54 protein-coding genes (2 of these 54 only partly in view) are annotated in these 56,205 nt (G+C 63.3%); 24 read left to right on the top strand and 30 right to left on the bottom strand.

Annotated features, from left to right (window positions below):
* The 6 genes from sucC to recA form a co-directional block, all read right to left on the bottom strand.
* Positions 1-265, bottom strand: partial view of an ADP-forming succinate--CoA ligase subunit beta gene (gene sucC, locus GTP41_RS01325; protein ID WP_161023742.1) — the beginning only. The gene continues 902 nt to the left of window position 1, outside the view; the window shows 265 of its 1,167 coding nt (coding positions 1-265); the start codon lies at positions 263-265; its stop codon lies beyond the left edge, outside the window.
* A gap of 59 nt (positions 266-324) precedes the next feature.
* Positions 325-891, bottom strand: a complete 567-nt coding sequence (locus GTP41_RS01320) for a DUF2889 domain-containing protein (protein ID WP_161023741.1) — start codon at positions 889-891, stop codon at positions 325-327.
* Between the two features lie 176 nt (positions 892-1,067).
* The gene (locus GTP41_RS27270; RefSeq protein WP_371867250.1) at positions 1,068-1,298 is read right to left on the bottom strand and encodes a zinc ribbon domain-containing protein; all 231 of its coding nucleotides are present in this window, start codon (positions 1,296-1,298) and stop codon (positions 1,068-1,070) included.
* 80 nt (positions 1,299-1,378) lie between these two features.
* A complete protein-coding gene (locus GTP41_RS01315; RefSeq protein ID WP_229502694.1) occupies positions 1,379-2,212 on the bottom strand; it encodes an RNA-guided endonuclease InsQ/TnpB family protein in 834 nt (277 codons plus the stop codon).
* 86 nt (positions 2,213-2,298) lie between these two features.
* Positions 2,299-2,757 carry a recombination regulator RecX gene (gene recX, locus GTP41_RS01310; protein WP_161023740.1) on the bottom strand — a complete coding sequence of 153 codons (459 nt, stop codon included), beginning with the start codon at positions 2,755-2,757 and terminating at the stop codon, positions 2,299-2,301.
* Positions 2,758-2,890: 133 nt separating this feature from the next.
* Complete coding sequence (gene recA / locus GTP41_RS01305) at positions 2,891-3,967, bottom strand: recombinase RecA (protein ID WP_161023739.1); 1,077 nt, start codon at positions 3,965-3,967, stop codon at positions 2,891-2,893.
* 122 nt (positions 3,968-4,089) lie between these two features.
* Here recA and GTP41_RS01300 point away from each other — a divergent pair, with 122 nt between their 5' ends.
* The 7 genes from GTP41_RS01300 to GTP41_RS01270 all read left to right on the top strand — a co-directional run bounded on the left by GTP41_RS01300 (position 4,090) and on the right by GTP41_RS01270 (position 13,952).
* On the top strand, positions 4,090-4,782 hold the full coding sequence (locus GTP41_RS01300; protein ID WP_161023738.1) for a response regulator: 693 nt from the start codon (positions 4,090-4,092) through the stop codon (positions 4,780-4,782).
* Complete coding sequence (locus GTP41_RS01295; RefSeq protein WP_371867238.1) at positions 4,779-6,290, top strand: sensor histidine kinase; 1,512 nt, start codon at positions 4,779-4,781, stop codon at positions 6,288-6,290. Before GTP41_RS01300 ends, GTP41_RS01295 begins: the two co-directional genes overlap by 4 nt.
* Positions 6,283-6,558 carry a DUF4212 domain-containing protein gene (locus GTP41_RS01290; protein ID WP_161023737.1) on the top strand — a complete coding sequence of 92 codons (276 nt, stop codon included), beginning with the start codon at positions 6,283-6,285 and terminating at the stop codon, positions 6,556-6,558. Before GTP41_RS01295 ends, GTP41_RS01290 begins: the two co-directional genes overlap by 8 nt.
* Positions 6,555-8,597 carry a sodium:solute symporter family protein gene (locus GTP41_RS01285; RefSeq protein WP_161023736.1) on the top strand — a complete coding sequence of 681 codons (2,043 nt, stop codon included), beginning with the start codon at positions 6,555-6,557 and terminating at the stop codon, positions 8,595-8,597. Before GTP41_RS01290 ends, GTP41_RS01285 begins: the two co-directional genes overlap by 4 nt.
* A gap of 114 nt (positions 8,598-8,711) precedes the next feature.
* Positions 8,712-10,685 carry an alpha/beta hydrolase family protein gene (locus tag GTP41_RS01280; RefSeq protein ID WP_161023735.1) on the top strand — a complete coding sequence of 658 codons (1,974 nt, stop codon included), beginning with the start codon at positions 8,712-8,714 and terminating at the stop codon, positions 10,683-10,685.
* A 5-nt stretch (positions 10,686-10,690) separates the two neighbouring features.
* Entirely contained in the window at positions 10,691-12,697 is a 2,007-nt protein-coding gene (locus tag GTP41_RS01275) for an alpha/beta hydrolase family protein (protein ID WP_229502693.1), read from the top strand.
* Positions 12,698-12,737: 40 nt separating this feature from the next.
* Positions 12,738-13,952 carry a 6-phosphofructokinase gene (locus GTP41_RS01270; protein ID WP_161023734.1) on the top strand — a complete coding sequence of 405 codons (1,215 nt, stop codon included), beginning with the start codon at positions 12,738-12,740 and terminating at the stop codon, positions 13,950-13,952.
* Here GTP41_RS01270 and GTP41_RS01265 read toward each other — a convergent pair.
* Complete coding sequence (locus GTP41_RS01265) at positions 13,949-14,842, bottom strand: LysR family transcriptional regulator (RefSeq protein ID WP_161023733.1); 894 nt, start codon at positions 14,840-14,842, stop codon at positions 13,949-13,951. The genes GTP41_RS01270 and GTP41_RS01265 overlap by 4 nt on opposite strands.
* A 101-nt stretch (positions 14,843-14,943) precedes the next feature.
* On the opposite strand from GTP41_RS01265, the gene GTP41_RS01260 reads away from it, so the two are divergent.
* Positions 14,944-15,906 carry a cyclase family protein gene (locus tag GTP41_RS01260; RefSeq protein WP_161023732.1) on the top strand — a complete coding sequence of 321 codons (963 nt, stop codon included), beginning with the start codon at positions 14,944-14,946 and terminating at the stop codon, positions 15,904-15,906.
* Positions 15,907-15,919: 13 nt separating this feature from the next.
* On the opposite strand, the gene GTP41_RS01255 is transcribed toward GTP41_RS01260, so the two are convergent.
* Positions 15,920-16,930, bottom strand: a complete 1,011-nt coding sequence (locus GTP41_RS01255; protein ID WP_161023731.1) for an ankyrin repeat domain-containing protein — start codon at positions 16,928-16,930, stop codon at positions 15,920-15,922.
* Between the two features lie 35 nt (positions 16,931-16,965).
* Positions 16,966-17,685, bottom strand: coding sequence for a sterol desaturase family protein (locus GTP41_RS01250; protein ID WP_161023730.1), 720 nt, complete (start codon positions 17,683-17,685; stop codon positions 16,966-16,968).
* Between the two features lie 159 nt (positions 17,686-17,844).
* Here GTP41_RS01250 and GTP41_RS01245 point away from each other — a divergent pair, with 159 nt between their 5' ends.
* Together GTP41_RS01245 and GTP41_RS01240 are read left to right on the top strand one after the other, a co-directional pair.
* Positions 17,845-18,426 (top strand): hypothetical protein, encoded by a 582-nt coding sequence (locus tag GTP41_RS01245; protein WP_229502692.1) that lies wholly within the window; start codon positions 17,845-17,847, stop codon positions 18,424-18,426.
* Positions 18,427-18,479: 53 nt separating this feature from the next.
* On the top strand, positions 18,480-18,989 hold the full coding sequence (locus tag GTP41_RS01240; protein WP_161023729.1) for a hypothetical protein: 510 nt from the start codon (positions 18,480-18,482) through the stop codon (positions 18,987-18,989).
* Positions 18,990-19,069: 80 nt separating this feature from the next.
* On the opposite strand, the gene purM is transcribed toward GTP41_RS01240, so the two are convergent.
* On the bottom strand, positions 19,070-20,113 hold the full coding sequence (gene purM, locus GTP41_RS01235; protein WP_161023728.1) for a phosphoribosylformylglycinamidine cyclo-ligase: 1,044 nt from the start codon (positions 20,111-20,113) through the stop codon (positions 19,070-19,072).
* A 260-nt stretch (positions 20,114-20,373) separates the two neighbouring features.
* Between purM and GTP41_RS01230 the strand changes: the two genes are divergently transcribed.
* From GTP41_RS01230 to GTP41_RS01195, 8 genes are all read left to right on the top strand, one after another.
* The gene (locus GTP41_RS01230; RefSeq protein ID WP_161023727.1) at positions 20,374-21,459 is read left to right on the top strand and encodes an AI-2E family transporter; all 1,086 of its coding nucleotides are present in this window, start codon (positions 20,374-20,376) and stop codon (positions 21,457-21,459) included.
* Between the two features lie 51 nt (positions 21,460-21,510).
* Complete coding sequence (gene hda / locus GTP41_RS01225; RefSeq protein ID WP_161023726.1) at positions 21,511-22,179, top strand: DnaA regulatory inactivator Hda; 669 nt, start codon at positions 21,511-21,513, stop codon at positions 22,177-22,179.
* Positions 22,179-22,850: a histidinol-phosphatase gene (locus GTP41_RS01220; RefSeq protein ID WP_161023974.1), complete on the top strand. Its 672-nt coding sequence runs from the start codon at positions 22,179-22,181 to the stop codon at positions 22,848-22,850. Before hda ends, GTP41_RS01220 begins: the two co-directional genes overlap by 1 nt.
* Positions 22,843-24,342 carry a polynucleotide adenylyltransferase PcnB gene (gene pcnB, locus GTP41_RS01215; RefSeq protein WP_161023725.1) on the top strand — a complete coding sequence of 500 codons (1,500 nt, stop codon included), beginning with the start codon at positions 22,843-22,845 and terminating at the stop codon, positions 24,340-24,342. Before GTP41_RS01220 ends, pcnB begins: the two co-directional genes overlap by 8 nt.
* Positions 24,342-24,818, top strand: coding sequence for a 2-amino-4-hydroxy-6-hydroxymethyldihydropteridine diphosphokinase (folK, locus tag GTP41_RS01210; protein WP_161023724.1), 477 nt, complete (start codon positions 24,342-24,344; stop codon positions 24,816-24,818). The genes pcnB and folK overlap by 1 nt, the downstream gene beginning before the upstream one ends.
* 105 nt (positions 24,819-24,923) lie before the next feature.
* Complete coding sequence (locus tag GTP41_RS01205; protein WP_161023723.1) at positions 24,924-25,271, top strand: DMT family protein; 348 nt, start codon at positions 24,924-24,926, stop codon at positions 25,269-25,271.
* A 31-nt stretch (positions 25,272-25,302) separates the two neighbouring features.
* A complete protein-coding gene (gene panB / locus GTP41_RS01200) occupies positions 25,303-26,148 on the top strand; it encodes a 3-methyl-2-oxobutanoate hydroxymethyltransferase (RefSeq protein WP_161023722.1) in 846 nt (281 codons plus the stop codon).
* Between the two features lie 3 nt (positions 26,149-26,151).
* Positions 26,152-26,691, top strand: coding sequence for a UPF0149 family protein (locus tag GTP41_RS01195; protein WP_161023721.1), 540 nt, complete (start codon positions 26,152-26,154; stop codon positions 26,689-26,691).
* Positions 26,692-26,695: 4 nt separating this feature from the next.
* Here GTP41_RS01195 and GTP41_RS01190 read toward each other — a convergent pair whose 3' ends face one another.
* Genes GTP41_RS01190 through GTP41_RS01175 form a run of 4 tightly spaced genes read right to left on the bottom strand, consistent with a single transcriptional unit; the run spans position 26,696 to position 31,767 of the window.
* Positions 26,696-28,195 carry an aldehyde dehydrogenase gene (locus tag GTP41_RS01190; RefSeq protein WP_161023720.1) on the bottom strand — a complete coding sequence of 500 codons (1,500 nt, stop codon included), beginning with the start codon at positions 28,193-28,195 and terminating at the stop codon, positions 26,696-26,698.
* 3 nt (positions 28,196-28,198) lie between these two features.
* Entirely contained in the window at positions 28,199-29,581 is a 1,383-nt protein-coding gene (locus GTP41_RS01185; protein WP_161023719.1) for an aspartate aminotransferase family protein, read from the bottom strand.
* 10 nt (positions 29,582-29,591) lie between these two features.
* On the bottom strand, positions 29,592-30,962 hold the full coding sequence (locus GTP41_RS01180; RefSeq protein ID WP_161023718.1) for a glutamine synthetase family protein: 1,371 nt from the start codon (positions 30,960-30,962) through the stop codon (positions 29,592-29,594).
* A 49-nt stretch (positions 30,963-31,011) separates the two neighbouring features.
* Positions 31,012-31,767, bottom strand: coding sequence for a gamma-glutamyl-gamma-aminobutyrate hydrolase family protein (locus GTP41_RS01175; RefSeq protein WP_161023717.1), 756 nt, complete (start codon positions 31,765-31,767; stop codon positions 31,012-31,014).
* A 115-nt stretch (positions 31,768-31,882) separates the two neighbouring features.
* On the opposite strand from GTP41_RS01175, the gene gabD reads away from it, so the two are divergent.
* From gabD to GTP41_RS01160, 3 genes are all read left to right on the top strand, one after another.
* Positions 31,883-33,337, top strand: a complete 1,455-nt coding sequence (gabD, locus tag GTP41_RS01170; RefSeq protein WP_161023716.1) for an NADP-dependent succinate-semialdehyde dehydrogenase — start codon at positions 31,883-31,885, stop codon at positions 33,335-33,337.
* A 224-nt stretch (positions 33,338-33,561) separates the two neighbouring features.
* Positions 33,562-33,945: a PA2779 family protein gene (locus GTP41_RS01165; RefSeq protein ID WP_161023715.1), complete on the top strand. Its 384-nt coding sequence runs from the start codon at positions 33,562-33,564 to the stop codon at positions 33,943-33,945.
* Complete coding sequence (locus tag GTP41_RS01160; RefSeq protein WP_161023714.1) at positions 33,946-34,881, top strand: PA2778 family cysteine peptidase; 936 nt, start codon at positions 33,946-33,948, stop codon at positions 34,879-34,881.
* On the opposite strand, the gene GTP41_RS27265 is transcribed toward GTP41_RS01160, so the two are convergent.
* The 8 genes from GTP41_RS27265 to GTP41_RS01120 form a co-directional block, all read right to left on the bottom strand.
* Complete coding sequence (locus GTP41_RS27265) at positions 34,878-37,799, bottom strand: nitrate reductase (protein WP_161023713.1); 2,922 nt, start codon at positions 37,797-37,799, stop codon at positions 34,878-34,880. The two genes, GTP41_RS01160 and GTP41_RS27265, sit on opposite strands and share 4 nt — an antisense overlap.
* Positions 37,800-37,802: 3 nt before the next feature.
* Positions 37,803-39,017 (bottom strand): NAD(P)/FAD-dependent oxidoreductase, encoded by a 1,215-nt coding sequence (locus GTP41_RS01150; RefSeq protein WP_161023712.1) that lies wholly within the window; start codon positions 39,015-39,017, stop codon positions 37,803-37,805.
* Complete coding sequence (gene nirD / locus GTP41_RS01145; protein WP_161023711.1) at positions 39,014-39,370, bottom strand: nitrite reductase small subunit NirD; 357 nt, start codon at positions 39,368-39,370, stop codon at positions 39,014-39,016. The genes GTP41_RS01150 and nirD overlap by 4 nt, the downstream gene beginning before the upstream one ends.
* Positions 39,371-39,381: 11 nt before the next feature.
* Positions 39,382-41,904, bottom strand: coding sequence for a nitrite reductase large subunit NirB (nirB, locus tag GTP41_RS01140; RefSeq protein WP_161023710.1), 2,523 nt, complete (start codon positions 41,902-41,904; stop codon positions 39,382-39,384).
* Complete coding sequence (locus GTP41_RS01135) at positions 41,901-43,202, bottom strand: MFS transporter (protein WP_161023709.1); 1,302 nt, start codon at positions 43,200-43,202, stop codon at positions 41,901-41,903. The genes nirB and GTP41_RS01135 overlap by 4 nt, the downstream gene beginning before the upstream one ends.
* Before the next feature lie 249 nt (positions 43,203-43,451).
* Positions 43,452-44,576 carry a CmpA/NrtA family ABC transporter substrate-binding protein gene (locus GTP41_RS01130; protein ID WP_371867236.1) on the bottom strand — a complete coding sequence of 375 codons (1,125 nt, stop codon included), beginning with the start codon at positions 44,574-44,576 and terminating at the stop codon, positions 43,452-43,454.
* A gap of 38 nt (positions 44,577-44,614) precedes the next feature.
* Positions 44,615-45,208 (bottom strand): ANTAR domain-containing response regulator, encoded by a 594-nt coding sequence (locus GTP41_RS01125; protein WP_161023707.1) that lies wholly within the window; start codon positions 45,206-45,208, stop codon positions 44,615-44,617.
* A 30-nt stretch (positions 45,209-45,238) separates the two neighbouring features.
* Positions 45,239-45,793: a TauD/TfdA dioxygenase family protein gene (locus GTP41_RS01120; RefSeq protein WP_161023706.1), complete on the bottom strand. Its 555-nt coding sequence runs from the start codon at positions 45,791-45,793 to the stop codon at positions 45,239-45,241.
* Positions 45,794-45,879: 86 nt separating this feature from the next.
* Here GTP41_RS01120 and GTP41_RS01115 point away from each other — a divergent pair, with 86 nt between their 5' ends.
* Together GTP41_RS01115 and GTP41_RS01110 are read left to right on the top strand one after the other, a co-directional pair.
* On the top strand, positions 45,880-46,491 hold the full coding sequence (locus tag GTP41_RS01115) for a DUF2238 domain-containing protein (protein WP_202419567.1): 612 nt from the start codon (positions 45,880-45,882) through the stop codon (positions 46,489-46,491).
* A 12-nt stretch (positions 46,492-46,503) separates the two neighbouring features.
* Positions 46,504-47,409: an AEC family transporter gene (locus GTP41_RS01110; protein WP_161023705.1), complete on the top strand. Its 906-nt coding sequence runs from the start codon at positions 46,504-46,506 to the stop codon at positions 47,407-47,409.
* A 54-nt stretch (positions 47,410-47,463) separates the two neighbouring features.
* Here GTP41_RS01110 and GTP41_RS01105 read toward each other — a convergent pair whose 3' ends face one another.
* Together GTP41_RS01105 and GTP41_RS01100 are read right to left on the bottom strand one after the other, a co-directional pair.
* Positions 47,464-47,613 carry a hypothetical protein gene (locus tag GTP41_RS01105; RefSeq protein WP_161023704.1) on the bottom strand — a complete coding sequence of 50 codons (150 nt, stop codon included), beginning with the start codon at positions 47,611-47,613 and terminating at the stop codon, positions 47,464-47,466.
* Positions 47,614-47,690: 77 nt separating this feature from the next.
* Complete coding sequence (locus GTP41_RS01100; RefSeq protein ID WP_161023703.1) at positions 47,691-49,160, bottom strand: flavin-containing monooxygenase; 1,470 nt, start codon at positions 49,158-49,160, stop codon at positions 47,691-47,693.
* Between the two features lie 66 nt (positions 49,161-49,226).
* Between GTP41_RS01100 and GTP41_RS01095 the strand changes: the two genes are divergently transcribed.
* The gene (locus tag GTP41_RS01095) at positions 49,227-50,126 is read left to right on the top strand and encodes an alpha/beta fold hydrolase (RefSeq protein ID WP_161023702.1); all 900 of its coding nucleotides are present in this window, start codon (positions 49,227-49,229) and stop codon (positions 50,124-50,126) included.
* A 13-nt stretch (positions 50,127-50,139) separates the two neighbouring features.
* Here GTP41_RS01095 and GTP41_RS01090 read toward each other — a convergent pair whose 3' ends face one another.
* The 6 genes from GTP41_RS01090 to hemH all read right to left on the bottom strand — a co-directional run.
* Positions 50,140-50,910: a tetratricopeptide repeat protein gene (locus tag GTP41_RS01090; RefSeq protein ID WP_161023701.1), complete on the bottom strand. Its 771-nt coding sequence runs from the start codon at positions 50,908-50,910 to the stop codon at positions 50,140-50,142.
* 98 nt (positions 50,911-51,008) lie between these two features.
* Positions 51,009-51,659: a carbonic anhydrase gene (locus tag GTP41_RS01085; RefSeq protein ID WP_229502691.1), complete on the bottom strand. Its 651-nt coding sequence runs from the start codon at positions 51,657-51,659 to the stop codon at positions 51,009-51,011.
* A gap of 12 nt (positions 51,660-51,671) precedes the next feature.
* On the bottom strand, positions 51,672-52,802 hold the full coding sequence (gene dnaJ, locus GTP41_RS01080; RefSeq protein ID WP_161023700.1) for a molecular chaperone DnaJ: 1,131 nt from the start codon (positions 52,800-52,802) through the stop codon (positions 51,672-51,674).
* 86 nt (positions 52,803-52,888) lie between these two features.
* The gene (gene dnaK / locus GTP41_RS01075) at positions 52,889-54,841 is read right to left on the bottom strand and encodes a molecular chaperone DnaK (protein ID WP_161023699.1); all 1,953 of its coding nucleotides are present in this window, start codon (positions 54,839-54,841) and stop codon (positions 52,889-52,891) included.
* A 73-nt stretch (positions 54,842-54,914) separates the two neighbouring features.
* The gene (gene grpE / locus GTP41_RS01070) at positions 54,915-55,463 is read right to left on the bottom strand and encodes a nucleotide exchange factor GrpE (protein ID WP_161023698.1); all 549 of its coding nucleotides are present in this window, start codon (positions 55,461-55,463) and stop codon (positions 54,915-54,917) included.
* Positions 55,464-55,840: 377 nt separating this feature from the next.
* Positions 55,841-56,205: the 3' portion of a ferrochelatase gene (gene hemH / locus GTP41_RS01065; protein ID WP_161023697.1), read on the bottom strand. The gene runs 688 nt beyond the window's last position; only the last 365 of its 1,053 coding nucleotides appear in the window; the start codon falls outside the window, past its right edge; it ends in the stop codon at positions 55,841-55,843.

Raw genomic sequence — 56,205 nt, 5'->3', positions numbered from 1 at the left:
CCGGGCCGGTCTGGTGGGTCACCAGCTGCATGCCCATGATCTGTTCGGCGTACTCTTTCACCTGTTCCATGGATTTGGCAACTTTCACGCCGCCGCCTTTACCACGGCCACCGGCGTGGATCTGTGCTTTTACAACCCATACTGGGCCGCCCAGGGTTTCAGCAGCTTTCACTGCCTCTTCCACGGACATGCACGGGATACCGCGCGGTACGGTCACTCCGAATTTTCGGAGGATTTCTTTGCCTTGATACTCATGGATTTTCATGCTGGCTTTCCCTTCTTTCGAATACCTGTAGATTTGGTTAGATGTATTTTGTACAGCACCTAGGCTGCGTCCGCCTTGTTGACGGACCAGCGTGGGTAGAACTCGGCAACTGCCCCGCCATCGGTCTTGAGGGCGTGGCACTTGTCAAGCTGGAACGGTTTTTCAGTCGCAGTGCTGGAGCGCTCGTTCACCGGCCAGACGTCGTTGGCAAAGGCTTGCACGGCTGCCGTGGGCAGCACCTGGGCCAATTCAGTCAAGTGGGTACAGCCCTGCACACCGGCCAGCCGCTCCTTGACCGCTTGGCGAAAACCCTTCATCAGGTTCAGGCCGATCAAGGCTTTGTAGGCTGGGCCAATGGTGTTGCAATGGCCAGGATAAGGAACGGCGTCCGAACATGCTTCGGCATCGATGATGGTCAGCTGCTTATCGACAGTCACGCGCAGCCATAGGTCGTGCAGGGCTTCATTGCCCTTGCGCGGGCCAGATGCCAGCATGGTGTCGAAGGATTTAATGTCCGTGATATGGGCGTCAAGATCCCACAGGCCATCCTCGCGCGCGAACGCCTGGATGTCTATGGCGCGCGTGTGCCGCAGCGCTCGTCGGGAGACAGGATTTGACAGGGACATAAGACCGATGCCACAAAAAGTGGCCAAAATTATAAGCAGCTAAACAGTACGCCGCAGCTTCTACGGACAACCACCGCACCCGCGGTGCTGCATAAAACTCTCGAAGTGTAGCATACCTTTGGTGTCCTTCCGCCTGCAAAGGCCAGCGGAATCACGAGCTAAACAAAGCAAACTGCCTAAAATTTTGCTCGTATGGTTCCTGCTGCTGGCAGCTTTGCAACGCTACTCACTTCACAGGCGATTCGGGCGCACCCCGCCCTTAAGACATTAATTGCGCCAACCAAATCGGCGTGCGCACGATAGCCGCAAGCGATGCAGGCGAATTCTGCCTGGCATTTTCTGTTTTCCGCTGCAGTTACTCCACAAGACGGGCAAGTGCGACTTGTGTTGCGAGGGGAGACAGGGATGAGTATGCCGCCTCGCCATTGCAGCTTATATTCTAGTTGCCTGCGAAATACTGATCAACCTTGATCACGTATCGATTTGTTTAGTCCTGCCTTGCTCCGAACGTTTGTTCCTGGATTCTCTTTAGTGCCAACAGCGGACTTAGACACACCACTGCGTGTTTTTTGCAAATGGAGGCTGTGACCTTGTGAATGAAGTCGCGACGAGAATTAGCGATATGCATGTCAATACGTTGAACTTTTTCCTTGGCCTTAGTCCAGTTCTTGCCAAATTTCGTTTTGCGACTCAACGCCTGCCGGGCCTTGCGGAGCCTGCATTCGTTCTTCCTGTAACTGTTAACGGGCTCAAAGAAGGAGCCGTCTGAAAGCGTAGCAAAACGCGCAATGCCGACGTCGACACCAACGACCTTGACCTCATCGGAGATCGGTGGAGCAGTCTCACGTTCCGTCAAGATGCTCGCAAACCACTTACCTGCACAAAGACTTACTGTGACACTCCTAACAGTACCCAATACTTCTCGACTTTTTCGGAACCGAAGCCAACCAAGCTTAGGCAACTTTAGACGAGCATTCGATTGATCGCGTTTAAACTGCTTCGAATCCGGAAATCGGAAGCTATCCCGCTTTCCTTTTTTCTTGAAGCGCGGGGCGAAGGCTTTTTTCGAGGTGAAGTTTGCGTACGCACTGTCCAAATTTTTCAACGCTTGCTGCAACGTATGCACTGGTGACGCTGTCAGCCAAGACATGAGAGAGTCGCTACGCCACACAGTCAACTGCTTACATAGCTCAACAAAACTTAATCTCGGCAGGCCCTGCGCCAAGCGTTTTTCTTGTAAGGCTAGTGCATGATTAAAGACATAGCGACAAGCACCGGCAAAACGACACATCTGCAATCGTTGCGTGTCGTTAGGGATCAACTCAAATTTAAAGGACTGATAGCACATAATACTGTAATCATATACAGTATTATGTGCCTCGAGCGCACGCTTGCGTGAGCAAACGACTACAAATCCTCGTCGGGCATAGTGCCTTTCATGGCGGTGCGGATGGCTTTTTGCGAGAAGCCGCGCGCCATGAGGAAGCGCATTTGCTTTTGGCGGCCTTCGGGATCCTCGGCCACTTCGCCGAATTTGCGGCGCCACACTTCGCAGCAGCGCTCGACTTCGTCTTCTTTCAGGCTTTCTTTGACTTCGGCCAGCATCTCGCCGCCGATGCCGTGGTGCTGCAACTCGGCGACGATGCGGCTATTGCCGTAGCGCGCAGCGCGGCGGTGGACCAGGTTCTCGGAGAAGCGCTCTTCCGATAACCATTTGTTTTGTTCGAGGAAATTGAGCAGGGCTTCGACGTCGTCGCCCTCCTCCGCGTGGCGTTGCAGCTTGCGGGCGAGTTCGAGGCGGGAGTGCTCGCGCTGGCTTAACAGGCGCAGGGCGCGGGCTTTTAGGGTGGGTTTGGGGAGGGGCATGCTTTTTTGACCCGGTAAACCTGGGTCAGACCCAAGGGTCTGACCCGGTATATGCCGGAGCCGTTGGCCATAGAACCGACTGGGTCTGACGGGACGGCCATCCGGCTTGGGTCCGACCCAGGTTTACCGGGTTTTAGTCGACAGCTTTGAGCTTAGGCGCTGGCGCCTCGTCACCATCGGTCACGGCAGGCAGCTCACGCACGCCCAGGGCCGCGCGCACCTTGTTCTCAATCTCGCGCGCCAGTGCCGGACGCTCTTTGAGGAAGGTACGGGCATTGTCCTTGCCTTGGCCAATACGCTCGCCGCCGTAGCTGTACCACGAACCCGACTTCTCAACGATCTTGGCATCCACGCCCAAATCGATGATCTCGCCTTCACGGGAAGTGCCTTCGCCATACAGGATGTCGAAGTGCGCTTCCTTGAACGGCGGCGCAATCTTGTTCTTCACGACCTTGACCTTGGTCTCGTTGCCAATCACCTCGTCACCCGACTTGATCGAGCCGGTACGGCGGATGTCCAGGCGCACGGAGGCGTAGAACTTCAGCGCGTTACCGCCGGTGGTGGTTTCCGGCGAGCCGAACATCACGCCGATCTTCATACGGATCTGGTTAATGAAGATCACCAGGGTGTTGGTGCGGTTGATGGTGCCGGTCAGCTTGCGCAGCGCCTGGGACATCAGTCGTGCCTGCAGGCCTGGCAGGGAGTCGCCCATATCGCCTTCGATCTCGGCTTTCGGGGTCAGCGCCGCCACCGAGTCCACCACGATCAGGTCCACGGAACCGGAGCGCACCAGCGCATCGCAGATTTCCAGTGCTTGTTCGCCGGTGTCCGGCTGGGAGATCAGCAGTTCGTGCAGGTTGACGCCCAATTTTTGGGCGTAGGTCACATCCAGTGCGTGTTCCGCGTCGATAAAGGCGCAGGTGCCGCCCAGTTTCTGCATTTCCGCGATGGCTTGCAGGGTCAGGGTGGTTTTACCGGACGACTCGGGACCGTAGATTTCCACCACGCGGCCGCGTGGCAAGCCGCCAACGCCCAGCGCGATATCCAGGCCCAGGGAACCGGTGGAGACAGTTTGCACTTCTTCGATCGGGGCCGATGCGTCCATGCGCATCACCGAGCCTTTGCCAAACTGCTTTTCAATCTGGGCCAGCGCCGCAGCGAGGGCTTTAGCCTTTTCCGAGGCGGGTACTGCGCCTTTTTTGTCGTCCATGATGTTCTTTCGCACTAGATGATTGGGTCACTACAAGCGATACTGTATAAAACTACAGTGCTTTTGACAAGTCCTTTTTCGAAATCTTTGCGAAAGATCAAACACAGGGTACATTGTGCCCTATGCGTATCCTATTAGCCGAAGATGACAGCGTCCTCGCGGATGGCCTGACGCGCTCGCTGCGCCAGTCCGGCTATGCGATCGATTGCGTAAAAAACGGGCAGGAAGCCGATACCGCCCTGTCCACCCAGGAATTCGACCTGCTGATCCTGGACCTGGGCCTGCCCAAGCTGTCCGGCCTGGAGGTACTGCGCCGCCTGCGCGCGCGCAGCTCGCTGCTGCCGGTGCTGATCCTGACCGCCGCCGATTCGGTGGAGCAGCGCGTCAACGGCCTGGACCTGGGCGCCGACGATTATATGGCCAAGCCCTTCGCCTTGTCCGAACTGGAGGCAAGGGTGCGCGCCCTGACCCGGCGCGGCCAGGGCGGCGGCTCCACCGTCGTCAAGCACGGCCCCCTCACCTATGACCAGGTCGGGCGCAGCGCCTATATAAATGAGCAGATGCTGGACTTGTCGGCGCGCGAGCTGGGATTGCTGGAAATCCTGCTGGCACGCACCGGCCGCCTGGTCTCGAAGGAACAACTGGTGGACCACCTGTGCGAATGGGGCGAGGAAGTCAGCAACAATGCCATCGAGGTGTATGTGCACCGCCTGCGCAAGAAGATCGAGGTGGGCGGTATCCGCATCGCCACTGTGCGCGGCCTGGGCTACTGCCTTGAGAAATTCAACCCGCCCGCACCGCCGGCTGCCAAGTGAGCAGCACGCCGCCGGCAGCGGACTGGGACCATACCCCGGCCGCCGAGGAACAGGAAATCCAGCATTCGCTGTTCGGCGAGATCCTGGACTGGATGCTGGCTCCCCTGCTGCTGCTGTGGCCCATGAGCATCGCCATCACCTACCTGGTGGCCAAGTCGATCGCCAACCAGCCCTTCGACCATGCGCTGGAGGACACGCTCACCGTCCTGACGCAGCAGGTGCGCGAAGTGGACGGCGCCATCCCGCGCCTGCCGGCGTCGGCGCGCGACATCCTGCGCGCCGACGATATCGACAATATCTATTACCAGATCAGCAGCCCGTCCGGCAGCCATGTGGACGGCGACCGCGACCTGCCGCCGCCGAAGGCGGAGCCGGAATCCGAGAGCTATCGCGCCGGCGCGGTGGCCTTCCATAACGCCACGCTGCACGGCACGCCGATCCGCGTGGCTTATACCTGGGTCAACCTGCAGGAGAACAAGGCGCAGCCGCCGCGGCTGGCCCTGGTGCAGGTGGGCGAAACACTGGAAAAGCGCGCCAAGCTGGCCAATGAAATCATCAAGGGCGTGATCCTGCCCCAGTTCATCATCCTGCCGATCGTGCTGGCCCTGGTGTGGTTTGCGCTGTCGCGCGGGCTGTTGCCGCTGCGCGAACTGCAGGAGCGCATCCGCGACCGGCCATCGGACGACCTGAGCCCGATCCCGCCGCGCCAGGTGCCGGAGGAGATCACGCCGCTGGTCAAGTCGCTCAATGAAATGCTGGAGCGGCTCAAGCTGTCGATCGATTCGCAAAAGCGCTTCATCGCCGACGCGGCGCACCAGATGAAGACCCCGCTGGCCGGCATGCGCACGCAATCGGAACTGGCGCTGCGCCAGACCGACCAGGCCGAGGTGCACCGCTCGCTGGAGCAGTTGGCCAAGTCGTCCGAGGCGGCGACGCGCCTGGTCAATCAGCTGCTGGCCCTGGCGCGCGCGGAGAACCAGCCGCAAGCCGGCACCGCCATGCAGCCGCTGGAGCTGGATTTGCTGGCGCGCGATACGGTGCACGACTGGGTGCAGGCCTCGTTCAGCGCGGGCATCGACCTGGGTTACGAGCCGGCGCGCGAAGAGGTGCCGATTGCCGGCAACCCGCTGATGCTGCGCGAAATGCTGTCCAACCTGATCGACAACGCTTTGCGCTACACGCCACGCGGTGGCGCGGTGACGGTGCGCGTGCGCCGCAGCGCGCAGCACGCCCTGCTGGAGGTGGAGGACAACGGTCCGGGCATCGCGCCGGCAGAACGGGCCAAGGTGTTCGAGCGCTTCTACCGCATCCTGGGCAGCAATACCGAGGGCTCGGGCCTGGGCCTGCCCATCGTGCGCGAAGTGGCGCAGCAGCACGGCGCCGAAGTCGACCTGTTCGCCAACCCGCGCAGCACCGACCCGAAATATCCCGGCTGCCTGTTCCGCGTCAGCTTCCCGCTGCGCATGGACCCGCCGCCTGCCGAAGACGAGGTACCGCATTTTGGATAAGCTCGAACGCCACTGGCGCCGCGTGCGCCGCATGACGGGCTGGCTGCTGGCCGGCTGGCTGCTGGCGACTTTCTGCATCATCTTCTTCGCGCGCGAATTGAGCGGGCTGTCCGTATTCGGCTGGCCGCTCTCGTTCTACCTGGCGGCGCAGGGCGCCTCGTTGATCTACCTGGCCATCATCGGCTTTTATGCCTGGCGCATGCAGGTGCTGGAGCGGCGCTACTGGACCGAGCAAGCGGGCGACGCCAAGGGCGGGAGTCCGCCATGAGCACGCCCTTCTTCCGCAAGCTGTCGCGCTACTACCTGATCTTCACCGCCTGCTTCGGCGCCTTCCTGCTCGCGTTGGCGATGCTGGAGAAGGAAGGCATGCCGCGCCTGTGGATCGGCTACCTGTTCATGTTCGCCACCATCGTGCTGTACGCGGCCATCGGCCTGATCAGCCGCACATCAAACGTGGCCGAGTACTACGTGGCAGGACGGCGCGTGCCGGCAATGTTCAACGGCATGGCGACCGCCGCCGACTGGATCTCGGCGGCCAGCTTCATCTCGCTGGCGGGCGGCCTGTACCTGCACGGCTTCGACGGCCTGGCCTATATCATGGGCTGGACAGGCGGCTACTGCCTGGTGGCGCTGCTGATCGGACCCTACCTACGCCGCTTCGGGCAGTACACGATTCCCGACTTCTTCGCGGCGCGCTACGGCGGCGGCTTCGAGGGGCGCTCGGTGCGGCTGATGGCGGTCAGCGCCACCATCATCGTCTCCTTCACCTATGTGGTGGCGCAGATTTACGCGGTGGGCCTGATCGCATCGCGCTTTACCGGCGTGGACTTCTCGGTCGGCATTTTCCTCGGCCTGGCCTCCATCCTGGTGTGCTCCTTCCTGGGCGGCATGCGCGCCATTACCTGGACCCAGGTGGCGCAGTACATCATCATCCTGGTGGCCTTCCTGATGCCCGCCATGTGGCTGGCGGTCAAGCACGGCGGCAACCCGGTGCCGCAGGTTGCCTACGGCAAGCTGCTGCCCCAGCTCAGCGCGCGCGAGGCGCAGTTGGCGCATGACGAGAAGGAGGGCGAAGTGCGCGAGGTCTTCCTGCAGCGCGCCGAGGACTTCGGCGTGCGCCTGCACGGCCTGCCCTTCTCCTGGGACTCGGGACGGCAGGAGGCGCAGCACAACCTGGACATGGTCAAGCAGCGCAATGGCTCGCTGCTGGAGATCCGCGCCGCCGAGCGCGCGCTGGCGGCCTACCCGAAATCGGTGGAGGAAGCGGCGGTCGTGTGGACTGCGCAGCGGAACGCCGCCCTGGCGCGGGCGCGGCCGCCGGTCAAGCACGCCGAGCCCTTCCCCGGCGACAGCCGCGCGCAGTCCGACCAGAAGCGCAACAACTTCCTGGCGCTGGTGTTCTGCCTGATGGTGGGCACGGCCGCCCTGCCGCACATCCTGATGCGCTCCTACACCACGCCCTCGGTGCGCGAAACACGGGTCTCGGTGTTCTGGACCCTGTTCTTTATCCTGCTGGTGTACCTGACCATCCCGGCGCTGGCGGTGCTGGTGAAATACGATATCTACAGCTCCCTGGTGGGCAGCGATTTCTCGCGCCTGCCGACCTGGGTCTCGTATTGGGCCAATGTGGACAAGGCTAACCCGCTGCTGTCGATCAGCGACATCAACGCCGACGGCATTGTGCAACTGGCGGAAATCCTGATCGACGGCGACGTGCTGGTGCTGGCCACGCCGGAGATTGCCGGCCTGCCCTACGTAGTGTCCGGCCTGGTGGCGGCGGGCGGCCTGGCGGCGGCACTGTCGACCGCCGACGGCCTGCTGCTGGCTATCTCCAACGCCCTGTCGCACGACGTGTACTACAAGATCGTCGACCCCAACGCCTCGACCCAGAAGCGCGTCACCATTTCCAAGCTGCTGTTGCTGGCGGTGGCCTTCATCGCCGCCTACGCCGCTTCGACCAAACCGGGCGATATCCTGTCGCTGGTGGGCGCCGCCTTCTCGCTGGCCGCCTCCACCCTGTTCCCGGCCCTGGTGGCCGGCGTGTTCTGGCAGCGCGCCAACCACCAGGGCGCCATGGCGGGCATGGTGGCGGGCTTCATCACGTGCATCTACTACATGCTGCACGCCAATCCGGTGCTGGGCGGCAGCATCGACGGCCAGTGGTTCGGCATTGCCGCCAACTCGGCCGGCGTGTTCGGCGTGCCGGCCGGGCTGGCAATGCTGGTGGCGGTCAGCCTGCTCACGCCCAAGCCCGACGCGCGCACCATGGCCCTGGTGCGCCATATCCGCACGCCGGAATCGCAGTGAGGCGCCTGCTGCGTTGCCCGGCATAGGCAGTTGGCATTGATGTGACAATTGGAGAGCCTTTTGGGACGCCGGATCTGATAACTTCCAGCGTCCCTTTTACACGCACTCCATGACATGTTCAAGTATCTCCTGTTAAGCCTGGCCGCAGTGGGCAGCCTGGCCCATGCCGCGCCGCCGGCACAACATTTCTTCTCCCAAGAGAACTTCAAGGCCGCCACGATCTCGCCAAGCGGGCGCTACGTGGCACTCCTGGTGGGTGACGGAAAGACGCGCGACGGCATGCTGGTGCTCGATAGCGCCACGCGTAAAGCCATCGGCGGCGCGCGCCTGGACGACAGCGATATCGGCGACGTGCGCTGGGTAAACGACCAGCGCCTGGTGTTCACCATCACGGACAAGCACGAAGCTGCCGGCGCGCGGCGGTTCGCACCAGGCCTGTTCGGCATTAACCGCGACGGCAAGGAGCTGCGCCGCCTGGCCGACCGCGACAACAGTCGCGAAGGTGTCGGCTCCAATGTCACTGCGCGCGTGGAACCGCCGAATACCTTCTTGATGAAAGGCGCGGGAGCCCAGGATTCCGATTTCCTGTACGTGCTGCGCCCGATCTGGGAAAATCTGGGCCATGCCAAGGAGCGCGTCGACCTGGTGAAGCTGGACACTGTGCGCGGCGGCAGCACAACCGTCAGCCGCCCTGCGCCGGCCTTGAGCTGGATGCTCGACCACACAGGTGAGCCAAGCATCATGCTGTCTATCAAGGGGGGCGTTACCACCATCCACTATCGCGACCCGGCCAGCGGCAAGTGGCGCGACCTGACCAGCTCACAGAGTTATGGCAGCGCCGACTTCGAGCCGATCGGTTTCCACAATGAGAAGAATATGCTGGTCATCGCGCGCCGAAAAGGCGACAAGGACACCCTGCACGTCCTGGACATGACCACTGGCGCGATCGACCCGCAGCCGCTGGTTGCGCTGGGTGACTTCGATTTCGCCGGCACCGTGGTTTACTCGCGCAAGCGCCTGATGGGGATCCACTACAATGCAGATGCGCGCACCAGCTTGTGGTTCGACCCTGGCATGAAAGCCGCACAGGAGGAAGTCGACAAGCTGCTGACGGCAACTGTCAACATCATCACGCCGCCAACGAACCCGGAAACCCCGTGGCTGCTTGTGAGTGCCTACTCCGACCGCCAGCCCAATGTCTTCATGCTGTTTAACCGCGATACCAAGGAGCTGGCCACCCTGGGCAGCAGCCACCCTGACATCAATCCGGCCGAGATGGGCACGCAAAGCATGGTCAAGGTCAAGGCCCGCGACGGACTCGAATTCCCGGCCTGGCTGACCACGCCGCCGAAACAGGACAAGCAACTGCCGCTGGTGGTGCTGGTGCACGGCGGCCCGTATATTCGCGGCACGAGCTGGGGCTGGAACCCGGAAGTGCAATTCTTGGCTTCGCGCGGCTATGCGGTGCTGCAGCCGGAGTTCCGTGGAAGCACGGGCTACGGCGACAAGCTGTACAAAGCGGGCCTGAAGCAATGGGGTTTGAAAATGCAGGATGACATTGCCGACAGCGTCAAGTGGGCAGTGGCACAAGGCGTGGCCGACCCGCGCCGTATCTGCATCATGGGCGCCAGCTACGGCGGCTATGCCACACTGATGGGCCTGGTGAACGATGGCGACATGTATCGCTGCGGCGTGTCATGGGCCGCTGTCACCGACCTGCCGCTGCTGCTGGAAACCGGCTCTGTCTTGACCGACACCAGCGACGAATACCTGAAGTACGGCGCACCCGAGCTGATCGGCGATCTGGCAAAGGATGCGGCGCAGCTGGCGGCCACCTCGCCGGTAAAGCAGGCAGCCCGCATCAAGCGCCCCTTGCTGCTGGCCCACGGCAGCGACGACGCCCGCGTACCGTTCGCCCATTACACCAGGATGCGCGGCGCCTTGAAAGACAGCAAAGCCGACGTGGAGTTTGCCGAATATGTGGGCGAGGTGCACGGCTGGAGCAAGCTGGATAATGCCGTGGACTTCTGGACGCGCGTCGAGAAATTCCTCGACAAGCATATCGGCGCCAAGGCAAAAGTAGAGTAAGAAAAATGAATTCCAGCGCAATGTGCTTCGCCCTCGTTCTAACATTGGGCTGCAGCCTGGCCGTTGCGCCAGCGGCCCATGCTGCGCCTGGCGCGCCGCCGGCCGAAGCGTTCTTCGAGAATCCGACCTTTACCGGCGCGCTGCTATCCCCCAGCGGCAAATACCTGGCCGCCAAGATCGCCAAGAAAGGCGGCCGCAGCATGCTGGCCGTGATTGATCTCGCCACGCGCACGGCGCAATCGGTGGCCTACTTCGAGGACACCGACATCAACCACGTGCAGTGGGTGAACGACCAGCGGCTGCTGTTCGATACCGCCGACCTGAAAGCCGCCCAGGGCGAGATTGAGTATGGTCCCGGCCTGTTTGCGGTGGACCGCGACGGCAGCAAATTCCGTCAATTGGCGCTGCGTACGGGCACGCCTTTCGCCTTGCGTGCCGACGCGGACAAACTGCTGCCCTGGCACACCTTCATGCTGGACCAAAGCGGCGCGCAGGATTCCGACTCGGTCTACGTGCAGGATTACCAGATGAGCGGCCTGGGCAACCTGCACCGCATCAACCTGCTGCGCCTGAACACCGTGAGCGGCCGCTGGCAAACGGTCAACGCGCCGGGCGACGCCAAAGGCTGGCTGCTGGACCAGGCCGGCGAGCCGCGCCTGGCCATCACCCTCGCCGAAGCCACCGTCGGCATCCACCTGCGCGAGGGCGACAGCTGGCGCAAGCTGGCATCGTTCAACAACCACCAAGGCGGCGCGCAGGCCATGCAGGTAGTGGGCTTCGGCGCCGGCAACACGCTGTATGTGAGCAGCGCGCGCGGCGGCGACCTGACTGCGCTATACCGTTATGACAGCGCCAGCGGCAAATTGGGCGAGCAGCCGATCGTCAAGCTGCCTGGCTACGACTTCCACGGCAACCTGGTGATCCGCGATGGCAAGCTGCTGGGCGTGCATTACCTGCGCGACGGCGAAGGCACGGTATGGCTGGACCCTGCGCTGCAGGCATTGCAGGCTGAGATCGACCAGCGCTTGCCAGGCTTGGTGAACATGATCGAGCTGCCCACCGATCCGCAGGCGGAGAACGTGCTGGTGCGCGCCTTCTCCGACGCGCAACCGGCTGTCTACCTGGTTTACAACCGGCGCAGCAAGGCGCTGGACCGGATCGGCGAAACCTACCCGACGATCAATCCGGCGCTCATGGGCGGGCAGGCGCAAGTGACCTACGCCGCGCGCGACGGCCTGCCGGTGCCGGCCATGCTGACACTGCCGCGCGGCAGCCAGGGCAAAAAGATGCCGATGGTGGTGCTGGTGCACGGCGGCCCTTACGTGCGCGGCAGCAAGTGGGGCTGGGAGCCCGAGGTGCAATTCCTGGCCTCGCGCGGCTACGTGGTGCTGGCGCCCGAATTCCGTGGCAGCACAGGCTTTGGCAGCAAGCATTTCCGCGCCGGCTGGAAGCAGTGGGGCCTGAAGATGCAGGACGATATCGCGGACGCCGTGAAATGGGCGGTGGCGGAGGGTTATGCCGACCCGCAGCGCGTGTGCATCATGGGCGCCAGCTATGGCGGCTATGCCACCTTGATGGGCCTGGTCAACGACTCGCAGTTATTCCAGTGCGGCGTCAACTACGTTGGCGTGACCGACATCCAATTACTGTACCGTGGCCACTGGTGGTACAGCTCCGATCTTTCCGACGAGGCAAAGCGCTACAGCATGCCCGACATGGTGGGCGACCCGGTCAAGGATGCCGAACAGTTCAAAGCCACCTCGCCCATCGAGCAGGCGCACCGCATTACGCGCCCGCTGCTGCTGGCCTATGGCGGCGAAGACAAGCGCGTGCCGCTGGTGCATGGCACACGCTTCCGCGACGCCGTGCGCAAGGGGAACCAGCAGGTGGAGTGGGTGGAGTACCCGGAAGAGGGGCACGGCTGGCATAACCCGAAGAACCGCATCGACTTTTGGAAGCGGGTCGAGAATTTCCTGGACAAGCATATCGGCGCTGGCGCAAAAACGGAGTAAGCTGGCGACTCGTCCATCACTTAGCTGAAGGGGAAGCGCAATGTCGTCTGGCAAAATCCTGGTTGCACAGGGGGGCGGTCCTACCGCCGTGATCAACCAGTCGCTGGTCGGCGTGGTGCTGGAGGCGCGCCGGTTCCGCAATGTGACGCGCATCTACGGCGCCCTGCACGGGGTGCGCGGCATCATCAACGAGGAATTCGTCGACCTGACGCAGGAGACCAGCCATAACCTGGAGCTGGTCGCCGCCACGCCCTCCTCTGCACTCGGCTCCACGCGCGACAAGCCGGACCTGAAGTACTGCGAAGAGATCTTCAAGGTGCTGAAGGCGCACGAGATCGAGCACTTCTTCTACATCGGCGGCAACGATTCCTCCGACACGGTGCGCATTGTGGCGGAACAGGCGCAGGCGGCGGGCTATCCGCTGCGCGCCATTCACATTCCCAAGACCATCGACAATGACCTGGTGGGCAATGACCATACGCCGGGCTTCCCTTCCGCCGCGCGCTTTGTGGCGCAAGCCTTTGCCGGCGCCAACCTGGATAACGCTTCGCTGCCCGGCGTGTATGTGGGCGTGGTGATGGGACGCCATGCCGGCTTCCTGACTGCCGCTTCGGCGCTGGGCAAGAAATTTCCGGACGACGGTCCGCACCTGATCTACGTGCCGGAACGCGTGTTCTCCATTGAGCAGTTCCTGGCCGACGTGAAGGAAACCTATGAACGTTATGGGCGCTGCGTGATCGCGGTGTCGGAAGGCATCCACGATGCTTCCGGCGAGCCGATTGCGACCTTGCTGGCCAAGGAGGTGGAACGCGATGCGCACGGCAATGTGCAGCTGTCCGGCACCGGCGCACTGGCCGACCTGCTGTGCGACGAGATCAAGGCCAAGCTGGGCATCAAGCGCGTGCGCGGCGACACCTTCGGCTACCTGCAGCGCTCCTTCATCGGCTGCGTGTCGGACGTGGACCAGCGTGAGGCGCGCGAAGTGGGCGAAAAGGCGGTGCAGTTTGCCATGTGGGGCGACCGCAATGGCTCGGTGGTGATCAAGCGCACCGGCTTCTATTCGGTCGATTACGAGTTGATGCCGTTGGAGGATGTGGCGGGCAAAACGCGCACCATGGAAGATGAATTCATCGACGCGCGCGGCACCGGCGTGACTGATGCTTTCCGCATGTACCTGCGTCCCCTGCTCGGCTCGGGCATGCCGGACGCGTATCGCCTGCGCCCGGCCGCCGTGCCGAAGATCCTCAAGCGTTAAAGGCGGGCCGGCAGCTCCGCGGCCAGGAAGTCGGACAGGGTGCGCACCCTGGTTTGCAGGTGACGGTTGCCGGGATAGACGATGTAGGCGATGCGCGGCTGCAGCTGCCAGGCGGGCAGCACGCGCTGCAGCGCGCCTTGCGCCAGCATGGGGCGGGCGATGAAGGAAGGCAGCGAGCCGACGCCCTGCCCGGCGGCCAGCATCTGGCCCAGCATCAGGCTGTTGTCCAGCCACATGCGCACCGGCGGTTCGATCTCGCACGTGCCGCCCGCTCCTTCCAGCCGCCATACACCCGGTGCCTCCGCCAGGCGAAAAGCCAGCGCACGGTGCGCCAGCAAGTCCGTGGGCACTTGCGGCGTGCCGTGCTGCGCCAGGTAGGCCGGTGCGGCGCACAGCCATTGCTCGACCTTGCCGGCGGAGCGCACCACCAGGGTGGAATCGGGCAGCGTGGTGCGCACACGCAGCGACAGGTCGAATCCTTCCGCCACCACGTCCAGCAGGCGGTCCGCCATGGTCAGCTCAACGTCGATATCCGGGTACAGCTCCAGGAAGCGCGCCAGCAGCGGCGATAGCACTGCGAGGCTGAGCGACATGGGGGCGTTGAGGCGTATGCGCCCGCGCATGGCGGCCTGCTCGCCGCTGGTGCTGCGTTCCAGCTCCTGCAGCTCGTCCAGCAGGCGGCAGCATTCCTGGTAATAGGCGCGGCCGGTATCGGTCAGGCGCATGGTGCGCGTGGTGCGCAGGAGCAGTTGCGCGTGCAGTTGCTGCTCCAGCCAGCGCACCTGCTTGCCGATGCCGGCGGGCGACAAGCCCAGCTCCTCCGCCGCCTTGCTGAAACTTGCGCGTTCGACCACGCGGCGGAAGGCATGCATCGCCGCCAGCTTGTCCATTCGATCCTCTTGGTAAAAAGTCTTTATCCAAATTACTCGATTATCTTAGCAGCAGAATCAAATAAGCTGGCTTCACTGAACTTTCTTTCAAAGGAGCCAAGATGAAATTCCTCGCCACTGCTGCAGCCCTGCTGCTGTCCTTCAATGCCACCGCCGCCGAACCAGGCACCAGCCCATGGGGGCCAAAGGACGAAATCGGCCGCCTGAACCTGGTCACACCCGCTTCCAGCGCGGCTGTGCTGGCCCGCATCAAAGGCGGCCGCGCCTATGACCTGTCGGTCGACTACTTCGTCGGCATGCCGAGCTGGCAGGCGGCGGGCGACCCGCCTTACCTGATGTGGATGACGCACACGCCGCATGGCAATGTGCTGTCCGACCCGATGGAGACCGGCAAGGCCATGAACCAGCACGTCAGCTATTCGGGCAGCGCCATCTCGATGTACACGCATATGGGCACCCATATCGACGCCCTGCCCCACTTCGGGCTGAATGGCAAGATCTGGAACGGATTCAAAGCTTCCGAGCACCTGGGCGACCGGGGCTGGAAGGTGGCCGGCGCCGAGAAACTGCCGCCGATTGTGGCGCGCGGGGTGCTGATCGATGTGGCGGCGGCCAAGGGCGTGGATATGCTGCCGGATAACTACCGCGTCACCGGCAAGGACCTGGCCGATGCGCTGGCGCGCCAGAAAGTGGCGCTGCAAAAGGGCGATGTGGTGCTGATCCGCACCGGGCGCATGCAGCACTTCGAGAAGGCGCAAGCCTTCATGCAAAACCCGCCCGGCATGGGGCTGGATGCGGCGCGTTTCCTGGTGGAGCAGCATGGCGCGATGGTGGTGGGAGCGGATAACCTGAGTTTTGAATCCTTCCCTTCCGAGGCCAAGGACAACTACATCCCGGTCCACACCTACCTGCTGGCCGAACATGGCGTGCCGATCATGGAGCTGGTCAACCTGGAGGAGCTGGCGCGCGACAAGGTGTACGAATTCGCCTTCATCGGCGCCTCGCTCAAGCTGCGCGGCGCCGATGCGGCGCCGATGCGGCCGATTGCGTTGCCGCTGCGCTGAACCTGTTAGCGCCTCAGGGTACCGCGCCCGGCGGGGCTTCACGCTTGCAGCGCTGGGCAAGCGTCGGGTCGGCTCCCAGCTTGCGCAACGTTTCGGCAAGCACCTTGTTCCCGCCTTGCAGCGCCAGCGAATACGGGGTGTCGCACAGCGTCGCCACGGACGACTGGCCATTGGGGTCGGCGCCGTGCGCGACGGCGAACTTGGCGAACGATGTCGTCAGATCGACGCACAGGCTCCACAGGCGCTCCCGCTCTGGCGGCGCCATATCCCCGCGCTGCTCCCTCGGGACGCAGCCCTCGGCAACTTGGTGCAGCGGCCCTCGCCATTCGTCAATGGCGCCGTTGGCATTTGCACCCAGCTCAATCAGGCGCTGGGCTGCATCGTAATCCCCAAGCCTGACCAGGTCGGTCAGCAAGTACGCGCTGGTGGCAATATTGGCACCGTTTTTGAGCAACAGGGGCAGCAAAGCTAAATCGGCCCCGCAAAGACGGCAAGCACTCAGGTTGACGTTTCGCGCGTTCGCACCTTGCGCGAGTGCCACTTCAGCTAGTGCCAGGCGGCGCAGCAGAAAGCTCTCTCTCGAGTCGTAGCTGTAGTGATCAGTTGCGATCACCCTTTGCAGGAAAGCCGAACCGTGTTCGCCGCGCAGGTCGATATTCTCCATGACGTATTTGGCGATCTCCAGCCGTGCCGGCTGCTTTGCCGGCTCTTTGTCCTTCAAGTAGGCGTCGGTGGCAGCGTGCAGGTACTGCGCTTTTTCCTGATCCGATTTGCGGCGCATAGCTTTCTTCAGCAAAGGCTTCGCCTTTTTCGCGTTCCCTTCTTCCAGCGCCGCTTTCAGGCGATTTTCCGTCGACGCTTGGCGCAGCGCGTTTTTGGCGCTCACCACCGCAACAACAGGCGCGCATACCAGCATGGCAGCGCCATCGCAATTCGGCACGCCTGGCACGCCCTGCGCGGAGGACGGGTTGGAGAACGCGGCCGCGAGGACGGCCAGCAGTAAATGGCATGTATATTTTTGCATGCCAGGATTATAAGTATTCACCTGCTTACGCCGCGTTACGGTTGGTGCACATCCTTGTAGACCAACATATCCACCAGTTGCTCCTCCTTGTCCGGATCAAAGCCGCAGGTCGCCTCGAACTTTTCCGGATTTTCGTAGGTACCAAACAGCATGTCCCACCAGACAATGTCGCCGTAGTTGTTCTTATGGCGGCCGTGCTGGTGGTGGATGCGGTGCATCTCGGGGCGTTGGAAAAACCAGCCGACCCAGCGCGGCGTGGTAACGCTGGTATGGTAGAAGAACTCGCCCAGCGCGGTGCACAGGGTGTAGACCGCACCCGCTTCCGCCGACAGGCCAAGGAAGGCGTACACCAGCAGGCTGCCGATGATGGAGTTGACCACCATTTCGCCGGGATGCTTGTAGAAAGAGGTGATGACTTCGATGCGCTGCGGGCTGTGGTGGATTTGGTGGAACAGGCGCCACAGCACATCGGACTCGTGGCGCACCCGGTGCCACCAGTAGAACACGAAGGTGGCGATAAAGTATGCCAGCAGGCCGCCTGCCACCGGCCCCATATGGTCGGACAAGTGCAGCAGCGAGGCTTGCGCGGCCCAGCGTTCCCACGTTATGCCGGCCAGCAGCACCACCGCCAGTTGCACGGCGTTGATGGCCAGCACGCGTACCGGCCAAGTGCGCACGCGGGGCAGTTTCCAGCCGGGGCGCAGGCGTTCCAGCACGAAGCAAAGGGCGAACACAGCGAAAATGGTCGGTAGCATGGGGGTCTCCTGTTTGGTGTGGAGCCGATCATCGCGCCGGGCGGCGCCTTCACCCTAGCAATAGCGGCGCGGTATCGGATATCGATACTGGCGGCATATAGGGCAGGTTCTCGCCTGATGCGGACCTAGCATGGCGTCTCTTTCAATAAGGAGACGAGCATGAAAAGACTAATTGGTGTGATAGCGCTGGCGGCCAGCGGCGCGGTGAGTGCCGGCGGAACGGCGACGCTGCCAACGCCGACGGAGATCGAACGCGCACGGCATGGTTTCGATTTCCTGCACGGCGACTGGACGGTGCAAAACCGTAAGCAAAGCGATTATGCGAACCCGGACAGCCCGTGGGAGACCTTCAGCGCCAGCAACATGGTGCATGCGCTGCCGGCCGGCATTGGCAACTATGACGAGTACCGCCCGCTGGGCGACTGGCGTCCCGGCTTCGTGGCGATGACACTGCGCGTGTTTGACCCGGTGACCGGGCGCTGGAGCATCTACTGGCTCACCAACCGCGATGGCGGGCTTGATCCAGCTACGGGCACTTTGCTGCCGCCGGTAGTGGGCCGTTTTGATGCGGATGGCGTGGGGCGCTTTGAAGGCGAGGAAGTGTATAAGGGCCGCACCGCGCGCGTGCGCTTCACCTGGACCCGCCGCGACGAGCGCCATGCGCGCTGGGAGCAAGCCTACTCCTGGGATGACGGCACCAGCTGGCACACCAACTGGATCATGGACTTCAGCAAGCGCTGAGTGTGGGATTCGGAGAGACTTGAGGGCGGAAAGGTCCGCTATCATTATTTACCATGACGACTGCGACCTTTCCTCCTTCCGCGCGCCAGGCATGGCTGATGGCGTTGATCCTGTTTGCCCCGCTGGGCATTGTGTTCTGGCTCATACTGACGGCATCGCATGATCGCGCCGGGGCGGTGGCAGTGGGCGCCACGCTGGCGGGCCTGCTGGTGGTGCTGTACTTCATCCTGACCCGCTATTCGGTGGCGATCACACCGGAGCAATTGGTCGTGCGGCACAGTATTTATACGTTCAAGCTGGCGCGCAGCGAAATGAAGGCGGTGAGCGCGCGCCAGGTGGCCGCGTCCGCCGATCTTGGGCTAGTGATCCGGACCAATGGCGTGGCCGGCTTCGGCTACCTGTCTGGCTGGTTCCGGCGCATCGGGAACGAGAAGACGTTTTGCGCCGTGTCGCAAGGACCACTATGGCTGCTGACCTTTGAGGGCAGCGCCAAGTGCCGGCAACTGGCCTTGAGCGCCAGCCCGGAAACCATCCGCAGCATCGAGGACTGGGCGCGCCAATAATAAATGGGGACGTACCCCATTTAAATAAAAACGGGGCCCGCAGGCCCCGTTTCTATTAAATGGGGTACGTCCCCATTTTTTTATACGACGATGGTTTGGTGTTCGCCTTCCGCGCGGGCGCGGATTTTGCCGATGCGGAATACGGTCTCGCCGGCTGCGGTCAGCTGGGCGATCGCTGCGTCGGCGTTTTCAGCGGAGACGATCACGGTCATGCCAATGCCGCAGTTGAACACGCGGTGCATTTCGGAGTCGGCTACGCCGCCGTGCTGCTGCAGCCACTGGAACAGCGGTGGCATGGTCCAGGACTTGCCGTCCAGTTCAGCGGTCAGGTGGTCTTGCAGCACGCGTGGGATGTTTTCCACCAGGCCGCCGCCGGTGATGTGCACCAGGCCTTTGACTTCCATCGATTCCATCAGCGCCAGCAGCGGCTTGACGTAGATGCGGGTCGGGGCCATCAGCACGTCGGCCAGTTTGCGGCCGTGGAAGTCGGCTTCCAGGTCCGGCTTGGCCACTTCGATGATCTTGCGCACCAGGGAGTAACCGTTGGAGTGGGCGCCGGAGGAGGCCAGGCCCAGTACCACGTCGCCCGGGGCGATCTTGGTGCCGTCGATCAGTTTGGATTTTTCAACCGCGCCGACTGCGAAGCCTGCCAGGTCGTATTCGCCGTCCGGGTACATGGAAGGCATTTCTGCGGTTTCGCCGCCGATCAGGGCGCAACCAGCTTGTTCGCAACCTTGGGCGATGCCCTTGATGACGTCGGTGGCGGTCGCTACGTTCAGTTTGCCGCAGGCGAAATAGTCCAGGAAGAACAGCGGCTCGGCGCCCTGCACCAGGATGTCGTTGACGCTCATGGCCACCAGGTCGATGCCTACGGTGTCGTGGCGGTTCAGCTCGAAGGCCAGTTTCAGCTTGGTGCCGACGCCGTCGGTGCCGGAAACCAGCACCGGCTCCTTGTATTTCTTGCTGATCTCGAACAGCGCGCCGAAGCCGCCGATACCGCCCATTACGCCTTCGCGCATGGTGCGCTTGGCGAATGGCTTGATCGCTTCAACTAGGGCGTCGCCGGCGTCGATATCGACACCTGCGTCACGGTAGGACAGGGAAACATTCGAAGGTTGGCTCATGGTGTTTTACGCAACAGAGGCGAAAAGATGGGGAAAGCGGTGGCCGTATTACGGCAAGTCCGCTATTTTAGCATTTTTACCCCATATTTTCTCTCGTTATCCGGCGCTTTTCAGCCCCGCACGCGGCAAAACACCCCAAATCCGGGGGCGGCGCACGAAAATTGCCGAAACATCGTCGAAATGGCCAGAAATGGTCAGAAATGGCTTTAGTTGCTGCGAAGGCGGTAGAATAATAGATCTTTATTCAACTCCGCCACCCGATGCCACTTCCGCTCTCGGTAGAACAAAAACAAACGCTGTTCTGGGTGGCTGTCTGGTCCGCCTTTTTCTTCCTGCTGTGGCTACTGGGACCGGTGCTGACGCCCTTCCTGGCCGCCGCCATCATTGCCTACGCCCTGAACCCGGCGGTTGATAAGCTGTGCCGCATGCGCTTGCTGCGGCGCTGGAAGATGCCGCGCTCGGTGGCCGTTTCCATCGTCATTACGCTGTTCGGCGCTGCCATGCTGGCGCTGATGCTGATCGTGGTGCCGGTGCTGCAGAAGGAAATCCCGCTGCTGCAGGCTGCCATTCCGGCGGCGCTGGCCAAGCTGAATGACACCCTGGGCCCGCGCCTGCAGCACCTGGGCGTGGAATTCACCCTGGACGGGGCCACCATCAAGGCCCTGGTGGCGGAGAAGATGGCGGAGAGCGGGGACCAGATCTGGGCCGCCGTGCTGAATTCCGTGCGCGCCGGCGGCAGCGCGGTGCTGGGCTGGCTGGCGACGGTCACCCTGATCCCGGTGGTGCTGTTCTACCTGCTGCTGGACTGGCACCAGCTGCTGGCGCGCATTGCCGGCGCCGTGCCGCGCCGCTATATCGGCGCCACCATGGACATGGCGCGCGAGTCCGATGCCCTGCTGGCGCAATACCTGCGCGGCCAGTTGATGGTGATGCTGGTGTTGTCTGTTTATTATTCCAGCGCGCTGGCCGTGGCCGGTTTCGACGTGGCGCTGCCGGTCGGCATCCTGTCCGGCGTACTGGTATTTATTCCTTACCTCGGTTTCGGCCTGGGCCTGCTGCTGGCGCTGATGGCCGCCGTACTGCAGTTTTCCGACTGGAGCGGGCTGGTGGCGGTGGCCGTCATCTATGGCGTGGGCCAGGTGATCGAAGGCTTTATCCTGACGCCGCGCCTGGTGGGCGAGCGCATCGGCCTCGATCCGCTGGCGGTGATTTTCGCCCTGTTGGCCTTCGGCCAGCTGTTCGGATTCGTCGGCGTGCTGCTCGCTTTACCCGCTTCCGCACTGTTAATGGTCGGTTTTAGGCACTTGCGCCGCCACTACCTGCGCAGCAGCTTTTATAATGCTTAGTGTGAAGATCGAATACGTTAGCAATAAGTCCATAAAGCCGGGACAAGTCCAATGAAACAGCTGGTGCTTGACCTGGGCGCGGAGCCCGTGTGCACCCTCGAGTCGTTCGAGGTGGGCCGCAATGCGGAGGTGGCGGCGCTGATGCGCCAGTTCGCCGACCGCAGCTCGCGCGAGCATTTCGCCTACCTTTGGGGGGAGACGGGCGCAGGCAAGTCGCACCTGCTGAAGGCGCTCGCCTCGAGCGACCGCGCGCGCTATATTTCGCCGTTTTCGATTGAAACCGAGTTCCTGTATTCGCCGGACGTGGACCTGTACCTGCTGGACGACTGCGAAAAGCTGTCGCCGGTAGCCCAGATCGATGCCTTTGCCCTGTTCAACGAGATCCGCGCCAATAACGCCTTTATGGTCAGCGCGGGCTCGGTCGCCCCGGCGGTGTTGCCGGTGCGCGAGGACCTGCGCACGCGCATGGGCTGGGGCCTGGTGTACCAGATCCATGGCCTGACGGACGATGAGAAGCTGGCGACGCTGACGCAAATGGCGGAAGCGCGCGGCTTGACCCTCTCCCCGGGTGTGCTACCTTACCTGCTGTCGCACTTCCAGCGCGACATGGTATCGCTGTCCTCGATGCTCGACTCGCTCGACCAGTATTCCCTGGAAACCAAACGCCCGATCACCCTGCCCCTGCTGCGCGAATGGCTGCAGGAGGAAGCGAAAGAATGATGAAACTCGCCCTGTTCGACTTAGACCACACCTTGCTGCCGATTGACTCCGATTTTGAATGGGGCCAGTTCCTGTGCCGCGTGGGCGCCGTCGACGCCGCTGAATTCAAGCGCCGCAACGAGGACTTTTACGACCAATACCAGGCGGGCACCCTGGACCCGGTGGAGTACCTGGAATTTTCGCTCGGAACCCTGGCAGCCTTCGATCCCGAAGAACTGGCCGGACTGCAGCAGCGCTACATGACCGAAGTAGTGATGCCGAACATCCTGCCTTCCGCCCGCGCCCTGCTGCAACAGCACCTGGACGCCGGCGACCTGGTGGCGATCGTTACCGCTACCAACCACTTCGTGGTGGCGCCGATCGCCAAGGCCTTCGGCGTGGAGCACGTGATTGCCGCGATGCCGGAGCGCGATGCCGCCGGCCGCATCACCGGCAAGCTGGTTGGCACGCCAACCCAGGGCGAAGGCAAGATCGTGCATACCAAGGCCTGGCTGGAAAAGATGGGGCATACGCTGGACAGCTTCGACAGCGTCCACTTCTACAGCGATTCCCATAACGACCTGCCGCTGATGTCGATCGTCAGCCATCCGATTGCGACCAACCCGAACGCCAAACTGTCCGAGCACGCGACTGCGCAAGGCTGGCCACTAATTCACCTGTTCAATGATTAAGAAATTTATCCGCAAGATCCTGGGCGTCAAGCAAAAGAGCAACGAGCTCGTTGTGCTGGGCCCGAAAGAGCACGGCATCGACCCGCGCATGGTGTCGAACAACGCTGTGCGCGTCACCAGCACCCTGCAGGAAGCCGGCTTCGAGGCCTTTGTGGTGGGGGGCGCGGTGCGCGACCTGCTGCTGGGCGTAAAGCCGAAAGACTTTGACGTTGCCACCAACGCCACGCCGGAACAGGTCAAGCGCCTGTTCCGCCGCGCCTTTATCATCGGCCGCCGTTTCCAGATCGTGCACGTGATGTTCGGACAGGACCTGCTGGAGGTGACCACCTTCCGCGGCACCGCCACCGACAATGCGCCGAAGGACGAGCATGGCCGCGTGCTGCGCGATAACACTTTCGGTTCGCAGGCGGAAGACGCGGAGCGCCGCGACTTCACCATCAACGCCATGTACTACAACCCTGCCACGCAGGAAGTGCTGGACTACCACGGCGGCATCGAGGATATCCGCAGCAAGACGCTGCGCATCATCGGCCAGCCGGAAGCGCGCTACCGCGAAGACCCGGTGCGCATGCTGCGCGTGGTGCGCTTCGCGGCCAAGCTGAATTTCTCCATCGAGCGTTCGACCGCCGAGCCGATCGGCGTGATGGCGCCGCTGATCGACAACGTGCCGGCGGCGCGCGTGTTCGACGAAATGCTCAAGCTGCTCACTTCCGGCCAGGCCCTGGCCTGCCTGCAACAACTGCGCAAGGAAGGCCTGCACCATGGCCTGCTGCCAATGCTGGACGTGGTGCTGGAGCAGCCGATGGGCACCAAGTTCGTGACCCTGGCGCTGGACTCCACCGACAAGCGCGTGATGGCCGGCAAGACCGTGTCGCCGGGCTTCCTGTTCGCGTCCCTGTTGTGGCACCAGGTGCTGGAGAAGTGGCAGGCCTACCAGGCCGCGGGCGAGGCATCCATTCCCGCCCTGCACCTGGCGGCGGATGAAGTGCTGGAGTCGCAGACCGAGAAGCTGGCAATCCAGCGCAAGATCGGTTCCGACATGCGCGATATCTGGGCCATGCAGCCGCGCTTTGAGCGCCGCAACGGCAAGAACCCATACAAGCTGCTGGAGCACCTGCGCTTCCGCGCCGGCTACGACTTCCTGCTGCTGCGCTGCGCGTCCGGCGAGATCGACCGCGAGCTGGGCGACTGGTGGACGGCATTCTACGAAGCCGATGAAAGCGTACGCGCCGACCTGGTGGCGTCTGCTTCGTCCAACGGCGGCAAGAAGAAGAAAGCCGCTCCACGCCGTGCCCGCAAGGATGCCGACGAAGGCGGCGCCGAAGTGGCGGCCGCGCAGCATGATGCTGACGATGGCGATGAATCCGAGGACGATGACTTCCTGAACCCCCGCCCGGAAGGCGAGGCGCCGGCACGCAAACGCCGCCGTCGCCCGCGCCGTAGCCGAAACCGCAGCGGCGGTGGCGGCGACGCCCCTGCCGGCGACGCTTGATGCCCGTCACCGCCTACATCGGCATCGGCGCCAACCTGGGCGATGCCCGCGCCAATGTGCTGGATGCGTTTGAGCGCCTGGGCAAGCTGCCCGGCGCCTCGCTGGAGGCGGTATCGTCGCTGTACCGCACGGCGCCCATCGATTCCTCGGGCGATGACTATATCAATGCTGTTGCGCGCTTGAGCACTTCGCTGCCGGCGCAGGTTTTGCTGGAGGCGCTGTTCGGGATTGAGCAGGCGCATGGGCGTGAGCGGCCGTATTTCAATGCACCGCGCACGCTGGATCTGGATTTGCTGCTGTACGGCGATGAGCAGATTGCCACCCCTACACTCACCGTGCCGCACCCGCGCATGCACCTGCGCGCGTTTGTGCTGACGCCGCTGCTGGAGCTGGCGCCGCAAGCGGTGCTGCCTGGACTTGGGCGTGCTGCCGATTTCGCGCCTGCGGTTGCCGACCAAGGTATTATCCGCCTTTAAACCCGGTAAACCTGGGTCTGACCCGCAGGGTCAGACCCACTCTACGCAACGGCCGACGGCATTGAGACCCCGGTTTACCGGGTTGTAAGCAAAAGGACCCAAACAATGCAAATCCCAATCTTCGTCCAAACCGCCGGTCTGCTGATCCTGTCCAACATCTTCATGACCGTTGCATGGTACGGACACCTGAAGAACTTCTCTAACAAATCCTGGCTGGTCGCAGCGCTGGTCAGCTGGGGCATCGCCCTGTTCGAGTACCTGATCCAAGTGCCCGCCAACCGCATCGGCTTCACCCAATACAGCCTGGCGCAGCTCAAGATCATGCAAGAGGTGATCACCCTCGGCGTCTTCGTCCCCTTCGCCATGTTCTACATGAACGAGCCGTTCAAAACAGACTTCATCTGGGCCGGCCTGTGCCTGGTGGGCGCTGTGTACTTCATCTTCCGCAGTTAGAATAGCGTTTTTAGAATTTAAGGACATTCCCATGTCTGGAAACATGCAGCAGAACCCCTACCCGGCCCCGACCCGCGCAGTTCCCACCAAGGCGGTCACGATCCCCTCGATCAACGCCCTGAAGGCAGCCGGCGAAAAGATCACCATGCTGACCTGCTACGACGCCAGCTTCGCCTCCCTGATGGACGGCTGCGGCGTGGAGATCCTGCTGATCGGTGATTCGCTGGGCATGGTGTGCAACGGCCACCAGTCCACCCTGCCGGTCACCGTGCAGGACATCGCCTACCATACCGCCGCAGTGGCGCGCGGCGCGAAGAATGCGCTGATCCTGGCCGACATGCCGTTCGGCTCCTACGGCACGCCCGAGCAAGCCTTCCACAACGCCGTGCAGCTGGTGCAAGCCGGCGCGCATATGGTGAAGATTGAAGGCGGCGCCTGGGTCGCGGAAACCGTGCGCTTCCTGGTCGAACGTTCGATCCCGGTGTGCGCGCACCTGGGCCTGACCCCGCAATCCGTCCACACCCTGGGCGGCTACAAGGTGCAGGGCAAGACGGTGGAAAGCGCGGACCTGCTGAAACAGGATGCACTCAAGCTGCAAGCGGCCGGCGCCGCCCTGCTGGTGCTGGAAGCGATTCCGACCGCGCTGGGCAAGGAAGTGACCGATCTGCTGTCGATGCCGACCATCGGCATTGGCGCAGGCCCGGACTGCTCCGGCCAGGTGCTGGTCATGCACGATATGCTGGGTGTATTCCCAGGCCGCAAAGCGCGCTTCGTGAAAAACTTCATGGAAGGCCAGACCTCGATCCAGGCTGCGGTCGACGCTTATGTGAGCGCCGTGAAGGACGGCTCCTTCCCTGCGGTGGAGCACTGCTTCTAAGCCATGGGCGCACCTCTCGACGACGACGAGTACGACCGCCTGGATGACCTGCTGGCCGAAATGGGCCCGCAGGCCATGGATGTGGCCAAGCTGGAAGGCTTCCTGACTGCGCTGGTGATCGGCCCGGCCGAACTGGCGCCGGAAGCGTGGCTGCCGGCCGTCTGGGACGGCACGGCGGGCAGCGACGAAGCTGCCGCGCTGGTGCTGCGCCATCACGACTATATGCGCGTGTGGATGCAGAAGGACCCGGGCAGCTTTGAGCCGATCTACGACTGCGGCGGCAGCTGGACGGTGGAGGCGTGGTGCGAGGGCTTTATGGCCGGCGTGGCCATGGCGCCGGAAGCCTGGGCGCCGCTACGCGCGCAGCAACCGGCCTTGCTGCTGCCCTTCCAGCCGCCGCTGAATGCGGCCAAGGTAACGCCGTCCGTCATCAAAATCAACGCCTTCTTCCACGCGCCGCAGGCCAAGGTGGAAAAGGCCGGCCGCAACGACCCTTGCCCTTGCGGCAGCGGGAAGAAATTCAAGAAGTGCTGCGGCGCTTGAACGCTCAGACCTGAATCCAGGTCGTCTTCAACTCGGTGTACTTGTCGAAAGCATGCAGCGATTTATCGCGCCCATTGCCTGACTGCTTGTAGCCGCCGAAAGGCACCGTGATATCGTCGCCATCGTACTGGTTGACGTGCACGGTGCCCGCCTTCAGCGCGCGCGAGGTGCGGATCGCTTTCGAGATATCGCGCGTCCACACCGCCGCGTGCAGACCGTACGGCGTGTCGTTCGCCTGGCGCACCGCCTCGTCCAGGTCCGTGAACGACAGCACCGACAGCACCGGCCCGAAAATCTCCTCACGCGCAATCTTCATGGTGTTCTGCACGCCGTCGAACAAAGTCGGCTCGACGTAGAAGCCGCCGGTCTCCTTGCGCACCGCCTTGCCGCCCGCCAGCAGCTTGGCGCCCTCCTCGCGGCCCGATTCGATAAAGCCCATCACGGTGTTCATCTGGATCGAATCGACAATCGCACCCATGACAGTTTTCTCGTCCAGCGGGTCGCCCGGCGCATACGACGGCACCATGGCCAGCGCCTTCTCCAGGAACTGGTCCTTGATCGACTCCTCCACGAACAGGCGCGAAGGAGCATTGCAGCTCTCGCCCTGGTTGAAGTAGATCGAGCCGACAGCCGCCGCAACGGCGGCATCCAGGTCGGGGCAATCGGCGCACACGATATTGGCCGACTTGCCGCCCAGTTCCGTCCAGGCGCGCTTCAGGTTGGACTGGCCCGCCATCTGGATGATCTGCTTACCGGTGCGGGTGGAGCCGGTAAAGCCGATACAGTCCACGTCCATATGCATGGCCAGCGCGGCGCCGGCCTCGTTGCCAAAGCCTGGCAGCACATTGAACACGCCGGGCGGGATGCCCGCCTCCACTGCCAACTCGGCCAGCCGCAGCGCCGACAGCGGCGACTTTTCGGACGGTTTGAGCACCACGCAATTGCCCGCCGCCAGCGCCGGCGCGATCTTCCACGCCGCCATCAACAGCGGATAATTCCACGGCACGATAGCAGCCACCACGCCCACCGGCTCGCGCGTGATCAGGGCCAGTGCGCTGGCGGGCGTAGGCGCGATCTCGCCGTACACCTTGTCGATCGCCTCGCCGTACCAGCGGATGCAATTGGCCGCCAGCGACACATCGACCACCTGGCTGTACTTGATCGGCTTGCCCATATCCAGGGTTTCCAACAGCGCCAGCTCATCCTTGTTTTGCATCACCAGTTCGGCGAACTTCACCAGCACGCGCTTGCGCTGGGCCGGCGCCTGGCCCGACCAGCGAGCGCTGTCGAAGGCGCGGCGCGCCACGGCCACCGCCTGGTCCACGTCCGCCGCATCGCAGCGGGCGGTTTGCGACAGGTAGCGGCCGTCGATCGGCGACAGGTTGTCGAACTTACGCTCGCTGCGCGCCCAAGTGCGCTCGCCGTTGATGAAGGCACGCCCATCCAGCACCAGCGCCTTCGCCTTGTCATGCCAGTTGACCGTCTCTTTCGCCGTTTTCGCCATGGTTCAGACCCATCCCCTCTGTTGTAAGTCTTGATAGGTGTCGTCCAGGCAGCGCCGGATCAGCGCCACCATCTCATCGATCTGTTCGCGCGTCATCACCAGCGGCGGCGCGATGATCATGCGGTCGCCCACGGCGCGCATGATCATGCCGTTGTTGAACATATAGCCGCGGCACACCATGCCAACCTCCAGCTTGGGGTCGAAGTACTCGTGGCCGTGGATGGTGGGCCCCTTGCGCCGCACCAGGTTCAGGCCCGCGACGAAACCGCAGCTGTTGGCATAACCAACCAGCGGATGGTCGCCCAGTGTCGCAAAGCGCTGCGCCAGGTACGGGCCCGTATCCTCCGCCACGCGCTGCACCAGACGCTCTTCTTCGATGATGCGGATGGTCTCCAGCGCTGCCGCGCACGCCACCGGGTGGCCCGAGTAAGTGAAACCGTGCGCGAACTCGCCGCCCTGCCCGATCAGTACCTTCGCCACACGCTCGCCCACCAGCACGCCGCCCAGCGGGATATAGCCGGAAGTGACGCCCTTGGCAAAGGTGATCAGGTCCGGTCTGATGCCGAAGTAGTCGCTGGCGAACATGCGGCCGGTGCGGCCAAAGCCGGTGATCACCTCATCCGCGATCAGCAGGATGCCGTACTTGTCGCAGATGCGCTGGATCTCCGGCCAGTAGGTGCGCGGCGGGATCACGACCCCGCCCGCGCCCTGGATCGGTTCGCCGATGAAGGCCGCCACCTTTTCTGCGCCCACTTCGAGGATCTTCTGCTCCAGCCAGGACGCGGCTTCGATACCGAATTCGTCCTCGCTCATGCCGCGCCCCGCATCCAGATAGTTGGGCTGGCGGATATGCACGATGCCGGGAATCGGCAGGCCGCCCTGCGCATGCATGCCCTCCATGCCGCCCAGCGAAGCACCGGCCATGGTGCTGCCATGGTAAGCGTTGAAACGGCTGATGATGGTGTGGCGCTGCGGCTGCCCCAGCAAGTCCCAATAGCGCCGCACCATACGCACATTGGTGTCGTTCGCCTCCGAGCCGGAGCCGGTGAAGAAGACGTGCTGGAAGCCCTTCGGCGCGATCTCGGCCAGCTTGGCGGCCAGCTTCACCGCCGGCACATTGGTGGTGTTGAAGAAGCTGTTATAGAAAGGCAGCGTCTCCATCTGCTCGAACACGGCTTTGGAAATACTGTGCCGACCGTAGCCGAGATTCACGCACCACAGGCCGGACATGCCGTCCAGGATCTTCTTGCCTTCCGAGTCCCACAGATAGATGCCCTCGCCGCGCACCATCACGCGCACGCCGCGTTCGCCCAGCGCCTTATGGTCCGTGAAGGGATGCATATAATGCGCGTGGTCGTGCGCCTGGATGGATTTGGTATCGTCCATGATCGCCTCCTTACACGTGCAGCAGCAGGTGCTCGCGCTCCCACGGGCTGATGACGGTCATGAACTCCTGGTGCTCCAGGTCCTTGATGGCAGCATAGACATCGATAAAGCGCTCACCCAGCACATTGCGCAGCTTATCCTCGCTACGCAACTCCTTCAGCGCTTCCGGCAAGCCTTGCGGCAGCTCCACCTTCATATCGTAGGCGCTGCCGGTGGTGGGCGCGGTTGGTTCCAGCCCTTCCGTCATGCCAAGATAGCCGCAAGCCAGCGTCACCGCCAACGCCAGGTAAGGGTTGGCATCGGCCCCGATGATACGGTTCTCGACGCGCCGGTCCTGCACGCCCGACTCGGGCACCCGGAAGCCCACGGTGCGGTTATCCATGCCCCACTGGATATTGATCGGCGCAGCCGTGTGGCGCACCAGGCGGCGGTAGGAATTCACATACGGCGCCACGATCGCCAGCGCGCTCGGCATATAGCGCTGCAGGCCGCCGATATAGGCTTTGAACAGCTGCGACGGCGAGCCGTCCTGGTTGCTGAAGATATTCCAGCCGGTGCGCGCATCGATCACGCTCTGGTGGATATGCATGGCAGAACCCGGCTCGCCCGCCATCGGCTTGGCCATGAAGGTAGCGTACATATGGTGCTTCAGCGCCGCCTCGCGCAAGGTGCGTTTGAAGAAGAACACCTTGTCGGCCAGGCCGAGCGGCTCGCCGTGCAGGAAGTTGATCTCCATCTGACCGGCCCCGATTTCGTGGATCAGCGTATCCACGTCCAGGCCCATCAGGTCGCAGTAATCATAGATGTCCTCGAACAGCGGATCGAACTCGTTCACCGCATCGATGCTGTAGACCTGGCGGCTGGTTTCCGCCCGGCCGCTGCGTCCGATCGGCGCCTTCAGCGGCAGGTCGGGGTCGGAGTTCTTGTCGGTCAGGTAGAACTCCAGTTCCGGCGCCACCACTGGCTTCCAGCCCTTTTCGTCAAACAGTTTCAGCACGCGGCGCAGCACCGAACGCGGTGCGAAATCGACCAGGCGGCCGTCGCTGAAGTAGCAGTCGTGGATCACTTGCGCGGTCGGATCGCTGGCCCATGGCACCATGGTGATGGTGGTGGGATCGGCCTTCAGGATCATGTCGCGGTCGGTGTTGGAAATGGCGCGGTCGTAGGCATCATCCTCGGTCGGATAATTGCCGGTGACGGTCATGCCCAGCACCGCTTCAGGAATGCGCATGCCGCGCTCCTGGGTGAATTTGCCGCGCGGAAGAATTTTCCCGCGTGCGACGCCGGTCAGGTCCGGCACCAGGCATTCGATTTCGGTGACTCGTTTTTCATTGAGCCACTCGTCCATATCGGTATAGCTGAAATTTTCGCGGATTGCCATAGCTTCCTCTCAGGGTGTTTGGAAAACAGCACTACTGAAGGAAAGCCAGCTAAGGGATACGGTCCCGGTGCACGCGGCATGCAAGGCCGAACGCGCTGAACATGCGCATGGAATCATGATTCTCTTCGACACGCCACTCAGGGTGCCATTGCACCGCCAATGCGAACGCAGAGGAGGCGGCGACGGAATAGGCCTCGATCAAACCGTCGTCGGAACGCGCTTCCACCTGCAGGCCGGGCGCGAGCCGGTCGATGCCTTGACCGTGCAGCGAGTTCACTTGTATTTCACCAGCGCCATCCAGGATATGCGCCAGCAAACCGCCCGGTTCGAGCTTGATGCGGTGCGCCGGGCCGTACTGCTGCTCCAGCGACTGTGTTTTATCTTCGCGATGATCGAAATAGCCCGACACCGTATGCACCGACTGGTGCAAGGTGCCGCCCAGCGCCACATTCACTTCCTGGAAACCGCGGCAGATCGCCAGCAAGGGTATGCCGCGCAGCAGCGCAGCGCGCACCAGCGGCAAGGCGGTGGCGTCGCGCGCAATATCCTGCGGCAGCGAAGGATCAAGCGTTTCCTGCCCATACAAGCGCGCCTGCACATTGGAGGCAGCGCCGGTCAGCATGATGCCATTGGCAACGCTCAACAGGCTTTCGATATCGGTGCTGTCGCCGAGCGGCGGCACCAATAACGGCTGGCAGCGCGCTCCCACAGCGACCGCATCAACGTATTTGTTTTGTGCGGCGTAGCTGGGATGAGGGCCTATTTCATGGCTGCAGGCGGGGACCAGTACGATGGGGCGGCGCATTTCAGTTCTTCTGATAGTAACTTGGTGTGCAATTTGATCTTATTCCCAATTTGCGATTGTGGCAACCGGGCAATGTGATACTGGGTATACTTGGTTTTTTGTTTGGAGGTGAACCATGTTGACCCTGAAAGATCCCAGCCTTCTACGCCAACAGTGCTTTATTGCCGGCGAATGGTGCGATGCCGACGGGGGCGCGACAATCACCGTGACCAATCCCGCCACCGGCGAAACACTCGGCACCGTGCCGCAGATGGGCGCCGCCGAAACGCGCCGCGCCATCGAAGCAGCACATGCCGCATGGCCTGCATGGCGCCGGCAACCGGCCAAAGCGCGCGCCGCCATCCTGCGCAAATGGAATGACCTGATCCTGGCCAATGCCGACGACCTGGCATTGCTGATGACGGCAGAACAAGGCAAGCCGCTGGCCGAATCCAAAGGCGAAATCAGCTACGCCGCCTCGTTCATCGAATGGTTCGCCGAAGAAGCCAAACGCATCGCCGGCGAAACCCTCGCCTCGCCATGGCCCGACAAGCGCGTGCTCGTCACGCGCGAACCGATCGGCGTCAGCGCAGCGATCACGCCATGGAACTTCCCCGCCGCAATGATCACGCGCAAAGCAGGACCCGCACTGGCGGCAGGCTGCCCGATGGTGGTCAAACCTGCCGAACTGACGCCCTTCTCCGCGCTCGCGCTGGCGGTGCTGGCCGAACGCGCAGGCGTGCCAGCGGGCGTGTTCAGCGTGATCACCGGCGCCTCGCGCGCGATTGGCGGCGAGATGACCTCCAATCCCATCGTGCGCAAATTGAGTTTCACCGGCTCCACCGCCGTCGGCCGTTTGCTGATGGAACAATGCGCGCCGACGATCAAAAAGCTATCGCTGGAACTGGGCGGCAACGCACCCTTCATCGTATTCGACGACGCCGACCTCGACGCCGCAGTGGAAGGCGCCATCGCCTCCAAATACCGCAATGCCGGCCAGACCTGCGTGTGCGCGAACCGCATCTACGTGCAGGACGGCGTGTACGACGCCTTCGCCGCCAAGCTGGTGGAAGCCGCGCGCAAGCTCAAGGTCGGCAACGGCGCCGACGCCGGCGTGACGCAAGGCCCGCTGATCGAAGAGAAGGCCGTCGCCAAAGTGGAAGAGCATATCGCCGATGCGTTGGGCAAAGGCGCACGATTACTGCTGGGCGGCCAACGGCATGAGCTCGGCCACAGCTTCTTCCAGCCCACGGTGCTGGCCGACGTGGATGCCGGCATGCTGGTCGCGCGCGAAGAGACCTTCGGCCCGCTGGCGCCGCTGTTCCGCTTCAAAACCGACGACGAAGCGGTAGCACTGGCGAACGACACCGAGTTCGGCCTGGCCGCGTACTTCTACTCACGCGACATCGGCCGCATCTGGCGCGTAGCGGAAGGCCTGGAAAGCGGCATGGTCGGCGTGAACACCGGCCTGATCTCGACCGAAATCGCACCATTCGGCGGCGTCAAGCAATCCGGCCTAGGCCGCGAAGGCTCGACGCACGGCATGGACGACTACCTCGTCATCAAATACATCTGCATGGGCGGGATTTGAGCCAAATCAGGTGCCAGAACCGGTGCCAGGTCTGTCATTCGGACATCCGACCACATAGTTTGATATTTCTCAATACGGAAAACTTGGCGGATTGGCGTATTGAGATTTCTCAAATGTTAGCGGTAGCTGTCCGATTGACAGACCTGGCACCGGTTTGGGCTAATCGTGCGTCACAAAAAGTTCCTCTTGGATACACTTCGCGTGTTTATCCAAGGAGAAATAAAATGAAAAAACTCTTCGTGCATCTCATGCTGTCGGCCATGGTTGTGGTGGGCTTTCAGCAAAACGTCCAGGCGGCCATGATCGGTACCGCCCAGGTGGCGGCGACGGAAGCGGGGACGCAGGCGCGTGCTCGCCTGGCAACTGAACTGCAGCGGGCGGACGTGCAGGCTGCGCTGGAACGCAACGGCATTGCGCCGGATGCGGCTCAGGCGCGCGTTGCTGCGCTGAGCGATGCGGAGGCGGAATCCCTGGTGAAGCAGGTCGATTCGCTGCCAGCGGGCGGTGACGGCATCGTGGGCGCGCTGGTCTTCGTCTTCGTTCTGCTGCTGGTGACCGATATCCTGGGCCTGACCAAGGTGTATCCGTTCACCCGTTCCGTGCGCTAAATGATGCAACGCCTGCTGGCTGTGGCGGTCGCGCTTCTGCTGTTGGCAGGATGCGCAACTCAAACGCGCGCGCTGCTCGCTGCGCCGCGTACCGGTCCACAGCAGCAGGAGCTTGTTGCGACGCCGTTCTATGCCCAGGAGCGCTATCAATGCGGTCCTGCGGCATTGGCGATGGTGCTGGGCGCGGCGGGCATCAGCAAGTCGCCTGATTCGCTGGTGGGGGAAGTCTATCTTCCGGGCCGCGAAGGTAGCCTGCAAATCGAATTGCAGGCCGCTGGGCGCCGCCATGGCGCGCTGACTACTCGCATTGCGCCGAGCATGCAGGCGCTCCTGGCGGAGCTCGACGCGGGCCATCCTGTGCTGGTGCTGCAGAATCTGAGCCTGCCGATTTTGCCGAAGTGGCATTATGCGGTCGTTATCGGTTATGACATCGGCAGCGCGGAGGTGATCCTGCGTTCGGGGACGACGCGCCGTATGACCATGCCGCTTTCAACTTTCGAGAATACTTGGGCGCGCAGCGGCTTCTGGGGATTGGTGGCGCTGCCTCCGGGCGAACTGCCGGCTACGGCGAGCCTTGCGACACTGCAGCCTGACCTGATCGCGTATGAGGCGGCGGTGCCGCCGCAATCGGCCCTCTTGTCGTACCGCGCCGCGCTGCAGCGGTGGCCGAATACCCTGCCACTCCAGCTTGGACTCGGGAATAGCGCCTATGCTGCCGGCGATAAGGCTGCAGCGGCCGAGGCTTTCCGTAGCGTCACCGTGGCGCATCCGTCCCATGGCGCTGCCTTCAATAACCTGGCCGTCGTGCTGGGGGAGTTGGGCCAGCTGGATGAGGCGCGTGCCGCTGCGCAGGCGGCAGTCGACCTGGGTGGTGCTTGGCGCGATGAGGCCAGGGCTACCCTGCTTTCCCTTCAAAAGCAGGCTTCCCGGCCTTAAGCTGTTTCTTTCACGCGGGTTTCCACCAGCAGTTTTTTCAGTTCCGGCACACAGGAGCCGCAGTTGCCGCCTGCTTTCACGCAGGCGGTGATTTGCGCTGGCGTGGTGAGGTTCTTTTCGCGGATGGCGTTGCAGATGGTGTTGCGGCCTACGCCGAAGCAGGAGCAGACCGTTGCTCCGGCGTCTGCGCCGGCTTGGATCGGGCGGCCGGCCAACAGGGCGGCGCGGTCTGCCAACTCCAGTTGCTCTTTTTCGAACAGGCTGGCGAGCCATTGGCGCGCGGGCAGGTCTGGCCTGGCGGAGATGAAGATGCATTGAGCGATGCGGTCGTCTACCAGATGCACGGCGCGCAAGACGCCGGAGCTGCGGTCGGCGTATTCGAGCCAGTCTGCGTCGTCGTCTTTGATGCCGAGCAGCTGGCGCGCCCATTCGCCGAAGTCCTTGATCGTGTTGCGGCCGGCCAGCTCATAGCGCTGGAAGTCTTTGCCTTGCACTTTGGTCCAATAGGCCAGCGCGTCGAGCTGCAGTGCGTCGCGGCTCAGGATAAAGCCGTGCCATTTGACGGGGAAGCGGTCGATCATCACTGGGGTGTGTTTGAATTCCGGCTCGCCGGAGATAGGATCTACGACGGGGTTGACCACGGCGCCGATGCGGGCGTCGGAGGCGATCTGGTTGTTCCAGTGGATCGGGACGAAGGCGCTGCCTCGGGCAATGCCGCCGCCGTGCTGGACGCGGGCGACCATGCTGCCCCATTGGCTGGTGACGCGCGCCAGCTCGCCTTCCTTCACGCCGCACAGCAGGGCATCCTGCGGGTGCATGTCGATGAAGGATTCGGGGATGTGGTCGGCCAGCTTGGGGGCGCGGCCGGTGCGGGTCATGGTGTGCCAGTGGTCGCGTACGCGGCCGGTGTTGAGGGCGATGGGGTATTCGCCGTCCGGCAGGTTGGCGGGGGCGCGCGGTGTCGTTGGGATGAATCGTGCGCGGCCATCGGGATGGGAGAAGCGGCCATCGGCGAAGGGACGGGTCGCTGAAGGTGCGTCGGCCTCGGATGCCGCCGCAATGCGTGCTGTGTTTTGCTTGCCATCGAGGCCGGCAACGGCTGCCGACGCGAAGGCGGAACTGGGCGCGGCGGCGGCGGCTGGTTCGGGGGCGGTGGCCGGGGGCGCGAAGGCGGCGGCCAAGAGCGGAGATGCGGCGACGGACGCGGATGCGGCAGCGGGCGGGAAGGCGGCGGTGGGCGCGGGTAGCGTGGCGATGGCGGCGGTGGCGGCGACGGGGGTGGGCCATTGCGTCGGCGGGAGGGCGTCGTAGGCGGATTCGCCGAGCGTGGCGAGGGCGCCGATGTTGAAGGCGCGCGGTAGCTGGCCGGGGGCGTTGCGCCAGGCGCTGAGGCGGGCGTGTTCGGTGAAGATCTCGGCGGCGCTGGCGTAGCCGAAACCGTCGTAGCCCATACGCAAGGCGAACTGCGACAGGATCAGCCAGTCGGCCCTTGCTTCGCCCGGCGCTGGAAGAAAGGCACGCTGGCGCGAAATGCGGCGTTCGGAATTGGTGACTGTGCCATCTTTCTCGCCCCACGCCAGCGCGGGCAACAACACGTCGGCGTAGGCGTTGGTGTCGGTATCGCGCACCACGTCGGATACGACAACCAGCTCGCACCGCTCCAGCGCGCGCCGTACCTGGTCGGCATTGGGCAGGCTGACCACCGGATTGGTGGCGATCACCCAAACCGCTTTGACCCGGCCGGATTCGATGGCTTCGAACAGGTCCACCGCCTTCAAGCCGGGACGGGAGGCGATGCGCGGCGAGGACCAGAAGGTTTGCACGGCGTCGCGGTGCGCGGCGTTGTCGAGGTCGAGGTGCGCGGCCAGCATATTGGCCAGGCCGCCAACCTCGCGGCCGCCCATGGCGTTCGGCTGGCCGGTGATCGAGAACGGGCCCATGCCTTGCTTGCCGATCCGGCCACCGATCAGGTGGCAGTTGATGATCGCATTGACCTTGTCGGTGCCGGCGCTGGACTGGTTCACGCCCATGGAGAAGCCGGTGATCACCTTCGCGGTGCCAGCGAAGGATTCGTAGAACTCCATCAGGTCCTGCAGGTTCACGCGGCAGGCGCGTGCCACATCGGCCGGCGACATGTCGGCGGCTGCCAGGGCGTCTTCCAGGCCGTTCGTGCGGGCGGCGACGAAGGCCGGGTCGACCGCGCCGATACGGGACAAGTAGCTGAGCAAGCCGTTGAACAGCCAGACATCCGTGCCCGGCTTGATCGGCAGGTGCAGGTCGGCCAGCTCGCAGGTCGCTGTGCGGCGCGGGTCGATCACTACGATCTTCATTTCTGGCCGCGCTTCTTTGGCGCGCGTCAGGCGCTGGAACAGGATTGGGTGGCACCAGGCCAGGTTTGAGCCGACCAGCACCACCATGTCGGCGTGCTCGATGTCGTCGTAATTGACGGGCACCACGTCTTCGCCGAACGCCCGCTTATGCCCTGCCACGGCGGATGACATGCACAGGCGCGAGTTGGTGTCGATATTGGCGCTGCCGATATAGCCTTTCACCAGTTTGTTGGCGACGTAGTAGTCTTCCGTCAGCAACTGGCCGGAGACGTAGAAGGCCACGGCATCGGGACCGTGTTCGTCGATGATGGCGCGCCACTTTCCGGCCACGCGGTCGAGCGCTTCGCCCCAGGCCACGCGCTGCGGCTGGGCGGCACGCGAGCCATCTGCTCCGCGTTCGCGCATCATCGGGTACAGCAGGCGGCCTTCCAGTCCGATGGTTTCGCCCAGCGCCGAACCCTTCACGCACAAGCGGCCCTGGTTGGCCGGGTGTGCGGCATCGCCTGCGATATCGAAACCGCCACCGCGACGCGGCGTCGCCGTCACCCCGCACCCTACACCGCAATATGCGCACGTCGTCTTAATCATGGTTCATGCGGCCTGCGCGCACAGCGCCTGCCCAAACAGAAGATGGTTTCGCATCGACGAAATGTCGGTGCGGTTCTGGATCAGGTCAAAGTACCAGGGGCCGTCCTGCACGTCGCCGTACAGCACCGCGCCGCTGATGCGGCTGCCGTCCAGCACCAGCCGCTTGTAGACGCCGCGCCTTGGATCGCGCAGCACCAGGTCTTCGCTGCCTTCGCCGCCGATAAAGTCGCCCACCGAGTACAGGTCAACACCTGTCACCTTCAGGCGCGTCGGCGTAACCTGCTGCACGTAGCGACGGTGTCCGGCGCCGGCCAGGTGGGCGGCGCACACGCGCGCCTGCTCCCAGATCGGCGCCACCAGGCCAAAGGTAGCGCGGCGGTGTTGCACGCATTCGCCCACGGCATAGATGCGGGGGTCGAAGGTCTGCAGCGTGTCGTCCACCACGATGGCGCGTTCGCAATGCAGGCCGCTGCCTTTGGCCAGTTCGATATTGGGGCGCACACCGGCAGTCATTACCACCAGGTCGGCCGGAACCTCGCTGCCATCGGCAAAGCGCACTGCAGTCACGCGCTCGGGACCGACGATTGCGCTGGTCTGGGCTTCCATGCGGAAGGTGAGGCCTTTCGCTTCCAGGGCCTTTTGCAGCAACCGGGCAGCTGGCTTGTCCAGCTGCTGGTTCATCAGCGTGTCGGTGACGTGCACCACGGTCACCTGCATGCCCTGGCGCTGCAGGCCATTGGCGGCCTCCAGCCCGAGCAGGCCGCCGCCGATGACGACGGCGTGGCGGTGGTCGCGCGCGGCGGCCAGCATCTGCTCCACGTCGTTGATGTCGCGGAAGGCCAGCACGCCCGGCAGCTGGTGGCCGGGCACGGGAATGATGAAGGGGCGCGAGCCGGTTGCCAGCAGCAGGCGGTCGTAGCGCACTTCCAGTCCGGAGCGCGCGCGCACCAGGCGGCGTTTGCGGTCGATGTGCTCGACCGGGTCGCCGGTGTGCAGGGTGATGCGGTTCTGCGCGTACCATTCGCGCGTGTTGAGCATGATGTCGTCCACCGACTTTTCGCCCGCCAGCACCGGCGACAGCAGGATGCGGTTGTAGTTGCCGTGCGGCTCGGCGCCGAACACGGTGATGTCGTACATGTCCGGCGCGAGCTTGAGCAGCTCTTCGACCGTGCGCATGCCGGCCATGCCGTTGCCAACGACGACCAGGGCGGGTTTCATGCCCCGACCCAGACCTTTCCGCCTTCGATGCGCGCGGGCCAGGTCGGCACGGAGTGCTCGGGCGCTTCCAGACATTCGCCGGTTTGCAGGTCGAAGTGGTGCTTGTAGATTGGGGAGGCGACCACCAGGCGTTCGCCCAGGTTGCCGACCAGGCCGCGCGAAAGCACGGCGGCTTGGGAGTTGGGGTCGTAGTTGCCGATGGCGAAGACGCGGCTGCCACTGCCCTCCCCTTCGTTCATGCGGAAGACGGCAACCTGCTGGCCTTGCAATAGGGCGCAGACGCCGGTATTGGGGACGATTTCGTCTACGTTGCAGATGGCGGTCCAGGCGGCGGCGGATTGGTCACGATGCATGGCTGCTCTCCTCAGGCGATGGCTTTGATTGGGATGCGTTTGCGTTCTTCCACGGTGGCGGGGCGGATCTGGCCGCGCTCTTCCATGAAGACGACGTTGCTGTCCGCTTCCGGGCTGTTGACGAAGTGGCGGAAGCGGGCGCGCGTTTCGGGATTGTTGACGGCTTCTTTCCATTCGCAGGCATAGGTGTCGACCACGCGCTGCATGTCCTGCTCCATCTCGGCATTGATGCCTAGCTTGTCGCCGATGACCACCGCTTTCAGGTAATCCAGGCCGCCTTCCAGGTTTTCGCGCCAGGTGCTGGTGCGCTGCAGGCGATCCGCCGTGCGGCTGTAGAACATGAGGAAGCGGTCGATGTAGGCGACCAGCGTGGCCTTGTCCAGGTCGGAGGCCAGCAGCTCGGCGTGGCGCGGTTTCATGCCGCCGTTGCCGCACACGTACAGGTTCCAGCCCTTCTCGGTGGCGATGATGCCGACGTCCTTGCCTTGCGCTTCGGCGCATTCGCGGGTGCAGCCGGACACGCCGAACTTGATCTTGTGCGGCGTGCGCAGGCCCTTGTAGCGATTTTCCAGTTCGATCGCCAGGCCGACCGAGTCGTCCACGCCGTAGCGGCACCAGGTGGAACCGACGCAGGACTTCACGGTGCGCAGCGATTTGCCGTAGGCGTGGCCGGTCTCGAAGCCGGCGGCGATCAGTTCCTCCCAGATCTGCGGCAGTTGCTCGACGCGCGCGCCGAACAGGTCGACGCGCTGGCCGCCGGTGATCTTGGTGTACAGGCCGTATTTCTTGGCAACCTGGCCGACCGCGATCAGCCCTTCCGGCGTGACTTCGCCGCCCGGCATACGCGGCACCACGGAGTAGGTGCCGTCTTTCTGGATATTGCCGAGGAAGTAGTCGTTCGAGTCCTGCAGGCTGGCGTGCTCCTTCTTCAGCACGAAGTCGTTCCAGCAGGTCGCGAATATGCTGGCCGCCAGCGGCTTGCAGACGTCGCAGCCCAGGCCTTTGCCGTGGCGCGCCAGCAGGTCGTCAAACGCTTTGATCTGCCCTACGCGGATCAGGTGGAACAGCTCTTGGCGCGAGTGGGCAAAGTGTTCGCAAACGTGGTTGTTGACGTCCATGCCGAGCTTTTTCATCTCGGCCTTCATGATCTGCGTCACCAGCGGCACGCAACCGCCGCAGGACGTGCCAGCGCCACAGCATTTCTTGATGGCGCCGATGCTGGTGGCGCCGCCGGCCACCGCATCGCAGATGGCGCCCTTCGATACATCGTTGCAGGAGCAGATTTGCGCGCTGGCCGGCAGCGCGTCCACGCCCAGCCCCGGCTTGGCGGCGCCGTCCGATTGCGGCAGGATCAGGAATTCCGGCGCCTCCGGCAGTTCGATCTTGTTCAGCATCATTTGCAGCAGGGTGCCGTACTCGCCGGCATCGCCCACCATCACGCCGCCCAGCAGGTACTTGCCGCAATCGGACACGACGATCTTCTTGTAGACCTGCTTGCGTTCGTCGGTGAACTGGTAGGAGCGCGCGCCTTCCGCCTTGGCGTGCGGGTCGCCGATGCTGGCAACGTCCACGCCCATCAGCTTCAACTTGGTGCTCATGTCGGCGCCGCCGAATTCGGCCGCGCTATCGCCCAGGATATGGCGCGCGGCGACGCGTGCCATGTCGTAGCCCGGCGCCACCAGGCCGTACACCATGCCGTTCCACAGCGCGCATTCGCCGATGGCGTAGATGTTCGCATCGCTGGTCTGGCAATGGTTGTTGATGGCGATGCCGCCGCGCGGCCCGACTTCCAGCCCGCATTCGCGCGCCAGGTAGTCGCGCGGGCGGATGCCGGCGGAGAATACGATCATGTCGGTGTCCAGCGCGCTGCCGTCGGCAAACTGCATGCGGTGGGTCGCACCCTCGCCCGCCACGATGGCGCTGGTGTTCTTGCCGGTGTGGACAGTCACGCCCAGCTCTTCGATCTTCTTGCGCAGCACGCGGCCGCCACCGTCATCCACCTGCACCGCCATCAGGCGCGGCGCGAATTCCACCACGTGCGTTTCCAGGCCCATGTCGCGCAGCGCCTTGGCGCATTCCAGCCCAAGCAGGCCGCCGCCTATCACGACGCCGGTTTTCGAGCGCGCACCGCATTCCTGCATCGCCTCCAGGTCTTCAATGGTGCGGTAGACGAAGCAGTCCTTGCGGTCCTTGCCTTCAATCTGCGGCACGAAGGGGAAGGAGCCGGTGGCGATCACCAGCTTGTCGTATGCGAGCACCGTGCCGTCGCTGACGCTGACCTTGCGCGCGTCCGGGTGGATCGCCAGGGCGCGCGCATTCAGGCGCAGCACCATGTCGTCGCGCTCGAAGAAGCCCGGCTCGACCAGCGACAGCTCGTCCGCGCTCTTCCCGCTGAAGAACTCCGACAGGTGCACGCGGTCGTAGGCGGGGCGCGCTTCCTCGCACAGCACGGTGACCTGCGCGCCGCTGTCGCGCGGCAGGCTTTTCAGGAATTGGTGGCCGACCATGCCGTGGCCGATGACGACGATTTTCATGCTGCGGCTCCTGCGATGGCGTGTTCTTCCACGGTGGATGCGCTGAACCGTGCGGCCAGGGCGCACAGGGCGGACAAGGCGACGAGTACGCCGAGAATCCAAAGGGTTTGCTGGGTATTGCCGGTGCCTTTCAGCAGGAAGCCCGCCGCCACCGCGCCGACATTGCCGCCTGCGCCGATGATGCCGGCCACGCCGCCCAATGCGCGTTTGTCGATGAAGGGCACCAGCGCGTAGGTGGCGCCGCATGCCATGTGGGTGAACAGGCCGAACACCAGCATCGCGATCACGGCGAACAGCACGCTGTCCGCTTTGGAGAAGAACAGCAGGCCGATACCCTCGCCCAGCATCATCACCACCAACAACGTGACGCGACTATTCAGGCTGCCGCGCAGGGCCGCTTTATCCGACAGCCAGCCGCCCAGCGCGCGGGCAAACAGCGCCAGCAAACCGAAGCTGCCGGCCGCCATGCCGGCCTGCGCCAGGGATAGCTTGAAGGTGTCCACGTAGTAGATGGCGGCGATGTTGTGGATGAAGATCTCGACGCCGAAGCAGGCGCCGTAGGTCACGAACAGCATCCACACGCGGTAGTTGCCGGCGGCCAGCTTGAAGCTCGCCCAGCCGCCTTTCTTGCCGCCTTCCAGTTCAATGCCGGCGGCGCGCAGCTCGGCGTAGTTGCCGTCCGGGCAGTCCTGCGTGAAGCGGTAGTAGAGGAAAGCCATGACCAGCATCAGTACGCCCGGTACTACCAGGGCGGCGCGCCAGCCCATGGTTTCGCCCACGCCCAGCATGACCATGGCGGCCATGATCATCGGCATGGTGGACTGCACCACGCCGCCGCCCGCGTTGCCCCAGCCCGCGGCTGCCGCATTGGCGGTGCCGACTACGTTGGGCGCGAACATGACCGAGGTGTGATACTGCGTGATGACGAAGCTGGCGCCCACCGCGCCGATCAGCAGGCGGAAGAAGAGGAAGCTCTCGTACGTCTGCGCGGCAGCCACGCCCAGCACCGGAATGGCGCCCAGCAGCAGCAAGCCGGTGTACGCCTTGCGCGGGCCGTAACGGTCGCACAGCGGGCCGATGATGAGGCGCACGATGATGGTGATGGCCACCGCCGCGATATTGATATTGGCGATTTGCGCTGCGGTCAGGCCGAATTCCCCTTTAATCACGGGCATCAGCGGCGCGCAGGCGAACCATGCGAAGAAGCAGACGAAGAACGCCATCCAGGTAAGGTGGAAGGCGCGCATCTGCGGCGAAGAGAACGAAAACAGTTTGATGCTGGTCGCTTTACTGGCCATGGTATGCCCCTGAAAACAAAAAGGCGTCCGCGCAGCACGGGCCATCGATGGCCGTGCCGCGCGGACGCCGTTGTCCGGTTGCCGATCCGTCGTTAGACCGGTGCTTTACCTATGCTTTGCAAGAGCCGTGCCAGCTGCTCTTCCCTAGGGAATGGCCGTGCGCGGGGTGCGCGGCGGCGGCTTTTCGCCATTTGAAGGTGCATCACGCCCAAGAATGGTGCACTGCAATAGCGCATGGCCTGCACCATCTCAGGCGCGGATCGCGAACGATTCCGCGTAGCGCTCGGGGTGGCGGCCATCCCAAATACTGCCATCCATCAGCACCGAGCTGCGCAGCGTGCTGTCCGGGATCGCCGTTTCCGTGATCTCGGCCGCCTCTTTATAGAGCGCCACCTGGTGCACCTTGAGCGCTATGCCCAGGTAGTCCGGCGCGGCCTTGAGCAGGCCCCAGCGCCGGTGCTGGGTCATGAACCACATGCCGTCCGACAGGTAGGGGAAGTTGGCCGCGCCTTCCTGGTGGAAGCGCATGCTGTGCGTATCTTCCCAACTGCGGCCCATGCCGTCCTCATAATGGCCGAGAATGCGCTGCCAGATTACTTCCTTGCTGGTGTTGACGTAGTGGACGGCGGAGATGATCTCGGCCATCGCCATGCGGTTGGCGGCGCTGGCGTCGATCCAGCGGCTCGCTTCCAGCACGGCGGCCACCAGGGCACGCGCGGTGTTCGGGTGGCGCCGCACGAAGTCCTGGGTGCAGGCCAGCACCTTCTCCGGATGGTCGGGCCAGATTTGCTGGCTGGTGGCGATGGTCACGCCTACGCCGTCCATCACGGCGCGGTGGTTCCAGGGCTCGCCGGCGCAAAAGCCGTCCATATGCCCGGCGGCCAGGTTGGTCGCCATCTGCGACGGCGGCACCGTGATCACGCGCGCCTCGCGCAGCGGATGCACGCCGTGCGCGGCCAGCCAGTAATACAGCCACATGGCGTGGGTGCCGGTGGGGAAAGTCTGCGCCCAGCGCAACTGGCGTTCATGCGCCAGGGCGGCCACGCCGGCGCCGTCCCGTATGCCCTCCTCGAACAGGCGGCGCGAGAGGGTGATGGCCTGGCCGTTGCGGTTCAAATTCATCAGGATCGCCATATCGCGCCGCGCGCTGCCGATGCCGAGCTGGGTGCCGTACACCAGGCCGTACAGCGCGTGGGCCGCATCGAGCTCGCCGGTGAGCAGCTTGTCGCGCACGCCGGCCCAGGAGGTCTCCTTGCTCAATACGATGCGGATGCCGTGCTTGCGGTCCAGCCCCAGCACCGACGCCATCACCAGCGAGGCGCAATCGGTGAGCGGGTTAAAGCCTACCCTGACTATGTCTTTTTCGATCTGCATGCCTTCACTCCTGCCGGGCCGCGCACCAGAACGGTGCATCAGCCCAGCAAATCCTCCGCGTCCAGGATACGCTGGGCCAGTTCGGCCAGCTTCAGGTTCTTGTTCATGGCCATGCTGCGCAGCTTCTGGAAAGCCTGGTCTTCCGTCATGTCGTGGCGCGACATGAAGATGCCCTTGGCGCGGTCAATCACCTTGCGCTCGGCCAGTTTCAGGCGCGTGCCTTCCAGCTCGTCCAGCAGTTGTTGTTCGCGGCGGAAGCGCATCAGCGCCACGTCCAGCACCGGTTTCACCCGCTCCGGCTGCAGGCCCGCCACCACATAGGCGGAAACGCCGGCTGCCATGGCGGCCTCCATGGAGGAGGCCTTGTCGTCTTCGGTGAACATGACGATGGGGCGGCGCTCATCGCGGGTGGCGATGACGATGTGCTCCAGCACGTCGCGCGCGTCCGACTCGGCGTCGACAATGATCATGTCGGGCTGCAGGCGGGCGATGTGTTCGGGCAGGTGGAAATCGGCGGGCAAGGAGGCCAGCAGCTCGTAGCCAGCCTCCGCCAGCCCGCTATGCAGGGCGTGGGCGCGTGCCTCGCTTTCGTGCGCGGGATGGATCAAAACGATGCGTAGCTGACGGTTCATGCCTCCTGACTTGCAAGAACCGCGCCAGCATCACATGGCGGGCACCGGCGTCACGCTGTGCGGATCCCAGAACAGCAGGTCTTGCGGCTGCCAGTGGTGGCGGTACAGGTGCTGCGGGCGCACGGCATGGGCCTGCAGTTCGTGCAGCACTTCGTCGCTCTCGGCGGCGCTGGCGCCGACCAGGCGCGTGGTGGCGGGATCGGCCACCAGCAGGGAGCGGCGGCCGGTTTCAGGATGCAGGCGCACCAGCGGCAGCGGTCCCGCCGCGCCATCCTGCTCGGCGCGCGCGCGGTGCACCACGCGCCGCAAGGCGGCCGGCAGGGTGTCGTAGGCCAGTTGCAGGTTGGCGAACAAGGCCACTTCGCCTTCCGATGCCAGCGAGTGGGCCACCAGGCGCCGCCCCAGCGCTTGCTGCCAGCGCGGCGCCAGGCGCTGGCGGCGGAACACCAGCAGGTAGTGGTCGGCCAGGGCCGATTGCAGGCGGTCGGCGTCGTCCTCGTCCAGGTCTTGCCGCAACTTGTAGTCGCTGATTTCGGCGCCGAGGGGCGCGTCGAGGATATTGATGTCAAAATGCTGGCGTTTCATGGCTGCAGTCTATGTCGCCCCGATTGCGTTGGAAACGAATCGTTTTTGATATTAATATGCGACTTTTGCAGAATACTGGACCGTTTATGGAGCGCACGACTTCCCCCTTCCACCTGATGCTGCTCGCCGTGGTGTGCGCAGTGCTGGCATGGTCCGGCATGGCGCCTTATGACCGCGTGACCTGGTGGCTGGAAGTGGCGCCCGTGCTGATCGCCGTGCCGCTGCTGGCTGCAACCTACCGCAGCTACCGCCTGACGGACCTGCTGTATGCGCTGGTGGCGGTGCATTGCGTGATTCTGATGGTGGGCGGTGCCTACACCTACGCGCGCGTGCCGTTCGGCTTCGACCTGCAGCAATGGCTTGGCCTGTCGCGCAACCCCTACGACCGGATCGGCCACTTTGCGCAGGGCTTCATCCCCGCCATGGTGGCGCGCGAAATCCTGCTGCGCGGGCGCCACGTCGCGCGCGGCAAGATGCTGGGCTTCATCGTGATCTGCATTGTGCTGGCGATCAGCGCCACCTATGAGCTGATCGAATGGGGCGCCGCCGTGGCGCTGGGCCAGGGTGCGGACGAATTCCTCGGCACCCAGGGCGACCAGTGGGATACGCAGTCGGACATGTTCATGGCGCTGCTGGGTGGCGCGGCCGCCCTGCTCACCCTCTCGCGCTGGCACGACCGCCAGCTCAAGGCCCTTTAAGCGCGCGCCGGGATGCTGGCCGCCATCCTCCCGGTTTTCCTGCTGATCATGCTGGGCGTGGCGATCCGCCGTGCGCAGTGGATGCCGGAGGACTTCTTCCCTTCGATGGAGAAGTTCTCCTATTTCATCGCCTTCCCCGCCCTGCTGTTCACCGGCATCGCAAAGCTCGACTTCCAGGGCCGGATGGTGGGCGAACTGGCGCTGGCCACCTTGTTGCCGACCTTGATCGTGGTCGGACTGACGTTATTGTTGCTGCTGCCCTGGCGCGGCCTGCCTGACGCCAGCCGCTCCTCCGTGATCCAGGGCGCGATGCGGCCCAACAGCTATTTCGGCATTGCCGTCTCGGCGCTGCTGTTCCCGCCGCAGATTAACGCGCTGGTGATGCTGGCATTGGCGCTTTGCCTGCCGGTGGTGAATGTGATCTCGATCCTGGCGCTGTCGTGGTGGAGCGGGCGCAAGGTGGCGCCGTCCGCCGTGGCGAAAACGCTGGCCACCAATCCCATCATCCTCGCCACACTGGCCGGCATTGGCGCCAGCGTGGGCGGCCTGGCCTTGCCGGCGCCGCTCCTGAACACCCTGGACATCCTCGGTAAATCAGCCCTCGCGCTGGGCCTGCTGTGCGTCGGCAGCGGCCTGGTGTTCTCGTTGGAAGGGCTGCGCCCCGCCGCCCTGGCGCTCACTTCCGCGCTCAAGCTAATGGCGCTGCCTTTGGTCGCGGCGCAAGTGTGCGCGTGGTTCGGCGTCAGCGAAGCCGTCACGCTGGCCGCCTGCTTCTACTGCGCCCTGCCCACCGCCCCCAACGCCTACATCATGGCCCGCCAGCTAGGCGGCGATGCGCGCCTGATGGCATCCCTGATCACCTTGCAAACGCTGCTGGCGGCGGTCACAATCCCCGCCGTCCGCCTGCTGGCGTTTTAATTACAGGCTAAACGGGTCGGCGGCGCTATAACGGCAAGCTGCCGGTAGCAGCCTTTACTGGATGTCGCCGTGCAGGCAACGCCAGACGATGTAGCCATCCTTGTCCCAGGCCGGCGCCATATAGAACGTCTGGCCAGCAAACGGCGGCTGATCCAGCGTAATCTCAAGCTGCGCCGTTTGCTGGTTCACCGCAATGCTGCGCACGCCGACGGGGACGCCTTCTTTGTAGCCTGCTTCTTCGATCGATGCGGGCAGGGACCAATGGTTACCATGGCAACCGATTAGAGCAGGCGCTCGGCCGCCGCGCGGCGCACGGTGTAGCTGCCAATATCGAAGCGGCGGGTGAGGTGGCGATAGTGGAAGGTGAAGCCGGGCCAGATCACCAGGTTGCGGCCGCGTGAATCGAGGTACCAGCTCTTGCAGCCGGTGTGCCATACCGTTCCTTTGAGCTTGCGCTGCAGTGTGCGGTTGTAGGCGCTTTGCACTTCCGGCTGCACCTCGACCGAATGCAGGCGGCCTTGCAGCACCTGGCGCACGCCGTCCACCGCGTAGCGCACGCTGGATTCGATCATGTACACCATGGAGTTGTGGCCCAGCAGGGTGTTGGGGCCGGTGATCATGAAGAAGTTGGGGAAGCCCGCCACGGTGGCGCCCTTGTAGGCGCCGGCGCCTTCTTCCAGCGCTTGCGCGAAGCTGCGGCCTTCGCGGCCGCGCAACTCGATCGGGCCATAGGCATGCTCCACATCGAAGCCGGTGGCGTAGATGATCACATCGACCGGGCGCTCTTCGCCGCTGCCGGTGACGATGCTGTGATCGCGGATTTCGCGGATACCGTCCTTCAGCACCTTAACGTTGGGCTGCCCGAGCGCCGGGTAGTAGTCATTGGTCAGCAGCACGCGCTTGCAGCCGAGCGTGTAGTCCGGCACCAGCTTGGCACGCAGCGACGGGTCGGGCACCTGGCGCTTGAGGTGGCGCAGGGCCTGCCACTCCATCACCTTCGCCAGCACCGGCATGAACAGGAACATGACCACGCGCGATTCGAACTGCACGTAATGCTTGGCGCGGTACAGTTGCTGCAAGGGTGGCACGCGAACCAGCAGCCATTGCTCGATGCGGGTGACGGCGCGGTCCGGGCGCGGCAGCACCCAGTGCGCGGTGCGCTGGTAGTGGTCCAGTTGCTGCACCTGCGGCTGGATCTCGGGCACGAACTGTACTGCGCTGGCGCCGCTGCCGATCACCGCTACGCGCTTGCCGCGCAGGTCGATGCTGTGGTCCCACTGGGCGGAATGGAAGCTGGCGCCGCGGAAGCGCTCCGCGCCCGGGAAATGCGGCTTGCTAGGGCGGCCCAGCAGGCCGATGGCGAAGATGACCGTGCGGGCGATGTATTCGCCCTTGCTGGTGGAAAGGCGCCAGCAGCCGCTCGCTTCGTCGAACTGCGCCGATTGCAGTGCGTGGCCGAGGCGCAGGTGCGGTTCCAGCGCATAGTCCTGCACCACGCGCTGGGTGTAGGCCAGCAGCTCATCCTGGCGCGGGAACAGGCGGCTCCAGTGCGCGTTCTGCGCGAAGGAGAAGGAATACAGGTGGCTCGGGATGTCGCATGCGGCGCCGGGATAGCTGTTGACGCGCCAGGTGCCGCCGAATTCCTCGTCCTTTTCCAGCATGACGAAATTGTCGATGCCTGCTTCTTTCAGCTTGATCGCGCTGCAGATGCCGCCGAAGCCGCTCCCTACGATCACCACATCGTATTCCATCGCCGCCCCCTGAATGGTTTGGCAGACTATAATTTTGCGTTAATAACAAGTCAATATGGAGGCAGGATGTTCTTAGTGTACGCATTAGGCGGCGCAGCGCTGGCCCTGGCGGCGGCCAACCGATTACTGCCTGTTCCAATGGCACGTGCGGCACTGGCGCTGGAACGCAAGCGCGCCCGGCTGACCCTGCGGCAAGCCTCCCTGCCTTACCTGGAGGGCGGCTCGGGCGACGAGGTACTGCTGCTGGTGCACGGCTTCGCCGGCGACAAGGACAACTTCACGCGCATCGCAGCGCATCTGGTGGGCCGCTACCGCGTCATCATCCCCGACCTGCCGGGCTTTGGCGATGCGCGGCGCGATCCCAGCGCCAGGCACGATATGGCGACCCAGGTGGAAAACCTGCGCGCCTTCATGGCGCAACTGGGCGTGGAGCGCTTCCATATGGGCGGCAATTCGATGGGCGGCTTCATCTCCGCCGAATATGCGGCGCGCTATCCGCAACAGGTAAAGAGCCTGTGGCTGCTTGATCCCGGCGGCACCGATGAAGCGATGGAGTCCCCAGCCTTCGAGCACTATCATACCGAGGGCAGGATGCCTTTGCTGGTACCCGCAGCGGACGCTTTCGAAGCGCTGATGGCGGCCTGCATGTCCAAGCCGCCTTACTTCCCCTACTGTATGAAGCATGTACTGGCACGGCGCGCCGTGGCCGACTACCCGCTGCACACGGCGATCATGAAGGAGCTGGTCGGCTCGCCGGGCCTGCAAGGCCCGATCACCACACCGGCCCTGATCGTGTGGGGAACCGATGACCGTATCCTCAGCCCGAAAGGCGCAGCCCCTACCAAGGCGCTCCTGCCGAACGCGCGCCTGATCATGATGGAGGGTATCGGCCACTTGCCCATGCTGGAAGCAACGCGCCGTACCGCGCGCGACTTCCTGGAATTCCAGCGCGAGCTGGGCGCGTAGCCCGGACCAGGCGTCAAGCCGGGCGGCCGGTCAGGGCGAAGGCGCGGGTGCGCTTGAGGAATTCATTGAACTGGGTGGCGTGCTCGGGGAAGCGCTCCTGGCCTTCGGTGAAGATGGCTGCCGCCTCGTCCAGGTGGCCCAGTTTCATCAGGCATTCGCCCTTGCTGAAGAAGGCCGCCATGCCTTCTTCATTGATGTACAGCGATTCTTCCAGGTCGCGCAAGGCCTTCTCGTACAGGCCCAGTTCCATGAAGTAGAACGCGCGCTTGTCCAGCGCCTCGATGTACGCGGGATACAGCTCAATCGCTTTCCCGTATTCATTGATGGCTTCAATGCGGCGGCCTTCGGTGCCATGCAGGCCGGCACGTTCGAAATGCTCGCGCGCCTTGCGCATGATGGTCTCGGCGTCCTGACCGGTCAGCTGCACGTACAACTCGAAGTCCATATACTTCAAGCCTTGCAGCTCAATGGCGCTGGCCGGCTGGTTGCCGATCAGCTCCCAGCCTTCCGCCAGCGACGTCGCGGCGCGCTGCGCGTGCGCCAGACGCACCGTGGCCTGCGCCAGCGCGGCCAGCACCGGCTTGTTGGGCAAGGGTTCATAGGTCAGGTAGTGCGCGGCCCCGCCATCGACGGCAAACACCTTCAGCGCCGACCAGCCCTGCCCGTTCGGCAGCGGCTGCACCAACACATCCCCCGCCTTGACGACAAGTTGCGGCGTCGGCTGGAACTGCGACGCCGACGGCGCGCGCAAGGAGGCGATGAATGTAGAGATGATTTTCAGCATGCACAGAAGTGTACATCTGAAAATGGGGTACGTCCCCATTTGTTTGGCAACAAAAAAGCCCGCTTGCGCGGGCTTCGGGGCTTACTGCTTGGCGCGCATTATGCGTATGCGGCCAGGCGGGCTTCGGTGCTGGGCTGCAGGTCGGCCAGGGACGAAATGTTCATGCCCAGGTCGTGCAGCAGGCCGTCCTTCAGGCCGTACACGAAGCCGTGCACGGTCAGTTCCTGGCCGCGCTCCCACGCGTCCTGCACGATGGTGGTCGAGCAGACGTTGGTGACTTGCTCCACCACGTTCAGTTCGCACAGGCGCTCGCTTTGCAGGCTGACTTCCGCCAGCGCGGAGCCGAGGTAGCGCTCGTGCTTCTGCGCCACGTCCTGCACATGGCGCAGCCAGTTGTCGACCAGGCCGACACGGCCGCCGGTCAGCGCGGTGTGCACGCCTTTGCAGCCGTAGTGGCCGACGATGATCACATGCTTCACCTTCAACACTTCGACGGAGAACTGCAGCACCGACAGGGCGTTCAGGTCGGAATGCACCACCACGTTGGCGATGTTACGGTGTACGAACACTTTGCCCGGCGGCAGGCCAAGCAGTTCGTTTGCCGGTACGCGCGAATCGGAGCAGCCGATCCACAGGTATTCCGGGCCAACCATGGACAGGTTGCGGAAGTAGTCAGGGTCTTGCGCGACCTTGGTTTCCGCCCATTTGCGGTTGTTTTCCAGCAGGTGCTTCATTACGTCGTCGCTCATATCACTCGTCTCTTATTCGAAGAAGTCTTTGACCTTGTCCATGAAGGACTTGGTCTGTGGGCTATGCTTCGAACCACCTTCAGTGGTCGATCGCTCGAATTCACGCAGCAGTTCTTTCTGCTTGTCGGTCAGCTTGACCGGGGTCTCAACGGCAACATGGCAGAACAGGTCGCCCGGATAACCGGAACGAACGCCCTTGATGCCTTTGCCCTTGAGGCGGAATGTCTTACCGGACTGGGTGCCTTCCGGAATGGTGAAGGACACCTTGCCATCCAACGTCGGCACTTCGATCTCGCCGCCCAGCGCCGCTTTGGCGAAGCTGATCGGCATTTCGCAGTGCAGGTCGTCGCCTTCGCGCTGGAACACGCTGTGCGGCTTGATGTGGATTTCCACATACAGGTCGCCCGGCGGTCCGCCGTTGGTGCCCGGCTCGCCATTGCCGGTGGAGCGGATGCGCATGCCGGAATCGATACCGACCGGGATCTTCACTTCCAGCGTCTTGTTACGCTTGATGCGGCCCGCGCCTGAGCACGATGGGCATGGCTCAGGAATGATCTTGCCGGTGCCGTGGCACTTGGGGCAGGTCTGCTGGATGCTGAAGAAGCCCTGCTGCATACGCACCTGGCCGTGGCCGCCGCAGGTGTTACAGGTGACCGGCGAGGTGCCCGGCTTGGCGCCGGAACCGTGGCAGGTGTCGCACTTGTCCCAGCTCGGCACGCGGATGGTGGTGTCGAAGCCGTGCGCGGCCTGTTCCAGGGTGATCTCCAGGTTGTAGCGCAGGTCTGCGCCGCGATAAACCTGCGGGCCGGAGGAACGGCCGCCGCGGCCACCGCCGCCGAAGATGTCGCCGAAGATGTCGCCGAAGGCGTCGCCGAAACCGCCGAAGCCGGCGCCACCGCCGCCGCCACCCATATTCGGGTCAACGCCGGCGTGACCGTAACGGTCGTACGCTTCGCGCTTCTCCGGGTTGGTCAGCATCTCGTAGGCCTCTTTGACCTCCTTGAACTTTTCCTCAGCCTCTTTGTTATCCGGATTACGGTCCGGATGGTATTTCATCGCGAGTTTGCGATAGGCTTTTTTGATTTCGTCGTCGGACGAGTTCTTAGCGACCCCGAGGATCTCGTAAAAATCACGCTTTGCCATGGTGTACCAATTTATGCGAAAAAGCCGAGCGAGCCCCCTCTGGATGCGCCGCTCGGCAGGTCAAACCTCAGACCGGATGGTGAAGCTTACTTGCTGTCTTTGACTTCCTTGAAGTCGGCGTCAACTACGTCGTCCTGCGCTGGCTTGGCTTCCGCGCCAGCGGCGCCTGCGCCTGCGCCTGCGGCACCGGCAGCACCGGCTGCGCCTTGCTGCGCCTGCATGTCAGCGTACATCTTCTCGCCCAGCTTCTGCGAAGCTTCGGACAGTGCTGCCACTTTGGCGTCGATCGCTGCCTTGTCGCCATCCTTCAGGGTGGCTTCCAGGTCGGTGATCGCAGCTTCGATCTTCTCTTTCTCGCCGCCTTCCAGCTTGTCGCCGTATTCGGTCAGGGACTTGCGGGTGGAGTGCACCAGCGCGTCGGCCTGGTTGCGCGACTCGGCCAGTTCCTTCAGCTTCTTGTCTTCTTCCGCGTTCAGTTCCGCGTCCTTCACCATCTTCTGGATTTCCTCTTCGGACAGGCCGGAGTTCGCCTTGATGGTGATCTTGTTTTCTTTACCGGTGGCCTTGTCTTTCGCGCCCACGTGCAGGATGCCGTTGGCGTCGATGTCGAAGGTCACTTCGATCTGCGGAGTACCGCGCGCTGCTGGAGGGATGCCCTCCAGGTTGAATTCGCCCAGGCCTTTGTTGCCTGCTGCGATTTCACGCTCGCCCTGGTACACCTTGATGGTCACGGCCGGCTGGTTGTCGTCGGCAGTCGAGAACACTTGCGAGAACTTGGTAGGAATCGTGGTGTTCTTGTGGATCATCTTGGTCATCACGCCACCCAGGGTTTCGATACCCAGGGACAGCGGGGTCACGTCCAGCAGCAGCAGGTCTTTACGGTCGCCCGACAGCACTGCACCCTGGATCGCGGCGCCAACAGCCACGGCTTCGTCCGGGTTCACGTCTTTACGTGGGTCCTTGCCGAAGAACTCTTTAACTTTTTCCTGCACCTTAGGCATACGGGTCATACCGCCGACCAGGATGATGTCGTCGATGTCGGACACTTTCACGCCGGCGTCCTTGATCGCGGTGCGGCAAGGCTCGATGGTGGCGGTGATCAGTTCCTCAACCAGGGACTCCAGCTTGGCGCGGGTCATCTTCAGGTTCAGGTGGACCGGGGCGCCGTTCGCCATGGCGATGTAAGGCTCGTTGATTTCGGTCTGCTGCGAGGACGACAGTTCGATCTTCGCGCGTTCGGCCGATGCCTTGATACGCTGCAGGGCGATTGGATCTTTTTTCAGGTCCAGGCCGTTGATCTTCTTGAATTCGTCGATGATGTAGTCGATCACGCGCTGGTCGAAGTCTTCGCCGCCCAGGAAGGTGTCGCCGTTGGTCGACAGCACTTCGAACTGCTTCTCGCCGTCCACGTCAGCGATTTCGATGATCGACACGTCGAAAGTACCGCCGCCCAAGTCATACACGGCGATCTTGCGGTCGCCCTTGTCGGTCTTGTCCAGGCCGAACGCCAGCGCAGCTGCGGTAGGTTCGTTGATGATGCGCTTGACTTCCAGGCCGGCGATACGGCCGGCGTCTTTGGTCGCCTGGCGCTGCGAGTCATTGAAGTACGCAGGCACGGTGATGACCGCTTCGGTCACTTCTTCGCCCAGGTAGTCTTCAGCGGTCTTCTTCATCTTGCGCAGCACTTCCGCGGAAATTTGCGGAGGAGCCAGCTTTTTGTCGCGCACGCCGATCCATGCGTCGCCGTTATCGGCCTTCATGATCTCGTAAGGCATCAGGGAGATGTCCTTCTGGACTTCCTTCTCCTGGAATTTACGGCCGATCAGGCGCTTCACCGCGAACAGGGTGTTCTTCGGGTTGGTCACTGCCTGGCGTTTGGCTGGTGCGCCAACCAGGATTTCACCGTCTTCCTGGTAGGCGATGATGGAAGGGGTGGTACGCGCGCCTTCTGCATTCTCGATAACCTTCGGCGTGCCATTTTCCATGATGGCGACGCAGGAGTTGGTGGTGCCCAGGTCAATACCGATAATCTTGCCCATGATATGTTCTTCCTTTAAATACGAAGTTTTGATTGCTTGTTATATGTGGAAAATCTAGTGTGATTTCAAGTGCTTACTTTGGCTGGGCAGCCGTCACGATGGCGGGACGCAGCAGGCGGTCCGCAATCATGTAACCCTTTTGCAGCACTGCTACAACGGTATTCGCTTCCTGCTCGGCAGGCACCATGGCCACGGCCTGGTGCTTGTTCGGGTCCAGCTTTTCGCCGGCCGCCGGCATGACTTCGATCAGGCGGTTGCGCTCGAAGGCGGAATTCAGCTGTTTCAGGGTCATTTCGACGCCTTCTTTCAGCGATTCCAGGGTCGGGTTTTCCACTTTCAGGGCCATTTCCAGGCTGTCTTTCACCGGCACCATGGCTTCGGCGAAGCTCTCGACAGCAAATTTGTGGGCTTTGGCCACATCTTCCTGGGCGCGGCGGCGGATGTTTTCGCCTTCGGCTTTGGCGCGCATGAATGCGTCGTGCATTTCGGCCAGTTTTGCCTCGGTCGCGGACAGCTGCGCTTCCAGGTCAGACATTGCTGGAGCTTCGGCTGGAGTCGCCTGGACGTCGGCCTGTTCCACTACTTCAGGGTTCTGGCTTGGCTGGTTTTCCTGGTCTTGCATCTAAAAGACTCCTACAAAAACATATTTGGTTGACTACTGCACGCGCAAGAAATGGGGCTTACCCATGCCTTTTCAAGGGGTATTCTGCCCCTGCGCGCAAAGGCCCGGCGCACGCCGGCGGGATGGATCCTGTAACAGCAGAGTTACAAATATTACAAAACTCAGAGATACGTTTACCGGGGGTTTTGACTAAGATGTATCTATGCGGCGCGTGGACGCCGCCCCCTCGGAGCGCACTATGAAGTTGCCATTTATAACAGCATCGGTCATCGCCTGGAGCTTCATTGCTACGGCGCTGATCATCTTCAGCGAACTCATCCCCTAACCAGCTATTTTAGCAGGTTAGCACTCGTCTCCTGCAAGTGCTAACAAAGGTCTTACCTGCGCGGCTTGCGCATGGACGACATGGTCGGCCAACCGATCATGTGCTGCTCGGCAATCTCGGTCAGGGCCGCGATCCAGGCCGGATGGCTGTTCAGGCAAGGGATATAGTTGAATTCCTTGCCGCCGTTGGACAGGAAGTCGTGCCTTACCTCCATGGCAATTTCTTCCAGGGTTTCCAGGCAGTCGCTGGTGAAGCCCGGGCAAATCACGTCCAGCTTGCGTACGCCGTCCTTGGCCAGCTGGGCCACGGTGGGGGCGGTGTAGGGCTGCAGCCACTCGGCCTTGCCGAAACGGGACTGGAACGTGACCAGGTACTGGTTCGCGTCCAGGCGCAGCTTCTCCGCCAGCAGGCGCGCCG

Origin of the sequence: Pseudoduganella guangdongensis (genome assembly GCF_009857475.1) — a bacterium.
GTDB classification, from domain to species: Bacteria; Pseudomonadota; Gammaproteobacteria; order Burkholderiales; family Burkholderiaceae_D; genus Rugamonas; species Rugamonas guangdongensis.
This window is presented reverse-complemented; position numbering and strand designations above follow the sequence as displayed.

Bases quoted from the DNA above. Each gene is read 5' to 3' on its own strand.
- nirD (WP_161023711.1), bottom strand. From the start codon at position 39,370: ATGCATCGTGACCAATCCGCCGCCGCCTGGACCGCCATCTGCAACGTA.
- GTP41_RS01195 (WP_161023721.1), top strand. From the start codon at position 26,152: ATGGGCGCACCTCTCGACGACGACGAGTACGACCGCCTGGATGACCTG.
- dnaK (WP_161023699.1), bottom strand. From the start codon at position 54,841: ATGGGCAAGATTATCGGTATTGACCTGGGCACCACCAACTCCTGCGTC.
- GTP41_RS01185 (WP_161023719.1), bottom strand. From the start codon at position 29,581: ATGGACGATACCAAATCCATCCAGGCGCACGACCACGCGCATTATATG.
- recA (WP_161023739.1), bottom strand. From the start codon at position 3,967: ATGGACGACAAAAAAGGCGCAGTACCCGCCTCGGAAAAGGCTAAAGCC.
- GTP41_RS01320 (WP_161023741.1), bottom strand. From the start codon at position 891: ATGTCCCTGTCAAATCCTGTCTCCCGACGAGCGCTGCGGCACACGCGC.
- GTP41_RS01150 (WP_161023712.1), bottom strand. From the start codon at position 39,017: ATGAAACCCGCCCTGGTCGTCGTTGGCAACGGCATGGCCGGCATGCGC.
- GTP41_RS01175 (WP_161023717.1), bottom strand. From the start codon at position 31,767: ATGCGCCGCCCCATCGTACTGGTCCCCGCCTGCAGCCATGAAATAGGC.
- GTP41_RS01260 (WP_161023732.1), top strand. From the start codon at position 14,944: ATGAAATTCCTCGCCACTGCTGCAGCCCTGCTGCTGTCCTTCAATGCC.
- GTP41_RS01115 (WP_202419567.1), top strand. From the start codon at position 45,880: ATGGAGCGCACGACTTCCCCCTTCCACCTGATGCTGCTCGCCGTGGTG.
- GTP41_RS01165 (WP_161023715.1), top strand. From the start codon at position 33,562: ATGAAAAAACTCTTCGTGCATCTCATGCTGTCGGCCATGGTTGTGGTG.
- pcnB (WP_161023725.1), top strand. From the start codon at position 22,843: ATGATTAAGAAATTTATCCGCAAGATCCTGGGCGTCAAGCAAAAGAGC.
- GTP41_RS01270 (WP_161023734.1), top strand. From the start codon at position 12,738: ATGTCGTCTGGCAAAATCCTGGTTGCACAGGGGGGCGGTCCTACCGCC.
- GTP41_RS01100 (WP_161023703.1), bottom strand. From the start codon at position 49,160: ATGGAATACGATGTGGTGATCGTAGGGAGCGGCTTCGGCGGCATCTGC.
- hda (WP_161023726.1), top strand. From the start codon at position 21,511: ATGAAACAGCTGGTGCTTGACCTGGGCGCGGAGCCCGTGTGCACCCTC.
- GTP41_RS01135 (WP_161023709.1), bottom strand. From the start codon at position 43,202: ATGGCCAGTAAAGCGACCAGCATCAAACTGTTTTCGTTCTCTTCGCCG.
- GTP41_RS01190 (WP_161023720.1), bottom strand. From the start codon at position 28,195: ATGGCGAAAACGGCGAAAGAGACGGTCAACTGGCATGACAAGGCGAAG.
- GTP41_RS01090 (WP_161023701.1), bottom strand. From the start codon at position 50,910: ATGCTGAAAATCATCTCTACATTCATCGCCTCCTTGCGCGCGCCGTCG.
- dnaJ (WP_161023700.1), bottom strand. From the start codon at position 52,802: ATGGCAAAGCGTGATTTTTACGAGATCCTCGGGGTCGCTAAGAACTCG.
- GTP41_RS01130 (WP_371867236.1), bottom strand. From the start codon at position 44,576: ATGCAGATCGAAAAAGACATAGTCAGGGTAGGCTTTAACCCGCTCACC.
- GTP41_RS01220 (WP_161023974.1), top strand. From the start codon at position 22,179: ATGAAACTCGCCCTGTTCGACTTAGACCACACCTTGCTGCCGATTGAC.
- GTP41_RS01265 (WP_161023733.1), bottom strand. From the start codon at position 14,842: ATGGACAAGCTGGCGGCGATGCATGCCTTCCGCCGCGTGGTCGAACGC.
- GTP41_RS01285 (WP_161023736.1), top strand. From the start codon at position 6,555: ATGAGCACGCCCTTCTTCCGCAAGCTGTCGCGCTACTACCTGATCTTC.
- GTP41_RS01110 (WP_161023705.1), top strand. From the start codon at position 46,504: ATGCTGGCCGCCATCCTCCCGGTTTTCCTGCTGATCATGCTGGGCGTG.
- GTP41_RS01255 (WP_161023731.1), bottom strand. From the start codon at position 16,930: ATGCAAAAATATACATGCCATTTACTGCTGGCCGTCCTCGCGGCCGCG.
- panB (WP_161023722.1), top strand. From the start codon at position 25,303: ATGTCTGGAAACATGCAGCAGAACCCCTACCCGGCCCCGACCCGCGCA.
- gabD (WP_161023716.1), top strand. From the start codon at position 31,883: ATGTTGACCCTGAAAGATCCCAGCCTTCTACGCCAACAGTGCTTTATT.
- GTP41_RS01240 (WP_161023729.1), top strand. From the start codon at position 18,480: ATGACGACTGCGACCTTTCCTCCTTCCGCGCGCCAGGCATGGCTGATG.
- GTP41_RS01280 (WP_161023735.1), top strand. From the start codon at position 8,712: ATGTTCAAGTATCTCCTGTTAAGCCTGGCCGCAGTGGGCAGCCTGGCC.
- recX (WP_161023740.1), bottom strand. From the start codon at position 2,757: ATGCCCCTCCCCAAACCCACCCTAAAAGCCCGCGCCCTGCGCCTGTTA.
- GTP41_RS01250 (WP_161023730.1), bottom strand. From the start codon at position 17,685: ATGCTACCGACCATTTTCGCTGTGTTCGCCCTTTGCTTCGTGCTGGAA.
- folK (WP_161023724.1), top strand. From the start codon at position 24,342: ATGCCCGTCACCGCCTACATCGGCATCGGCGCCAACCTGGGCGATGCC.
- nirB (WP_161023710.1), bottom strand. From the start codon at position 41,904: ATGAAAATCGTCGTCATCGGCCACGGCATGGTCGGCCACCAATTCCTG.
- GTP41_RS01275 (WP_229502693.1), top strand. From the start codon at position 10,691: ATGAATTCCAGCGCAATGTGCTTCGCCCTCGTTCTAACATTGGGCTGC.
- GTP41_RS27265 (WP_161023713.1), bottom strand. From the start codon at position 37,799: ATGATTAAGACGACGTGCGCATATTGCGGTGTAGGGTGCGGGGTGACG.
- purM (WP_161023728.1), bottom strand. From the start codon at position 20,113: ATGAGCCAACCTTCGAATGTTTCCCTGTCCTACCGTGACGCAGGTGTC.
- GTP41_RS01125 (WP_161023707.1), bottom strand. From the start codon at position 45,208: ATGAACCGTCAGCTACGCATCGTTTTGATCCATCCCGCGCACGAAAGC.
- GTP41_RS01245 (WP_229502692.1), top strand. From the start codon at position 17,845: ATGAAAAGACTAATTGGTGTGATAGCGCTGGCGGCCAGCGGCGCGGTG.
- GTP41_RS01205 (WP_161023723.1), top strand. From the start codon at position 24,924: ATGCAAATCCCAATCTTCGTCCAAACCGCCGGTCTGCTGATCCTGTCC.
- GTP41_RS01085 (WP_229502691.1), bottom strand. From the start codon at position 51,659: ATGAGCGACGACGTAATGAAGCACCTGCTGGAAAACAACCGCAAATGG.
- GTP41_RS01230 (WP_161023727.1), top strand. From the start codon at position 20,374: ATGCCACTTCCGCTCTCGGTAGAACAAAAACAAACGCTGTTCTGGGTG.
- GTP41_RS01160 (WP_161023714.1), top strand. From the start codon at position 33,946: ATGATGCAACGCCTGCTGGCTGTGGCGGTCGCGCTTCTGCTGTTGGCA.
- GTP41_RS01095 (WP_161023702.1), top strand. From the start codon at position 49,227: ATGTTCTTAGTGTACGCATTAGGCGGCGCAGCGCTGGCCCTGGCGGCG.
- GTP41_RS01180 (WP_161023718.1), bottom strand. From the start codon at position 30,962: ATGGCAATCCGCGAAAATTTCAGCTATACCGATATGGACGAGTGGCTC.
- grpE (WP_161023698.1), bottom strand. From the start codon at position 55,463: ATGCAAGACCAGGAAAACCAGCCAAGCCAGAACCCTGAAGTAGTGGAA.
- GTP41_RS01120 (WP_161023706.1), bottom strand. From the start codon at position 45,793: ATGAAACGCCAGCATTTTGACATCAATATCCTCGACGCGCCCCTCGGC.
- GTP41_RS01300 (WP_161023738.1), top strand. From the start codon at position 4,090: ATGCGTATCCTATTAGCCGAAGATGACAGCGTCCTCGCGGATGGCCTG.